The sequence below is a fragment of the Specibacter sp. NPDC078709 genome (genome assembly GCF_040686795.1).
Lineage (GTDB): Bacteria > Actinomycetota > Actinomycetes > Actinomycetales > Micrococcaceae > Specibacter.
In genome coordinates this window covers 1-51,329 of sequence record NZ_JBFBLU010000013.1, presented here as the reverse complement: position 1 = coordinate 51,329, position 51,329 = coordinate 1, and the positions used below count along the sequence as shown (strand labels likewise).

The window sequence follows — 51,329 nt, the reverse complement described above, 5'->3', positions numbered from 1 at the left end:
CGGCCCCACCAGGTCCTGCACGGTTCCCCATCTGTTGGCCGGGGTGCGGCCCAGGATCCAGGAGTTGAACCTGGGCACGTGCCCAGCCCACCGCCGCGGTGAGGTGCCTTATGCGCGAAGGGCGCAGCGGGAATTACTCCTGCACTGGCTCCAGCGCATTCTTTGCTGTGCCTTTGCCTTTGTCCTTGTCGTTGTCCTTGACGAAGAACAGTGCAAACAAGAGGGCCACGATGGCGGTGGCCACCAGGAGCGAAAGGCCAATGGCGTACTTATAGTTCGCGGCCTCGGGGTTGTAGGTCATGCCCATGATTAGCGGCGGGAAATAGCCGCCCAGACCGCCGGCAGCACTGACAATACCGCTGATGGTGCCCACCTTGCCGTCTGGCGAGAGGGTTCCCACCCAGGCGAAGACGCCTCCGGTACCCAGCCCCAGCGCCGCGGCTAAGGCCAAGAAAACGGGTCCGGCCTGGACGTCAGCGGCAGGTTCTAGCGCCACGAAGAAGCCCAGCACAGCCACACCGGCGAGGGACACGAGCACCACGGGCTTGGAACCGATCTTGTCGGCCAAGACACCACCAATGGGACGGGCGATCACCGCGGCCAAGGCGAATCCGGCGGTGCGGGCACCCGCCGAGCTCGGATCGAATGCGTAGATGTCGCGCAGATACGTGGGCAGGTAGGTGGCGAAGGAGACAAAGCCGCCGAAGACCACGGCATACAGGAAACACATCTTCCAGGTCACGGCCAGCTTTGAGGCGTCGATCAGCTTGGGCATCACGGGGGATTTGTTGGGTTGCCAGCCGGGGGCGTTCTTCATGAACACCCAAACGAGCACGGCCATGACGGCCAGAATGCCCGCGATCAGCAGGTGCGTGGGCACATATCCGATCGATTTCACCAAGCGCGGGTTCAGGAAGGCGGCCAGTGCAGTGCCGCCCATGCCTGCGCCAAAAACTCCTGTGGCAAAGCCACGGCGCGACGGTGGGTACCAGGCGCTGACGAACGGGATGCCGACGGCAAACACTGTTCCGGCAACACCCAAAAGGAAGCCAGCCGCAAGCACTATGACAAAGGAGTTTAGTGCTCCTCCCAACGCGACCAGCAAGACTGTAGGAATCGTGGCCACCAGAACAAATGTGAACAAGGCCCGTCCGCCGTACCTGTCCGTCATGGTGCCCACTACTATGCGGCCCAAAGAGCCCACAAAGATGGGCATGGCCACCAAGATCCCCATGGTTCCAGCTGATAGTTCCATGGAGTTGGCGTAGTGCGTACTCAGGGTGGCGATGATGTTCCACGCCCAGAAACCCACCACGGAGGCGGCGGTTGCCAGAGCCAGATTTAGTGCCTGTCCCTTGACGGGAGGCGGGTGCGGGGCGGTTGTTGAGGCCATGGTCTCTCCTGATTGAGGCTTAGAACCTGGGTGGTAGAAGCTGATTAGACGGTTAGCGCTTGGTGGTGTCGCGGTCGCGGGTGCCTACTTCGGACCAGCCACTGCGGGGAGCCACGCTGGCACCCTTGTCTCTGGATCGGTACACAATGTACGGGCGGAACAGGTAGTGCAGCGGGGCTGTGAACGCGTGGACCAGACGGGTAAACGGCCACACCATGAACAGCAGCATGCCCACCAAAGTGTGGATGTGGAAGGAAGTCGGAGCCGCGGCCATGGCGGCAACATCCGGCTGGAAGATGAAGAGGGAGCGGAACCACGGAGAGACCGTGTCCCGGTACGTCGCATCATGATCGGGCCAGAACACGCTGGCCAACGTGGTCCACAAACCAAACACGATGGCCGCCACCAGCACCACGTACATGAGCTTGTCGTTCTTGGTGGTCGCCATGAACACCGGCCCGGTTTTGCGGCGGCGGTAGATCAGCAGCACGATCCCGCCGAGCGTGCCAACACCTGCAATAGTCCCCACAAACAGGGCGTTGAAGTGATAGATGCTCTCCGTCATACCCACAGCCTCGGTCCATGACTTCGGAATCACCAGACCAAAGAAGTGCCCCGCGATCACGGCGAGCAGACCAAAGTGGAACACGGGCGAGCCGATGCGCAGCAGCTTGGATTCGTACAGTTGTGAGGACCTGGTGGTCCAGCCGAACTGGTCGAACTTATACCGCCACACGGAGCCGCCTACCAGAATGACAATCATGACGTAGGGCAAAACGCCCCAGAGGAAGATGTCCATTGCTCATGCCCCTTTCATGGGCAGCAAACGCGGATCGTAGGGGTCCAGGCCCACGGATTCCGTGGGCGGGCCGTAGCCTGCCATCCGCATGACGGCTTGTTCATCTGCCGGGGATGCGCCCGGCAGAGTGTCACAGATGGCTTGCAGAATCTCGGCGTGCGGCAGCTCATCGCGCATCAGCCCAAACTTGATCAGTTCCAGGCTGGGCCGGTATTGCGCCAGCAGTTCCTTGCCGGTGGGCATGTCCACGGTGGCCGCAAATTCAAGCACCATGGGCAGAAAGTCGGGCAGTTCTCCCCAAGTGTCCACCAGGGTGTCCTGACCTCGGTAGACCTTCTTGAACGCGCCCAGCACCTCGCCGCGCCGCCGAGTATCGCCGTCGGTCCAATAAGAGAGGTGCAACGCATGCCGTTTGCCGAGGTCAAATTCCTGCACATATTGGCCTTGCAACGCCATCAGATCGGTGCTTTCCAACCGTTCTAGGACGACGCCGAACGGTTGGCTTGCGCCGGCAAACTCACCGAGGGCGGCCCTCATCATGGGTACCCGGGCTACGAGTTGTTCATCCGGGTAGGACAAACACCACGACGCTGCCAGGAACGTTATCCGGTCCCTTTTGTTGCCGGTCCCGTTCATGAGCCGCCACCGCCTTCGGTGGCAGCTTCGAGGTCATCGGCGGGCGGCTCGGTGGGATGCTTTTGCGGGAACATCCCGGCAGGTGCGCCGTTGCCGTCCCAGTTCAGCAGGTTCACGCGGCCACGCAGGGTGTCCGCCCCGGCCACCGAATCGGAGGTTTGCCGGTCCTTGAGAGCATTGAACGTTTCCAAAGCCACCGGGGTGGGACGTCCGCTGGCCTCACCGAAGGGCGACATGCCCATCGAATCCATGCCGGGTCCGCCGTCGAAATCGAGCGAGCAGCCCATTTCCTCAAGATCATGGGCCTGCTCGGCATGTGCCTTGGGGATGACATAGCGCTCGTCGTACTTGGCGATGGCCATGAGCCGGTACATCTCATACATGGTGGCGCCGTCCATGCCCACGGAAGCGGGGATGGACTCATCCGGATCATTGCCCAGTGAAATGCCGCGCATATAGGCACGCATGGCGGCCAGCTTTTGCAGCACGCCGGTGACCAGCTCCGTGTCACCTGCGGTGAACAGTTCGGCCAGGTACTCGACGGGGATGCGCAGAGCGTCAATGGCGCCGAACAACACGTCCTTGTCCTCGGCGTCGTGCCCCTGGTCACGCAGCAGATCAACCACGGGGGAGAGCGGCGGGATGTACCAGACCATGGGCATGGTGCGGTATTCCGGGTGCAACGGCAGGGCCACCTTGTAGACCTTGGTCAGCGCGTACACGGGCGACTTCTGTGCGGCCTGGATCCAGTCTTCCTGGATGCCTTGTTCGCGAGCGGCCGCAATGACGGCAGGGTCATTGGGGTCCAGCAGCACATCCATCTGGGACTGGTACAGATCCTGCGGATCCGTGACCGAGGCAGCTGCGGTGACGGCATCGGCGTCGTACAGGAAAAGCCCCAGGTACCGCAGCCGGCCCACGCAGGTTTCCGAGCACACGGTGGGCAGGCCCACCTCGATGCGCGGGTAGCAGAACGTGCACTTCTCGGCCTTGCCGGTCTTGTGGTTGAAGTAGATCTTCTTGTACGGGCAGCCTGTCATGCACTGGCGCCAGCCGCGGCACTGGTCCTGGTCAACCAGGACAATGCCGTCCTCGACGCGCTTGTAAATGGCGCCGGAGGGGCAGGAAGCCATGCAGGAGGGGTTCAGGCAGTGCTCGCAGATGCGCGGCAGGTAGAACATGAACGTCTGCTCAAACTCGAACTTGATCTTGTCCTCGGACTCGCGGCGCACCTTCTCCACAATGGGGTCCAAATGACCCATTTCGGAGGTGCCGCCCAGATCGTCGTCCCAGTTGGCGCTCCAGGTGATCTTCGTGTCCTTGCCCGTGATCAGGGACTTGGGCCGGGCCACCGGGAAGTCATCGCCGAGCGGGGCGTCCACGAGGGTCTTGTAGTCGTAGGTCCAGGGCTCGTAGTAGTCCTTGAGCTCGGGCTGGATGGGGTTGGCAAAGAGCCCGAACAGCTTCTTCACACGCCCGCCGGCCTTGAGCTTGAGGCGGCCGCGCTTGTTCAGCTCCCAGCCGCCCTTCCACTTTTCCTGATCCTCGTAGCGGCGCGGATAGCCCTGCCCGGGGCGGGTTTCGACGTTGTTGAACCAGACGTATTCAACCCCTGCACGGTTGGTCCATGCCTGCTTGCACGTGACGGAGCACGTGTGGCAGCCAATGCATTTGTCCAAGTTCATGACCATGCCCATTTGAGCCATTACACGCATTAGTACTGCACCTCCTGTGAACGGCGACGGATGGTGGAAACGTTGTCTCGCTGGTTTCCGGTGGGACCAAGGTAGTTGAACGCGTACGTCAGCTGCGCGTACCCGCCAATCAGGTGGCTGGGTTTCACCAACAAACGGGTCACCGAGTTGTGGATGCCGCCGCGGCGGCCGGTGGCCTCCGACTTCGGCACATCGATGGTGCGTTCCTGCGCGTGGTAAATGTAGGCGACGCCTTCGGGCATGCGGTGGCTGACCACCGCCCTGCCCACGAACACGCCGTTGGCGTTCACACACTCAACCCATTCGTTGTCCTTGACCTGGATAGAGCCGGCGTCCTGCGGGCTCATCCACACGGTGGGACCGCCACGCGAAAGGGAGAGCATCAGCAGGTTGTCCTGGTATTCGGAGTGGATGGACCACTTGGAGTGCGGCGTCAGGTAACGCACCACAATCTCCTTGTCCCCGTTGGGGCCCAGCTTCGGCTCGCCAAACAGCCTGTGCATATCCAGCGGGGGCCGGTAGATCGGCAGGGCCTCGCCAATGTCGATCATCCAATCGTGATCTAGGAAGAAGTGCATGCGCCCGGTCAGCGTGTGGAAGGGCTTGAGCCGCTCAATGTTCTGCGTGAACGGTGCATAGCGGCGCCCGCCCGTCTCCGAGCCCGACCATTCCGGGGAGGTGATGACAGGCTGCGGCCCGGCCTGGGTCATGGCGAAGGAGATGTGCTTCTCCTCGCTGCCCTCGGCCAGATCAACCAGCTTCATGCCCGTCTTGCGTTCCATCTCCTTGAAACCGGCCACGGCGAGTTGGCCGTTGGTGGTGCCGGAGAACGTCAGGATGGCCTCGGCCATTTTCGCGTCGGTGTCGATGGCGGGACGCCCGTGCGCGGCGCCGCCCATCATGACGCCGTTGACCTTGCCCAGGTGGGCCAGGGCCTTGTCGAGTTTGTAGGTGATGTCCTTGACGGTGAAACCCAGCTTGTCTGCCAGAGGTCCGACGGCGGTGAGCTTGTGCGCGATGGCCGTGTAGTCCCGCTCCACCACGATGAAGTTGGGCATGTTCTGCCCGGGGACGCCGTCGATCCCGTCCTTGCGCCAGTCCCGGACAACGCCGCCGGGCTGGGCGATCTGACCCACGGTGTCGTGGATGAGCGGGACGCTGACCAGGTCCTTGCGGGTGCCCAGGTGTTTCACGGACTGGCGTGAGAATTCCTCGGCCAGCAAGTTGAACAGCTCAAAGTCCGTCTTGGTTTCCCACGGCGGGTCGATGGCCGGGGTGAAGGCGTGCACAAAGGGGTGCATGTCGGTGGAGGAGAGATCGTGCTTCTCGTACCAGGTGGCGGCCGGGAACACGACGTCGGAGAGCAGGGTGGTGCTGGTCATGCGGAAGTCGGCGGACATCAGGAAGTCGAGCTTTCCTTCCGGCCCTTCCTCATGCCATTTCACGTCCTGCGGTTTCAGCGATTCGTGGCTGTCCTGACCCATGACGTTGTTGTGGGTGCCGAGCAGGTTCCGCAGGAAGTATTCGTTGCCCTTGGCGGAGGAGCCGAACAAGTTGGAGCGCCACAGCACCAGGGTGCGGGGCCAGTTTTCCGGGGCGTCGATGTCCTCGATGGCCGGGTTCACTGTCCTGTTCATGAGTGACTGCGCCACCCACGTCTTCTCGTCCGGGGCCTCGCCCGCTGCGACAGCTGCGATGGCCTTGTCGGCCAGGTCCAGCGGGTTGGAATCGAACTGCGGGTAGAACGGCATCCAGCCCAGGCGCACTGACTGTGCCAGCGCGTCCGCCGTGTGCATGCCGTCGAGGTTGCCGGTGGACAGCGGCGACTTCAGGGCGTCGGCCGAGTAGCCGTCCTGGCGCCACTGGTCGGTGTGCATGTACCAATAGCCGGTGCCGATCATGGTCCGGGGTGGGCGTGACCAGTCCAGGCCGTTGGCAAGGGAGACCCAGCCCGTGATGGGGCGGCACTTTTCCTGGCCCACGTAGTGCGCCCAGCCGCCGCCGTTGCGACCCATGCAGCCCGTCAACATGACCAGGGCCAGAATGGCCCGGTAGGTGGTGTCGCCGTGGAACCACTGGCAGATGCCGGCGCCCATGATGATCATGGAACGGCCCTTGGACTGTTCGGCATTGCGCGCAAATTCTCGAGCTACCCGGATGCAGGCCTGTGCCGGGACGGAAGTGACTTCTTCCTGCCAGGCCGGGGTGTAGGGGACGGAAACGTCGTTGTAGTCCTTGGCCCAGACGCCGGGCAGGCCGGGTCGGCCCACGCCGTACTGGGCGAGCATGAGGTCGTAGACGGTGGTTACCAGGTGGCCGCCCACCATTTTTGCCGGTACGCCGCGGTGCATGATGGTGCCTGCACCTTCGGGGTCCTCGAAGCAGGGGAGCAGGATCTCCACGGATTCTCCGGTGACTTCATCCATGCTCAGGGCCGGCTCGATGCCGGTCAAATCAAGGTTCCACTTGCCCTCGCCGGTCTTGGAGTAGCGGTGGCCCATGGTGCCGTTGGGGACAATTGCATCCCCGGTGACCTTGTCGAAGAGCATGGTCTTGAACGCCGCGTCCTCGAGACTCTCCTGGCCGGGGACGAACGCAGCGGTGAGGAATTTCCCGGGAACGTACGTCCCGTCGTCGTGCTTCTCCAGGCGGATCAGGAACGGGAGGTCGGTGAACTGGCGGACATAGTCCTGGAAGAACGGGACCTGGCGGTCAACGAAGAATTCCTTCAACGTCACGTGGCCCATGCCCATGGCGAGGGCGGCGTCGGTGCCGGCCTGGGCGGGGAGCCATTCGTCGGCGAACTTGGTGTTGTCCGCATAGTCGGGGCTGATGGCGATGACCTTCGTGCCGCGGTAGCGGACCTCGGCCATCCAGTGCGCGTCCGGTGTGCGGGTGACGGGGACGTTGGAGCCCCACATCATCAGGTACGTGGCATCCCACCAGTCGCCGGATTCCGGGACGTCGGTCTGGTCGCCGAACACCTGCGGGCTGGCCACGGGAAGGTCCGCGTACCAGTCGTAAAAGGAGGTCATGACCCCGCCGATGAGCTGCACAAAACGGGTGCCGATCGCGTGGCTGACCATGGACATGGCCGGGATCGGGGAGAAGCCGGAGACGCGGTCGGGGCCGTACGTCTTGATCGTGTTCACGTGCGCGGCGGCGGCAATTTCCAGTGCCTCTTTCCAGGATGTGCGGACCAAGCCGCCCTTGCCGCGGGCGTTCTGGTACTTTCTGCGCTTTTCCGGGTCCGTGGAGATTTCGGCGAACGCCAGGACGGGATCATTCAGGCGGGCCTTCGCTTCGCGGTACATTTCCACGAGCACGCCGCGGGCATAGGGGAAGCGGACACGGGTGGGGGAGTAGGTGTACCAGGAGAACGCCGCGCCGCGGGGGCAGCCGCGCGGTTCGTATTCGGGGCTGTCCGGGCCCACAGACGGGTAATCGGTCTGCTGGGACTCCCACGTGATGATGCCGTCCTTGACGTACACCTTCCACGAACAGGAGCCGGTGCAGTTCACACCATGGGTTGAACGCACCACCTTGTCGTGACTCCACCTGTCGCGATAAAAAATATCGCCGGCTCGTCCGCCTTCTCGGAAAACTGCCCGAGAATCATCCGTTTCATCCCATTTGGTGAAGAAACGCCCCAATTTCAACATTGCGTCAGACGCCGGACCATCGACACCGGCGACAAAAGTTTCAGCAGTCATGGCCCCAGACTAGGGGCTGCCCGTGGGGATTTCTACGGCCTGTCAAATAGCCAAGATAAGGGTGTTCTAATTATCTTGTAAAAGTTGCATAGTTTGTGCGACTTTTAACTTCCGAGGACTTGCAGGACGTCAATAGTTGGCCGCAATATTAAGGCCTTGTGGGTGAATGTTACGTCGGGAGGGAGGCTCGTCCCTCGCCTCCCTCCCCCTCGACGCTAGCGCAGCAATGGTTGCTTTTTGGTGGACGCTATCTCAGCAATGGTTGCTTTTTTGGCGACGCTATTTCATGTGGGGGTCGGCGGATGATTGGCGCTGGTCCCGCGGGGCTGGGCAAAAACAAAAGGCCCTCCTCGCCGGGGCCCTGAACGATGATGCTCGCTCAGGGTGCTGGCGGGGAGGACCAGTTGGTGCGTCCGTTCTGCGCTGCATGTGGACGCCAGCGCGTGGGTACCTACTCTTGTGGGTGCCCAGTGCGTGGACGCTTAGTTGCGGCGGAAAGCCAGATCGAAGATGACGCGGCCAGCCTTGTGGGCCTTGTTCTCGAAGCTGGTCAGGATGCGCCCGTCAAAACGCGGAGCCCAGCCGCCGATCTCATCTGGCTCATCACTTTGTTCGCAATCCACTCCGCTGAGCCGCGCCTCGGTGAGGGGGCTTTCGGAACCTGTGCGCTCGCCGTCGTGCAGGTTAGTGAAATCTTCGGAGGCGATGCCCACGTGGAGCATCTGCTCGGCGTAGGTGGACCAGTCGGTGGCTAGGCGCCAGGTGCCGCCGGGCGAGAGGACGCGGGCCACGAGCGGAGCGAAGGTGTCCTTCACCATGCGGCGCTTATTGTGCTTGCTCTTGTGCCACGGGTCGGGGAAGAAGACCCAGACTTCGCTGACGGAGCCGGCCGGGAGCATGGTGCTCAGGACTTCGGGCGCGTTCGCCTGGACGACGCGGACGTTTTCCAGCTCGTTGGCGACGATCTTCTGAATGGTCTGGGCGAGACCGGGGGTGTAAACCTCTACAGCTAGGAAATCCTTGTCCGGGTTTTCTTTGGCTGCGTGGATGACGGCATCGCCCAGGCCGGAACCGATTTCGACTATCAGCGGAGCTGTGCGGCCAAACTCTGCCGCGGCGTCAAAGACATACTCGGGGTGTACGGAGGTGTCCGAGATGTGGCGCGGAACGTCCACGGCCAAGGTATCGGAGTGGTCATCCCAAGCCTGCTGCCGGCGACCCTGTAGGCGGGTTCCGCGGCGTACAAACGAGACCGGCTGCATGCGGTAGGTGCCCTCGGCGGCCTGACTGCCCGGGGTGATGGGGCGTGCGGAGCCGTCCTGTGTGCGGGGTGCACGCTGCTGTGAGGGCTGCTCATCCAACCGCTTTTCATCCTGCTCGGAGGTGAGCGCGGAGGCGGCGGAGGCGGTGGCGGGGGCGTCGGTAGCTGGGGTTTCACTCATCACTGTTAAGGGTACCGGTGATTTTCAGGCGGGCTAGTTGGGAAATTTTGGCCTCACGCCGTCCGGAAACCTCTCGGCCAGGTTCAAGCTGAACGATTTCGACCCACAATTTCGACCCGGGAGTAAAGGCTGCTTTCAGCTCCCATAACCGCCATTTCTCACGGCTCGATGGCGTGAGGAGCCTTGGCCGGGGCGGAAAGTGGCTCGTGGTGGCGCGGGTACCCAGATGACGTCGTTCAGGGGCCTCCCTAGCGGATCAAAGTGACGTTATCTGGACACTCACCGAGCTGTTGAAGGTGAGTTACGGCACTAAGGGGGTGCCCGGCGTCGTGCCGCTGGTAGACTGAGGGTACTTAATGTGCGTTTCGCGCATTCTGCGTCGATGAACGCATGCAACTTGTCCCGCATAGATCTTGCCCAGTGAATTTGCACTGTGCAGACCGCGGTTGACACGCTCTGGCATTGAATCGGCGAACCCGCGGTCAAAACTGCCCGTGGGACGTTGAACCGCCTTACGAAAGATTCTCTCTTTACATGACAACTTTTGCTGCCCTTGGTGCGCCCAAGGAAATCGTTGCTTCACTCGCCGCTCAGGGCATTGAAGAAGCATTCCCCATCCAGGTCAAGACTCTGCCGGACACTTTGGCAGGACGCGACGTGTTGGGTCGCGGCCGCACCGGCTCCGGCAAGACCATTGCCTTCGCTATCCCGCTCGTGGCCCGTCTGGCCGAGCGCGAAGCCCCGTACTTCCGCAAGCCCGGCCGCCCCATGGGCCTGGTTTTGGCGCCGACCCGCGAGCTGGCAACCCAGCTGAACAACACCATCGAGCCCCTCGCCAAGGCTATGGGCTTGAACACCACTGTCATCTACGGTGGCGTCTCACAGGCTCGTCAGGAAAAGGCCCTGCGCGCCGGCGTCGACATCGTCATCGCTTGCCCGGGCCGCCTCGAAGACCTTATGAAGCAGCGCATCGTTTCACTTGAAAGCGTTGAGATCACGGTTCTGGACGAGGCCGACCACATGGCTGACCTCGGCTTCTTGCCGGTCGTCAAGCGCCTGCTGGACACGACCCCCACACAGGGTCAGCGCATGCTGTTCTCCGCAACACTGGATAACGGCGTTGACAAGATTGTTCAGCGCTACCTCTCCAACCAGCTCACCCACTCGGTGGACGAGCCCAAGGCTGCGGTGTCCACCATGGAACACCACGTTCTGGTTGTGAACGACCAGACCGTGAAGAAGCAGGTCATTGTTGAGCTGGCCTCCGGCTCCGGCCGCCGCATCCTGTTCATGCGCACCAAGCACCACGCTCGCAAGCTGGCCAAGACCCTGACCGACGCCGGTATCCCCGCCGTCGACCTTCATGGAAACCTGTCACAGAATGCCCGTGATAGGAACTTGGCCGAGTTCGCCACCGGTGACGTCCGCGTCCTGGTTGCCACCGACGTTGCCGCCCGCGGCGTGCACGTTGATGACATTGAATTGGTCATCCACGTTGACCCGCCCACAGAGCACAAGGCTTACCTGCACCGCTCCGGCCGTACGGCTCGCGCCGGATCCGACGGCGTTGTCGTCACCCTGACGCTCCCTGAGCAGCAGGGCGACGTCAAGAAGCTCATGCGCGCAGCAGGCGTCGACGTGAACTTCGAGCGCGTCACCACCAGCTCACCGGTCATCGCCACCTTGGTGGGCGACGTCGCTGACAAGATCGACCCGCGCACCCGCGCAGCCTTGCTCGCCTCCAAGGCGCCGGCTCAGGGCGGTGGCTCCTCAACCGGTGCAAACGCTCAGCGCAAGCGCGCCCGCTCCGGCGCAGCCCCCACAGCCGGTGGCCGTGGTGGTCGCGGTGGCCGTGGCCGCGTTTCCTCCGATTCTTCCGAGCGTCCGGCAGCTGCGGGCAACCGCGGCGAGCGTCGTGAAGGCGCTGCTCAGGGTGCCCGTTTCGGCGGCGGCGAAAACCGTCGCCCGGCACGCGGTGCAGGCGAAGGCCGCCCGGCACGTTCCGGCGAGGGCCGCCCGGTAGGCGCAGGCCGCCCGGCACGCGACGGCGACGTTGCTCGCGGAAACCGCGCAGGCCAGGGTTCGGCCCCGCGCAGCTCTTCGCACACCAACGATGCCCCGCGCAGCAACTCCCGCGGTGGCAGCCAGGGCGGTGCCGTGTGGTCCTCCAACACCGGTGGCAACTCCGGCGGAAGCTACAACTCCAACGGTGGCGGCGCCCGTTCCGGCGGACCCCGCCGCGCAACGGCTCCGGCCTCCAACCAGCGCCGCGGACGCTAGCCCACAGGCTAAATTCGCCGAGTAAGACCGGGCCCCGCTGAGTCAGATGTTGCACAACGTCAGGCGCGGCGGGGCTTCGTCGTACCCGATCCACTCACGGGACAGGGACTATGATCGTTTCTCGTTAGCGCGTTCCTTGCCAGCATTTGCATAACGTCCCGCGGCCACCGTCGCAGCAGCCATGGTAATGAGAGCGCCAAGGACCAGTGCCGCCGGTTCGCCCGGGATCAGCAGCTTTTGTTGAATGCCGATGGTCGCGGCCGCGATGGGAACACCCAGCTGTGACGCGGACAGCACCCCCAGCGGTAGCGGCAGTCCGAAGAGCCTGGTAAGTGAATGTACACCGATCGCGCCAAGCCCCAGGGCCAAGCCCAACAGGATCATCGTCGGGTGGCTGGCAAGTTCGCGCAGATCCAAGGACGAGCCGAGCCACAAGAAAAACAGCGGCCCCAAGAACCCCTCGGTCAGGGCAAAAAGTTGTCGCGCCAGTCGCCGCGGTTCGCCCACCGCCGAGACCACCAGCCCAAAGGTGAAGCCCGCGAGCATGATCGACACGTGGCTCCACACGGCCAGTCCCGCCAGCGCGAACAGCAGTACCAACTGGAATCTGAGCTCGAGGGCGAACTTTCGTTCCTCTGAAACGTTGTGAATCCGGCGCCGGAGCCCGTTCTTGTCGGCTTTGCGTAAAAAGAAAAGTACGACGGCGGAACACGCCAACACTGCCAAGGAACCAAGTGCCGCCCTCCCCGCGGTGGCCGGGGCCAGTGCCAGCGGCAGGGCGATGATGGCCAGGGCATCGGCCATCGCCACCTGCGCCATCATTGCCAAAACCGGTGGCCCGGACAGTTTTAGAGAGCTGACAATAGGCACCACCAGGGCGGCTGATGAGGACGCCAGAAGAACCGCATAGAGCGGGGCATGGCCATTGCCAAACAAAACCGCCAACCCGATGCCGACTGCTGCGGAAGCGCAAGCCACCACCACTAGTCGAACCGCCCCGCTGCCCAGCGCAGACCTGATTTGTTTGTCCCGGACGGGGACATGCGTGCCGGCCACGAACATGATGAGGGCGAACCCCATATCGGCCAGAAATGTGAAGGTGGGCTCGGCCGGGTCCACCAGATTCAGTCCCGTTCGGCCGATCAAAAGCCCGGCAAGCAGCTCGCCGATCACCACTGGTATGCGCCATTGCGCAGGTAACGCCAGCAGCGACCCCAGAAGCGCCAAGAAGCAGATCAGCGCCATGATCGGAAACGTCATGCCGCCAGCCTACTGCGCCGCCCGCTGGCCCGCGCCTCCCATGAAGGAAGCTAATCCGAGGTGGTCGGTTCGGGCGGCGTGAGCCCCTGGAATGGTGCGAGTGCGTCCTTGAATGCGGGTAGATCATCGCGGGACACAGCGGTGGCGCCATAGCTCAGAGAAATAGTTCGGGGTGGGAGTCCAGAGTTCTCGTACTCCTTGGCAGCCTTACCGGTTGTATCTCGATCAACATTCACCAGTGAGAGCGAGAACCACTGCGAATCTGCATAGGCTGTGCCAGTGATCCAGTAAAGCTTATGCGGATCCGCCGTGCCGTATCTCTCCACTAGTTCCTCATGCCACGCGGGATCATTCTGGAGGGTGTCGGCGTCGGGGGATAACTTCATCGCGCCAAGACCCCGGGCGGTGGTGATGCGGTTGGTGGTGGCCAGAATTGCTTCCCAATCCGAGGTTTCGACAGGGGCGCTGTCGCTGTCCCACTGCACCGAGTTAAAGGTTGTGGTCATGGACTTGCCACCGTATCCATTGCCCTGGTTGGGATACCACCCAGTCTCGCCGCTGGCGGTCCACTGCAACTCGAACTCTTCAGTCAGTACGGCCTTGAGCTCGTCCAGGATGGCCGCCGAGATTCCTTCAACGTCCTCTTTGGCCGGCGCTGCAAGAATCTCCTCAGGTAACGAATATCCGTGGAGGGGAAAATCCTTCCAACTCACAGTCACTTCTTCGCCCACAGCGTTGGTGTACGTACTGGTGGGCGCAGCTCCACACCCGCTTAGCCCGATAAGTGAAACGACGACGACTGACACTAAAACCATGTGAAACGTACGTTTGAACACCAACCGGCTCATTGCGGATCCTTCCCCTAGGAACCATCAGCCTATGCAGGAAGCCTGGAGGGCGCCTCAGACCCAGGGATGAACCTGTGGCGTTACAGCCGGACGGTGCCCTCGATGCAGAGAGTGGCCTGTCCGCCCACCCAAATCGAGCCATCCTCGATGTCGATGTGGACCCGGCCTTCCCTGCCGAGAACGGTTCCTTGGGCGGCTATATAGTTCGACGGCGCCACACCGGTATCGCTCATCCAGCGTGCCAGACCCGCATTGAGGCTGCCGGTGACGGGGTCCTCCCACACGGCGTCGCCGCCGAAGAATGCGCGCACCTCGAACTGCGTTTCAGCGCCGGGAGCATGCGGACCCACAACCCCGATCTCAAGATCGTCCAAGCGGTTGGGGTCCGGGCGGAGCGCCAGGACCTCCTGCGCAGAGGCCAAGCGGATGCCCATCCAGCGTGGCCCGTTGACGATCCACGAGGAGTCTAGGATGTGCTCACGCCTAATACCCAGAACGCTGGCAACCCGCGGCAGACGTGATTCGTCGATGTCTTCGTACCGCGTGAGCGGTGGCGCCTCAAAAGCTAAGCGGTCGCCCGTCACGCGAACCGGTACAAGACCCGCCTCGCATTCCTGCATGATCACACCGCTAGGGCCCACGGTTCCACCGGATTCCAGCCATGCTCTGGCGGATCCCAGAGTGGGGTGTCCGGCGAAGGGCAGTTCTTCGCTGGCCGTAAAAATCCTGACCCGGTAGTCCGCCCGCGGATCAGTTGGGGCCAACAAAAACGTGGTCTCGGCGAGGTTGGTCCAGTTGGCGAATTGCGCCATGTCCGCCGTGCTCAAACCCTCGGCGTCGTGGACCACGGCCAGCGCATTGCCGCGGTAGGCTGTCGCCGAAAAGACATCGACCTCACTGTACCGGCGCGACGTCACCACGGCGTTAGAGAACGGGGTCGATGCTCAGTACGGCGAGGAAGCCGCGGCCGGAAATTTCCGGGGCAGCGTCAGAGCCCACCACCGTGTCAAACTTGCCCAGCGTTTCGGGTGCGGTGGTGGCGACGGGCGCCGGGGAGGAGGCATCGGCGTCGTCCGCTGCTGCGGGAGAGACGGTAGCCGAGCCCTGCAACAGCACGGCGAATTGGTCCGCAAACACGGGGTGCGGGCGTTTCTTGGAGAGTTCGATGATGGCCGCGTAGCCCTTGAAGGCACCGCGGCGGGTCATGAGGTTCAGATCTTTGAGCGCGCCGGTGGGTAGGCTTGCGGAGGTTTCCGAGTCGCCGGAAAAGCGGAACGGACGGTACTTTTCGAGGGCCTGCTCGGCGCCGTCGACGTTCAGGGCAATGAGGTCGCCCTCGATGACGGTGATGATCCTATCGATCCCGGGCATGGGTGAAAAGGGGCCAGCCTTGGCTATTTCGGCGATGCTGATGCGCCAGTCCCAGTTTGTTCCGGTGGCATCGCTGGGACCTGCCGCGATCTGGCGTGTCATGCCGCCGCCGTTGGTCCACTGGGCAGCTTTGAGAGAAGCGTATCGAATGATCTGCATTATTTTTCGTCCACATTCTTTTCGCTGTACACGTGCAGGCGTTTGAGGTCCGAAGGCCGGCGGCGGAGCTTGCGTTTGTAGTACGACCAGCCTCCCGTGATCGCTAGGGACACAGCAAAGGCCAGCACGATCTTCAACGGCAGGTTCACGCGGGCGAAAGTCAGCACCAGGATCATGGCCGCGAAACTGGCGAAGTTGACAATGATGTCTAGCCAATCGGTCTTATTGCGCATTACTCAAGCTTACGCGGCTGCGAGTCGAAGGGAGCACAGAGGTCACGGAAGGCACCGCAAACACCCGTACTCTGTGCGGTTCCGCTCCGGCTACCGGTAGTTGCTGGCGAAAGGACGGTTGGTGGGAACAATCTCCTTCCCCAACGGCATGAGCGATACCGGGATCAACTTCAAGTTGGCGATGGCCAGAGGAATCCCAATGATGGTCACGGCCATGGCAACGGCTGTGGTGACGTGGCCGATGACAATCCAAATGCCAGCCACCAGAATCCAAATGACATTTCCCAAAGTGCTGGCAATGCCTGTTCCGCCCGGCTTATCGACCACCATCCGGCCAAAGGGCCACAGTGCGTACCCGGCAATGCGGAACGAGGCGATGCCCCACGGGATGGTGATGACCAGAACGCAGCACACAATGCCGGCGAGAAAATAGCTCATGGCCAGCCAGAAACCGCCAAAGATGAGCCAGATGAGATTCAAGATTGTCTTCATTACCCCATTGTGCCTGCTGGCCCTGACAAACACATCAGGGTTCACCCTGACTGCCCCTGATTTCACACCAACCGCCCAGCTTCCAAGAGGCCTCCGGTGCTACGCTGATCAGCAACGTCACCTCCCCCCACCCGTAACCCCAGCCCCTAAGGAAACCTAGCTTTCATGGACTTCGGCACAGTTTTTTTGATCCTCATGCTGGTGATCATTGCCATCGTCTTGGGCGTGGGTATCACCTTGGCGGTCCTGATTTCCCGCGGAGTGCTGGGCCTGGTCAAGATTGGCAAGCCCAAGTATGAGTCTGCCAAGCGCAGCGCCCTGAAGGTTCGGGCCGAATCCAGCACCGGTCCCATGGCTGAGATCCTCAAACAGCGCGTGGCCTTGGCCGAAGCCTTGGAAGCCACTGGCCGATCCCTTGCCGTAGCGCAGGGAGCCGGGCAGTACACGGGCAATCTGGAGCCCATTTTCGCCTCGCTGCAGCAGGCTGGCAAGGTCATGGAACACCATCTTTTGGTGGCGCAGCAGGAGCCCGAAACTGCCGTCCAGGGCCTCTATGTCAAGACGTTGGGCACGCAGGTTGAGCAGATCACCCAGACCGCCACAGGTGTGCGACAAGCCCTGGCCAGCACGGCCGCGCCCGCCGGAGATGTGGACCTGAAGAACCTCACCCGAACCCTGGAAATTGAGGCGACCATGCTGAAAAAGTGGGCTCAAACCTACACTGAACTTGGCAACGACTAGCTCGCCTTCATGCGCATTTTCACCAAAATTGCAGCGCTTTTCCGGCCCAAATCTTCCCGCAGGAAGCACGACGGCGGCACCTCCTCCAGCGGCCAACTCACCTTGAACGATGCCCGGGGCAAGCAGCAAGCCGCCGTGCAAAAGATGCGCAGGGGAGTGGCCGATGTTTCGGTGAGCCGCCAGCGCCTAGATATGCAGGCCGAAGACCTGCAAAACGCTATGGAGAAGTTGGCACAGCAAGCCGAAAAGTCCCGCAGCGAAGGCGATGAGACAGCCGCCCAATCGGCCATGAACCGGCATCTGATCATGGGCGGGCAACTGGCCGATCTCGTCTCTCAGCGGGACGCTCTCGCCGAACAAGAAGCCATGCTGATTTCCGCGCTGACTCAGTTGCAGGCCCGGGTCTCAGGCTTCAACGTAACCGTGGAAACGCTCACGGCAACCCAGAAAGCAGCCAGCGCCAACCAAGCTATCGCACAGGCGCTGGAAGATTTCGATGGCGAGCACTAGAAAACTCCCCCGTGTGGCCATCCATCCGTGAGATATGGCCGTTTAGGGTGCTCTAAACAGCCATATCTCACGGACGGATGCGCCGAGCGGGGTGCGAGATGGCAACCGCTCGGATCGATACCGTGCCCAGAGCCCAGAGCCCAGAGCATCAGTGCTCGGTGATGTCCCCGGACACCATGTCAAAGGTAAAGCCGCGCCGTGCGCCGGAGGTGACCATGCCGGCGTCGACCCCCATATTGAACTCCAGAGTCAGGGTTCCGGCCGTAATGTCGGCCTCGGTCACCGTGCAGGTAGAGGTGAAACTACGCGCCGCGCCCGGCAGCAACGGATCCCAACCAAGAAGTGCAACGATCCCCTCCGTTCGGCTCTCCATGAAAACTGCCACTTTTGGTGCCGCCAAGCCGGAATTGCGGACCCGGCCCGAGAAAGCTAGAACGTCACCAGCCTTATATCCCGGGATCACAGCGCCGTAGTTCAGATCCTGCGACTCCCGGTTGGAGAGCACCTGCGGGGCCTCCTCAGAGTAGCCCTGTCCCACCTCTTTCCACGCGGACGGATCCCAATCGCCGTCGGTCTGGGCGAGCACAAAACTCTCGCCAACGCTCTCCCATACTGCGGGACGGCCGGGGGTGATGGAACGCAGCACCACGTCCAGAGCCACGCGGCGAGAAGTGGCGGTGCCGGAATTGTGCGTCAAAGAGGTCGTGGGGGAGGCCAGTAATTCTGCCGGATCGATCGTCACAAACACAATTTCTTGGTAGCCCTGACGCTCATAGAGGACGCCGATGCGGCCGTCGGGCAGGCGCGCAGCCGTGGAATATTGCGAGCTTCCACCGCATAGTTCGACGCCGAAGGGCCAGGTTGTGCCGTTGTCTTGCGAGAGCTTCAGGACGGTATTGCGGCGCAGGGCAGGATCGTGGTTGTGGGTGGCGATGAGCCAGTCAGTGGTATCAGCGGTGTCCGGTGTGGACAGTGTGGTGACGAAAGGGCGGCCGTCGAACCGGGCCACGGAGCCGTTGTCGCTGGGGTCCGGCAGCTCTAGGTGCGGCTGGGCTGTGGTGTAGCTGTGGCCGCCGTCGATGGAGATGGCCGTGAGTCGGTGCGGGGTGGCGCGCGAATGCATCAGCAGGGTTCCGTCAGCCAGACACACCACCTTGTTTTCGTTGGCGCCGGCAATGAATTCTCCCAGCGCCCACGTCTCGCCATGATCGTCGCTGTACGCGCTGGCGGCCTTGATTTCGCCCTCGTGAAGCAGCACAAACTGCTGCACCAGACGTCCAAGGAAAGGGCCGGTGTGGATCTGAATGCCGGCTCCGGCCGCAGCAAAGAGGCCGGTAACCCCGTCGCCCTTGAGCATGGCGGTGAGGCGGCGGTGTTGCCAGGTGACGCCGTCGTCGTCGGAAAAGCTGAGGTCAGTGTGCTGGATGGCGTCCTGGTCATCGAGCCCCGCCGCGGCCTCGAAGAATCCCGCGTGCGTGCCCGCCGCGTGGAAGAGGAAGATGCGCCCGGTTGAGGTGTCGATGAGCAGGCTTGGATCGCCGTAACCGTCCAAGCCGGTGCCGGTGCGTACGGTTTGCTGCGGTCCCCACGTGAGTCCGTTGTCGGTGCTGCGGCGGAGGAGCAGATCGATCGGATTGGGCAGGTCATCCAGGTTGGGGCGGCCGTCGTAAGCGGCCAGAAGAGTTCCCCGTGGCGACACTGCCAGGGCAGGGATGCGGTACTGCCGGTGCCCCGCGACTCCGCGGCGGGCAAGAACCGTTTCCAAAGATGTAGGACGTATTATCACATAGTGAGCTTAGCTGGATTCTCAACGTCCGCGGGGTTCCGGGGCGGAAAGATTCTAGATCCAGCCCTGTTGCCACGCTTTTTCGGCGGCGTCATGCCGGGAAACAGCGTTGAGCTTAATCATGGCGGAGGAGAGATAGTTGCGCACCGTGCCCGAGGCCAGATGCAGCTGCTTGGCAATCTGCGCGACGCTGGTGGTGGAGCGGCTCACGCGCAGCGCATCCAGCTCGCGGTCCGTGAGCGGGCAACGCTCGGCGGTCAGCGCGGCAGCGGCAATCTCCGGGTCGATGTAGCGTTTTCCGGCCGCCACATCCCGAATTACGTGGGCCAGTTCCTGCGCCGGCGTGGACTTCGGCACGAAGCCGGAAACCTTGGAGGCCAGCGCCCGGCGCAGCACACCCGGACGGGCATGGCGGGTCACGATGATCACGCGTGTGTTCACTGTGGCCAGAATCTTGGTGGCCGCTTCGAGGCCATCGGCCTGCGGCATTTCCAGATCGAGCAGGCAAATATCGGGGCTCGTGGTTAACGCCAACTCGGCGGCGGTGACGCCATTATCGGCACTTGCCACCACGTCAATGTCGCCTTCGAGCCCCAGCAGGGCCTCCAAGGCGCCGCGGATCAGATGCTCGTCGTCGGCAATCAGCAGCCGAATCCTGCCGGTCGTAGCGGATTCCTGAGTTTCAATCATGCGAGCGTTCCTTTGCTGGGGACCCACGCCTGCGCCTCGAAGTGGCCGGTGTCCATGGTGGTTTCAAGTGTTCCGCCGGCTGTCTCGAGCCGTTCCCGCAAGCCCAGCAAGCCGGTGCCCGCCGTCAAGGACATGGACGACGGCGTGCCGTTGAGTCCGTTGTTTCGGATGGTCAGCGTGACCCCGCCCTTTGTTGACGCCACGGTAATGGTGGCGTGGGTGGCTTCGCTGTGGCGCAGAATATTGGTGGTGGCCTCACGAACTGTCATGGCCAATGCCTGTTGCGCTGCCGGTTCTGCTGGCAGTGTTTCCAGCGTCAGTTCACAGTGTGCCCCGGCTGCCGTGAGGACTTCGCGGGCATTCTCCAGTTCGTCTTCCAAGGATGTTTCTCGGTAGCCGGACACCAGTGAACGGGTTTCCTCGAGAGCTTGCTTGGCAATGAGCCGAGTCTCATGAATGTTCTCGCGAGCTGCCTCGGGATTGCGATCCAGAAGCCGTTCGGCCAGTTCGGATTTCAGGGCGATGACCTGCAGATGGTGGCCTTGAATATCGTGCAGGTCCGCGGCGAAGCGGAGCCTTTCCTGGGCAACCGCTAACTCGCCGGCCATGAGCCGGTGCCGGTCCAGTTCCACCACTACCTGCCACCACCACAGGCTGCTGATGAGCAGCAGGGGCATGCCGGCCGAATATATCAGCAGCATGCGGGAGGCAGCATCGTGCGGAAGCGGATCGGAGAGCCCCAGCCAATAATGACGAATGGCGGCAAATGCTAGAAGCGAAAGAATGCCGCCCGCCACGGTTAGCCAACGCTGCTTTTTCGGCAGCAGGCAGGCCACGAGAGACACCGCCAACCACAGTGGAATCGCCGCAATCCACCCGGCGTCAGAGGTGAGTACTCCCAAGACCCAGACAGCGCCAGAGGTGACCAGCGTGGCCACGGTCCACACAGTTCGGGGAAGCCCACCACCTAAACCGGCCTGCAGGAACCAGCAGTAGCGCACTTGGAGAGCCACAGCGAGAAGGAGGACAAACAGCAATAGTCCAGAAACGGCGTCGTGCTTGGCGGTGAAATCACTGGCGGCGAAGCTCAGCAGCATGAAGTGCAGGACCACCAGAATGAACACGATGGAACCCAAAGTGTACGTCCAGGTGGAGCGCACGCTGCGGCCCAGACTGGAGGGTGGGCGTGGAATTTCCGGGGCGGAGACTGCGGGCATGGGTTTCAGTCTATGGCAATGACATTTGTCATGGATTCGCCGTGTAAAAGTGCAAGTCAAGACGTGACAACAATGCACTATTGCGTCCCGGGCTACTGCGAAAGGATTGATTCATCAACGAATTCCACCGACGAAAGAAGTCATCATGATCGAGTCAATGCAGTCCTTCACCGCCTCCCTTCCTCCCATGCTGCAGTGGGTGGGCGTGCTCCTGATAGCGGCCATTCCTTTTGTGGAGTCCTACTTTGGTTCGGTGGTTGGTGTGCTGGGTGGGCTGAACCCGGCGGTGGCCATTGCTGCGGCAGTGGTGGGCAACGTGGTCTCGATGCTGATCTTTGTACTCAGCGCGCACCGGGTCCGGGCCAAGGTTGCTGCCGGCCGTGCACCGAAGGAAGAGTCCCCGCGCCGGGCCAAGCTGCGCAAAGCATTCGATAAGTATGGCGTTGCCGGCGTGAGTCTGGTGGGCCAGACTATCCTGCCGAGCCAGATCACTTCCGCCGCCATGGTGTCCTTTGGTGCGCCGAAGAATGCCGTGATCCTTTGGCAGGTCATCTCCATCATCCTGTGGGGCACCGCCTTTGGTGTGGCCGCAACGTTCGGTGTCTCGCTGATGGGCTAGGCGGTTGGCCCTAGCGGGTTTGCTCTGCAGGGGCAGCGCTGCCTGGTGTCAGGCTGATGTCAGGCGACGGTGATGCCCAGATGAGCGGCGAAGATTGGTGCGAGCAGGCCCATTTGGTAATCGTCAATCACGACGCCGGACATGGAGCCGACGCCGTTGAGCGTGCGGAAGTCTGTGGTCCTCAGATCTACATCCTTCAAGGTGGCCTGTTGCAGATCCAGGGTTCCGATCCGGCAGTTCTGCAACGCCAGGCGCGTGACGTGGGTGCCACCCAGATCGAGTTCGTCAATGATGCAGTCGCTGATTTGCAGGTCAATAATCTTTGAAGCCCGCAGGTTCAGGAAATCGATCTTGCCGCCGTCGATCCGTACCGACTGCCAGCTGCTGTCGTAGAGTTCGGCCGATCCCCAGCGCGGTGAGGTGACTTCGGTGTCACGCCAGCTAGTCCGGGCACCCTTCATGATCGGGGCGAAGCTGTCCTTAATGACGGAGCCGCGGAAACGCACACCGCGGAGCTCGGCGTCATTGAGCAGGGGGCCGTTGAGTTCGCACTCCAAGAAATCCGAGGATGTCAGGTTGACGCCGTCAAAGCTGGGACGGTCAAAGCGCTGGCCGTCATAAGTGTCACCGGGGCCGAAGAAAGCATCGTCGTTGTCTACCAGATCATGCAGTGTCAGCGGGGTGAGCCGGGGTGCGCGGGGTGCATTCTTCGAAGCCATGCATCTAGGTTATCTGCCCGCGGCGGGAGTAGATTTTATGATAGTCAGGGGTTGTCGAAGCGGATCCTCAAGGCGGAGTTATAAGCGCCATGCGTTTCTTCCACGGGCGCAGCAGGGCCGGGATCGGGGCTTGGTTCATCGCCGGCCGGCCACGCCCGGGTTGCCCGGTAACTGTAACCGTCCTGTGCGGCAGCCTCCCACTCAAAAGAGACATCCTGACCTGGCTGTAATGAGCGATAACCCGGCCCGGCAATATGGGAATAATGGGCCCAACAGCCGCCCGGTGTCGATTCCGAATCAAGAACTCCCCAGCCTTCTTCATCATGCCAAAAACGGACTGTTCCTGAGGTCTCCATGGTGCCAGCCTAAGGGAAATGTGGCGGACCGGCTATGGTAACTGGGCGATCACCTTGAAGCGTTGGAGCACCAACATCGTGGTGTCATCCACCGTGAATTCAGGATCATTCATGTACGCTCTCATGTCAGGGGAATGCCAAAAGACCTCATGGCCAGCCCGCCATTGCGCCACGGTGGTGAAGCCTTCGCCCTCGTCGACGGCGTGCTGCAGGTCTACATCGGCCAGCCGCACCGTGCGAACTTCCGTCAGTTAGATGACGGCAACGCCGCGGCCCGCAGAATCCACCACCACTTCCCGCTCACCGACGCGGGGCAGCTCCTCCTGTTCCACCTCGAATTCAATGAGGGCGGTCGTTGTGGACGTTTTTGAACCGTCGAGAATTGCCGCCACCAACTGGTCGCGCAACGGCCCGGGGAAGGCGAATTCGCCGATTGGAAGGTTGGCGAATTCCGGCGCAGTTCTGAGGTCATTGTTCGTCATGCGCAAAGCCTACTGCGCGGCGCAAGGTGAACTATTTAGCACATTCGTGTCATGTGCTGGAGGTGGTGCGGTCCGGGGGCGGCGTGCTCGGCTCCGAGTGCAGTCTGCTCGGTGAACATGGCTGCCGCAAGGGGCGGCGCCGTCGAACCGGCCCAAATCGCCGCCACCGGCAACTGCTGGCCACCCGATCACCCTCGTGGCCCAGCTCAGTGGCATGGGTACGGACGAGACGCTTCGGCGGGCATTTGCGCGTCAGCTGGGCACGACGCCGACTGCGTTCAGGGAACGGTTTTCCACTACGCAATAACGTCGGGAGCACTCGCCATTGGGAGGAACACGTGTGCATACTGGCGGCTAACCCGATTTACGAGGTTAGGATTCCCGCCAGTTCCCGGTTGAGGTTTTCCTGTGCCCGGGCCGCCCACAATTCCTGGCCCTTGGCCGTGTGAAACATTGGCTGCAGTGCCAGCAGCTGACGTACGATGGCGGATCTCCCCTTGGCAAAATCATCCTCCGACACGTGGGCATAGTCCCGCCGGACCCCTTCTGTGTAACGAGAGTATGCATCCGGCTCGCCGCCGAGGATGGCCAGGTCGGCATCGCACAGAAGATGCCCGGCGACATCGCCGGCAGCGGGGGAGTGGGTGGTCGTCAGGCGGACCAGGCGGCAAATCTCGGCTGTTTCAATCGTCGGCACAATCCCGTTTAAGCACTCTTGTGCCAAAACGGCGGAGTCTTCTTCGTCGGCAGTGGTGCCGTTGTAAACGGCGTCGTGAAACCAGGCTGCCAGCGCCACTTCGCGGGGCGTGTTGCGCCCGGTCAGGGCGTCAAGCGCCTCCAAAACTGCCAGCAGGTGGGTGGCGGAATGATAGTGCCGGTGGGGTTCGCTCCATCGACCCAGCAGCTCCGCGCCCAGTTCTGGCTGCCCCGGCATGAGCGCATTCCAGCGCAGCTCCAAAACTGTGGACACCGACTTGACCCGGTACTTTGCCTTGATGCGCAGGCCCGACGCCACCAGGGTCCGCGCCAACTCCTTGCCGGACAGCGGCACGGCCCCCGCTGTCACAAGGTCCAGGTAGATCCGCTCGGGAACGTCATAGTGGTCAAGGTCAAAGGCGCGTTCTGCGACTCCGTTGGCCGCTGCGAAGGCGTGTAGTTCGGCAACGGAGGCATCGGAGATCAGGTGGGAGAATACCGTCCCGTGCGCTGGCCAAAAGGGCGGATCGATGAAGATCATGGCCCCAGTTTAGGCCCTCGGCGGGAAGGGTTCGAGGATCCGGGGACTGTGGCGGCCCGGTCCGCATAGACTCTTGAGGGTTCGGAACATCAAGCAAAGGCAGCCGGTAATGCGAAACGAAGACTCATCCGTCCAAGCAACTTTTAATGGCATCGCCCGTCGCTATGACGTCATGAACCGGCTGATGACGCTGGGTTCGCACCAGCGCTGGTGCCGTGAAGTCGCCACGCTGGCCACCGCCCGCCCCGGGCACCGCTACCTGGACCTGGCCACCGGAACCGGCGTCATCGCCAGGGCCATCCGCGAACAGCGCCCCTCCGGCGCTGTCATTGGCGCAGACTTCTCCGAGTCGATGCTGGACGTGGCCCGCCAGCTTGAGGGCAACGCAGGCATCGACTGGCAGTTTGCCGACGCCCATGAGTTGCCCTTCGAAGATAACGGGTTCGACGCCGTCACTCACGGCTACCTGCTTCGGAATGTCAGCGATCTGGACCAGGTTTTGAACGAACAGTTCCGGGTCCTGAAGCCGGGAGGTGTGGTTGTGGCCCTTGAATCATCCCCGCCCAGCGGTGTGCTCGCCCCGTTCATTCGAGTGGGGATGCGTGTGGTCATCCCCACTCTGGGAACGATCATTGGCCGCGACCGCCCGGCTTATCAGTATTTGCTCGACTCGACGCTCGGATTCCTGACCCCCGGCGCGCTGCGCGGCAGGTTCGAGCTGGCCGGCTTCGAGGACGTCCGGGTGAAATCAAGGTTCATGGGCACGAACATGATCTGGACTGCCCGCAAGCCGGGCTGAGCGCCTCCGCCGGCCGTCCGCCGTCGGGCCTACAGCTCGCGCACCGCGTAAATGCCCAAGGCGTCCCGCACAAATGCGGCTCCGTCCAGGCCGCCGTAATTCGCGGCAAAGCGCCCGTCCGCAACGTACATTTCGGCAAGCCCCAAGACGTAGCCGCGGACGTCCCCGCCGGGTGTGGTGGCCGGAGTTCCTGGCATCGAAGTAAGCCATTCAACGTGTCGCCGCGCCAACTCCTGCGCGGCGGACGAGGACGGTGCGTCCCCGCCGGACGACAGGGCAATCCAGTCGTTGTTCAGGGCGGCAACGCGGGCCTTCCAGTCCGCCTGTCCGTTCGCCCCCATTCCCTGCCACCATGCGTCACTCTGCGCATACGCTTCCTTGCCCCAGCGCTTCTCCACCTCCTCCTTGTGGGCTGTGTGGTCAAATCCGTCAAGCATGTCCTTTGCCATGATTTCCTCTCCCGCAGCCTCGGCTGCAATGGTCTTTTCAACTGACTCGATGAGCCGCGATAGCCGTTCCTGTTCGCCCCGCAACCACGCAACGTGGGTTCGCAGTGCTGAGGTGGCCGAGTCCTCTTGCGCCAAAACGGTTGCAATGGCCGGCAGTCCGAGTCCCAGCTCACGCAGTAGTAAAATCCGTTGCAACCGCACTAGTGCTCTCTGGTCGTAGTGCCGGTAACCGTTGCTGGCAATCCGGCTCGGCGCCAACAGTTCGATGGCGTCGTAGTGCCGCAATGTTCGGCTGGTGGTTCCCGCCAGGGCTGCAATTTGCTGGATTGACCAGTCCGAGGTGGCTTTATCGGTGCTCATGCAAGCAACTCTAAAGGTTGACGCAACGTCAAGGTCAAGGCGTGTTCCGGTCAAGGAAAGTTGTGGTCCCGGCTGCGCAGCAGGTGTATTCAATGTGGCGTACGCCATGCGTACGATTTGTGCCGTTCCTTGCTTTCTGCGAGAGGATGGGATTGTCAGCGACTTCGGGGGACCCGGTGGTTCTGCACAGCAACAGCATGAAGCCGTGCAGTTTGACCGAGTCTTCAATAATGAAAAACTTGAGGAGCAATCATGAGGGCAGCACGTTACTACGACCGCAATGACATCCGTATCGAGGACATTGCTGAGCCTGAACTGAAACCGGGAACCGTGGCCATTGATGTTGCCTGGTGCGGGATCTGCGGCACCGACCTGCACGAGTACCTGGAAGGGCCCATCTTCGTTCCGCCCGCAGGTCACCCGCATCCGATCTCCGGTGAGTCTGCTCCCGTGACATTGGGCCATGAGTTCTCCGGAACCATCACGGCTCTGGGTGAGGGTGTCACCGATCTGGCGGTCGGTGAAAACGTGGTGGTGGAGCCGTACATCATCGGTGCGGATGTGGATACAAGCGAAGGTGCGCCGTATCAGCTGTCCAAGGACATGAACTTCATCGGATTGGGTGGCCGCGGTGGCGGGCTGGCTGAGAAGATTGTCGTGGAACGGCGCTGGGTCCACCCGATTGGTGACATTCCCTTGGACCAGGCCGCGCTGATCGAACCCCTTTCGGTGGGGCATCATGCCTACGTGCGTTCCGGCGCGAAGGCCGGTCAGGTTGCCATCGTGGGCGGGGCGGGTCCCATCGGCCTACTGACCGCAGCTGTACTCAAAGCCAAGGGCCTGACGGTCTACATCTCCGAACTTTCCGAGGCGCGCAAGGCGAAGGCATTGGAAACCGGTGTTGCTGACGCCGTCTTCGATCCCCGTGAGGGCGACGTTGCCAGCCAGGTCCGCGAGTTGACGAATGGCCAAGGTGCGGACGTCGGGTTTGAGTGCTCATCTGTACCCGCTGTTCTGGACATGCTCCTGGACGCCGTCCGGCCCGGCGCGGTCATCGTCAACGTCTCCATCTGGGGGCACAAACCTGCTGTGGACATGCCAAAGCTGGTGCTGAAGGAAGTGGATCTGCGCGGCACCATCGGGTACGCCAATGACCACCCGGACACCATCGCGCTGGTCCAAAGCGGCAAGTTGGACCTTTCTCGCTTCATCACTGGACGGATTGGCCTGGACGGGCTGGTCACCGAAGGTTTTGAGCAGTTGATCAACAACAATGAAGAGCACGTGAAAATCATCGTGAACCCGCGCGGCTGAGCAGTGCTCCACCTTTGAAGGGTAAGAGGTGCCCGGAAGCTGAGTATCAGTTTCCGGGCACCTCTTCGCATCTCAGGCACCGGGTGACCAGCTTTTCGCGCACGGAAAAAATTCTCGGAATAAGTTCCGCAAGATGTAAGTTGAGCGTAGTAGACTCAACTTTACGACCAGCGAGTCACCACCCAACGAAAGGACCTCTCTTGGACGCCAAATTCACCACAAAGAGCCAGGAGGCTCTTTCTGCCGCCGCCATGAACGCCTCAACCGCCGGCAACCCCACAGTTGAGCCCGCCCACTTGCTCAAGGCCCTCATGGACCAGCGCCAGGGCGTGGCCGTCGCGCTCCTGAAGGCCGCCGGGGTGGACCCAGATGAGGTCAGTGTCGGTGCCAGCACGGCCATTCGCAACCTCCCGGCGTCGTCCGGCACCTCCGTGGCCCAGGCCCAACTCAGCCGCAACACGCTGATGGCGGTTCAGGCTGCCCAGCAGGCCGCCGAGCGCATGGGTGACAGCTACGTCTCCACCGAACATCTCCTGCTGGCTCTGGCGGACGACGCCGGAGCAACAGGAAGTGCCCTGCGCCAAGTAGGTGCCACCCGGGCTGCGCTCGATGCCGCGCTGCCCACCGTGCGCGGGGACGGCAAGGTCACTACGCCAGATCCCGAGAACACCTTTGAGGCCCTGGCGAAGTTTGGCGTGGACATGACAGCCATTGCCCGCACCGGCAAACTTGACCCGGTGATTGGCCGCGATGCCGAGATTCGCCGCGTCATTCAGGTGCTGAGCCGACGCACCAAGAACAACCCCGTGCTGATTGGCGAGCCCGGCGTCGGTAAAACCGCCGTGGTGGAAGGCCTGGCCCAGCGCATGGTGGCAGGAGACGTTCCCGAGTCACTGCGCGGGAAGACGCTCATCAGTCTTGACCTGGCATCGATGGTGGCCGGAGCCAAATACCGTGGCGAATTCGAGGAGCGGCTCAAGGCCGTGCTGGAGGAAATCAAGGCCTCGGACGGGCAGATCGTCACGTTCATTGACGAAATTCACACCGTTGTCGGAGCCGGTGCATCCGAAGGTTCCATGGACGCCGGCAACATGCTCAAGCCCATGCTGGCCCGCGGCGAGCTGCGCCTGATCGGTGCCACCACGCTGGATGAGTACCGCGAAAACATTGAAAAGGACCCCGCCCTGGAGCGCCGTTTCCAGCAAGTATTCGTGGGTGAACCCAGCGTGGATGACACCATCGGTATTTTGCGCGGGCTCAAGGAACGCTACGAGGCCCACCACAAGGTGGCCATTGCAGACTCTGCCTTGGTCGCCGCTGCCACGCTGTCCAACCGCTATATCAGTGGCCGTCAGCTGCCGGACAAGGCGATCGACCTGATGGATGAAGCCGCATCACGCCTGCGCATGGAAATTGATTCGGCGCCGGAAGAGATCGACCAGCTGCGCCGCGCCGTGGACCGTTTGACCATGGAAGAACTGGCGCTGACCGGGGAAAGCGACCCCGCCTCGATTGAGCGGTTGGAGGCCCTGCGCGCCGACATGGCCGATAAGAAGGAAGAACTCTCCGGTCTGAACGCACGCTGGGAGGCTGAAAAGGCTGGGCTGAACCGGGTTGGTGACTTGAAAGCGAAGCTCGATGAGCTACGTTCGGTGGCTGACAAGGCCCAGCGAGACGGCGACCTCGAGCAGGCTTCGCGGATCCTGTACGGTGAGATTCCGGCTCTGCAGCGTGAGTTGGAGGCGGCCGCTGCCGAGGAACAATCTGCGGACAAGCCTGAGTTGATGGTGGCCGAAGAAGTCACTGCCGATGACATTGCCGAGGTCATTTCTGCGTGGACAGGCATCCCCGCCGGACGCATGCTGCAAGGTGAAAGTCAGAAACTGCTGCAAATGGAGCAGGTCCTGGGTTCCCGGTTGATTGGTCAATCTGCGGCCGTCACTGCCGTCTCCGACGCCGTTCGCCGCGCCCGGGCGGGTATCAGCGATCCGGACCGGCCCACGGGTTCCTTCCTGTTCCTAGGGCCCACCGGTGTTGGTAAGACCGAGCTGGCCAAGGCCCTGGCGGACTTCCTATTCGACGATGAGCGCGCCATGATCCGCATCGACATGAGCGAGTACTCCGAGAAGCACTCGGTCTCCCGGCTGGTCGGTGCGCCTCCGGGCTATGTGGGCTACGACGAGGGTGGGCAGCTGACTGAGGCCGTGCGCCGTCGTCCGTATTCGGTGGTGCTGCTCGATGAGGTGGAGAAGGCCCACCCGGAAGTCTTCGACATTCTGCTCCAGGTGTTCGACGACGGCCGGCTCACCGATGGGCAGGGCCGCACGGTTGATTTCCGCAACGTCATCATCGTGCTGACCTCCAACCTGGGCTCGCAGTTCCTGGTAGATCAGTCGCTGGCTGAAGAAGAGAAGCACAAGGCTGTCATGTCCATTGTGGAGGCCTCGTTCAAACCCGAGTTCCTGAATCGGCTCGATGAGATTGTCATGTTTGATGCGCTCAATATCGAAGAGCTGTCACGGATTGTGGATCTGCAGGTGCAGTCGCTGGCTGCTCGTTTGTATGAGCGGCGCCTGACCCTTGAGGTCAGTGATGCTGCCAAGGCGTGGCTGGCGATGACCGGCTACGACCCTGCCTACGGCGCCCGGCCGCTGCGACGGCTGGTGCAGCGTCAGATCGGCGACCGGCTGGCCAAGGAGATTCTGGCCGGCACCATTGTGGACGGGGACACTGTCCTGGTGGACACGGCTGCCGACTTCGATGAGCTGGACATGGATTCTGTTTCTGGGCTGACGGTCCGCCGGAAATAGGGCTGGAGGCTAGCGGGGTTAATGCAGCAGGGGCTGTGATGGTTGGGTTGCTCCCAAGCATCACAGCCCCTGCTGTTTATAACTCTTGTCTAAAACCCGGTGAAGGCTGGAATTGCTGCCCTTGGCTACTCGGTGAGGGAGATGTCCAAGGGGTTGCCGCCACGGGTGTCGCGGACCAGGCAATCGACACGGCGGTCATTTGAGTTATTCCACGTGTTTTCGGTCGGGTATGCCGTCGACTGGGTCAGCGTCTTAATGCTGGCGGCTTCCGTGGTCAGTGTGACGTTGTCACAGACCTCAGAGGCTTTAGCCTTGAGTGCTTCGATGCCAGGGAACTCATCGGAATCATCGAAGTAGAAGGCACCTACCAACTGAGCGTCATGGGGGCTATTGCAAAAGACTACGTCAGCCGGTGCGGAAGCGGTTTTGAAATCTCGCAGGCAGTCGCCTTCCAGCCACTTCAGCGGAGAAACGTTGGCCAAGATCACATCCGCGTCGGAGAGGGCACCTGTTGTGGTGTCAGTACTAGGATCAGCGGTTTCTCCCGGATCTGTGGTCTGCTCCTGCGACTGGGTCGCGGTCTGCGTAGATTCCGAGTTGTTGGAGCCGCTGTTGAAGACAAGACCAATCAACAGCCACACAAACAAGCCCAGCAGGAGAACTCCTACGAGAACGGCGCCGAGAATGATGAACAATTTCTTGTTCCCACCTCCCTGCGAGCCGCCGGGACCCTGGGGTCCACCGAACTGACCAGGACCCTGAGGTCCACCGCCGTAACCACCGGGGCCTTGCGGGCCACCGGGACCACCGCCGTAACCACCGGGTCCTTGGGGGCCGCCGAATTGGCCGTAACCACCGGGGCCTTGCGGGCCGCCGAATTGGCCGGGGATGGGCGGCACTCCGGGTGCGGAGTTCGAGCCCGAGGAACCTGAGGAAGAGGGCCCGCCAAACGCTGGAGCGCCGTGCTGCATGGGGGCACCATAGGGAGCCTGGGCTGCTGCGGGCTGAGCATTCGGGTTTTGCTGACCGGCGCCAGGAGCCTGACCGTAGGGGTTTTGCTGACCAGCGGCTTGACCGTAGGGTGCAGCCGGCGCGGGGGTAGCAGGGGGCTGCCCGTAGGGCTTGTGCTGACCCTCGGAGGCGGGAGCGTTCAGTGGAGCCTCAGGTGTGGATTGAGCTGAAGCAGCCGCAGCGGTTGCTGCATCGGCCTCCCCGCGCGCAATTTGAGCAGGAGACTGCCAAGCGCCGGCCTTGGGCTGCCACGGAGTTGCTGATTGCTGCCACGGGGTTTCCGGGCGGCGCCAGCCGTGACCGTCATCGATTCCGGGACCCACTGTATGAGGGGCGCCCGGGGCTGACGCGGCGGCGGCATCCGACAAGGTGCCGCCAAGCATGGATCCTTCGGAGGAACCGCTGTCAGTAGCACTGTTTTCCGTAGGGCTGCTTTCACTAGCGTTGCCTGGTACTTGTGAAGTCATTCCACCGTAGGACGGCTGGTAGGACGGCTGTTCCGCGGGGGCTGCCGGGGGCTGTGCCGGGGGTTCAAAGCTGAAGGGTGCTGAAGGCGGTGTGTCTGGCAGCTCTGGGGCAACGGCAGGCTCATTGATGGCAGGCTCGTTGGCGGCAGGCTCGTTGGCGGATTCTGCCGGCTGCGACCAAGGGTTGTTGGCCACCGGAGGCTGGCTGAAATCTGTGCGCAAGACCGTAGTAGCGCTATCCCAGTCAACAGGCTCGGCGTCAACAGTCTGGGGCGCATCGGATGCAGCAGGCCCCGAATCGACGGAGTCAGAAACATCGAACTCCGGTGCAATAGGCTCGGATGCGACAGACGAGTTCGGAGAAGCTGGGGCGGGCTCGCTGAAGCTGGCGGAAACGCCCTGGGCTGCCAGTTCGGCTTCATGCTCCACGCGTGCGGCTTCAGCTGCAGCGGCTTGGAGGTCGACGCTCTCCGCTACGTCTTCGCTGATTTCCGCGGCACCTAGCTGGGGTTCGGCAAATTCGTAGTCTGAGCCGGAGAAACCTTCTGCGGGGTCCTGCGCCGGGGGCTGAGGATGCCCACCAGTTGGAGGGCCTTGTTGAGCGCCTTGGTCTTTGGCGTTACTGCTCTCGTTCATGGGGGCAAACCTTCCGTGCTGCGTCCTGAATGGCACAAAATCTAGAGTGTGAGCTGGAATCGCCCGGTGTTAATAGTCGTTTAGACGAGTACCCAGACACCCCAGTCTCGCGGAAAATTGCTCCGCCTACACGTGACTCTACCGAATAAAGCCTCGTCCACGAGGCTAATGCGGTGTTTGGCTATGGGCAGAACAACCCATGATGGCACGCAGGCGGTCCAGAACTAATGTAATCTAGGACTACGACAAATTGACCGAATATTCCGGAGCCTCGCTCTTAGCCCGAGCGACCACCTCCGGTCCAAGTGTAAAAGGGGGTCACGCCATGGGGCGCGGCCGTCAAAAGGCGAAGGCAACCAAGCAGGCTCGGGACATTAAGTACTACTCCCCGAACACTGACTATTCAGCTCTGCAGAAAGAGCTCGGTGGAACTACTCGGCGAGCCCCGAGCCATCACAGCGAAATTCCGGCAGAGCCGGACTATTCGGCGTACGAAGACAAGTACGCGGATCAGTTTGAGGACGACGACGTGGACTCCCGCCGTATTGGCTAGGACCGTCTGACAGAACGAAACGCAACAAACCCTGCACGATTCTTGAGCAAATTAGCTGAAGTGACGTGTGGGGATTTTGTTGTTCCCCAGCGGCTCCCCAACCTCGTTCCTCGGTCGGGGCCCCTCGCCGCTGTGGGCCCACCCGGTGAGTCACAGGCTCGTTCCTCGCCGTGGGGTCCACCGCACCTAACCGGCCCGGGGATGCAAAAGGGACGGCGCTTGCGGGAAAAGACGGCCGTCTAACACCGTCTTTTTACGCCACCGCCGTCCCTTTTCGAAACGTGATGTGAAGCTTAGGAAGCGTAGTCGCCCACCAGGCGAACTGCGCCACCGTCGACGCCCTTGGCGCCCTGGGTGTAATCGGAACCGGTCTTATCCGAGTCGGAGGCTTCGCGAGTGACTGTACCCATAGCCCAGGACGGCAGGCCACGAGAGTTCAAGCGAGCAATGGCGTCGTCGGCAGCGTCTGCGGAAACAACTGCCACCATGCCCACGCCGAGGTTCAGTGTGCGCTCCAGATCGGCCAACGGCACGTTGCCCAGCTGTGAAACCAGGTTGAAGATGGCAGGCAGGCTCCAGGTGGAGCGGTCAACCGTGCCAATAAGGCCCTGGGGCAGCACGCGTGCCAGGTTGGCAGCCAAACCGCCTCCGGTGATGTGGCTGAAACCATGAACCGCCTTTTCCTGCGTGACAGGCAGGTAGCGGGTCAGATCTAGGCAATCTGCGGCATACACGCGGGTGGGCTCCAATAGTTCCTCGCCCAAGGTGCGGCCGAGTTCAGAAACCTGACGCTCCAGTGCCCAGCCTGCGTGGTTGATGACGCGGCGAACCAGTGAGTACCCGTTGGAGTGCAGACCCGAAGAAGCCATGCCGATGATGACATCACCCTCGCGCACTCGTTCCGGACCGAGCAGCAAATCAGCCTCGACGACACCCGTGCAAGCACCTGCGACGTCGTACTCGTCAGGAGCCAACAGGCCGGGGTGCTCAGCAGTCTCGCCACCCACCAAGGCGGTTCCGGCAACCTTGCAGGCGCCCGCAATGCCGCGAACAATGTCGGCTACGCGCTGGGGGACAACCTTGCCGGTGGCGATGTAGTCCGTCATGAACAGCGGCTCGGCGCCAACCACCACGATGTCATCGACAACCATGCCCACGAGGTCGTAACCAATGGTGTCGTGGATGTCCATGGCCTGCGCGATGGCGACCTTGGTACCCACGCCATCGGTGGAGGTGGCCAGGTACGGCTTCTTGTAGGTCAGCAGCTTGGACACGTCGTACAGCCCGGCGAATCCGCCGAAACCGCCAACCACGGACGGGCCGTGGGTGGCCTTGACGGCTTCCTTCATCAGCTCAACGGCGAGGTCGCCCGCTTCGGTGTCGACACCTGCGCTGGCATATGTGATTCCCTGGGGGGCTGGCTCGTTGGAGGCGTTGGTCATGGCGTCTCTTTTCTGCGAATGCTTTAGGAACCGGTGGTGGCGGTACGGTCTTGATCGGTTAGGACAGTTTCGAGTTCCGAATCAGGTCCCGGATCGCAGCCGGTGGAAGGGGTGGCGTTCCCCGGTGCGGTGCGCTCGAGCAAGTTCTTGCCCAAACGGTCACTGCTGGGAAGTTCAATCGGGTAAGTGCCCGTGAAACAGGCAGTGCAGAGGCGCTCGCGCGGCTGCAAGGTGGCCTCAATCATGCCGTCTTCGGAGATGTACTCCAGGGAATCGGCACCAATGGACTTGGCGATCTCGTCAACGGCAGCACCGTTGGCGATCAATTCTGCACGGGAGGCGAAGTCGATGCCATAGAAGCATGGCCAGCGTACGGGCGGTGAAGAGATCTTCACGTGGACCTCGGCGGCGCCGGCTTCCTTGAGCATGCGCACCACGGCGCGCTGGGTGTTGCCGCGGACGATTGAATCATCCACCACCACAATGCGCTTGCCGCGAATGACGGATTCAAGGGCGCTGAGCTTGAGCTTGATGCCGAGCTTGCGCAAAGTATCGCTGGGCTGGATGAAGGTACGGCCAACGTAGGCGTTCTTCACAAAGCCGTGAGCGAAGGGGATGCCGGATTCTTCGGCGTAACCAATGGCTGCCGGGGTGCCGGATTCCGGAACCGGGATAACCAGGTCAGCGTCGTAGTGGCTTTCGCGCGCCAGCTGGCGGCCCATTTCCACGCGAGATTCGTACACGGAGCGGCCGGCAATGGTGGCATCCGGGCGGGCCAGGTACACGTACTCGAAAACGCAGCCGGCAGGAGTTGCCGGGGCGAAGCGCTGGGTGCGGACGCCGTCTTCATCGATGGCGATGAATTCACCGGGTTCGATTTCACGGATCAGCGAGGCGCCAATGGTGTTGAGGGCGGCGTCTTCGGAGGCAACTACCCAGCCGCTTTCCAAGCGTCCAAGCACCAGCGGGCGAACGCCGTGCGGATCGCGAGCAGCGTACAGGGTGTGCTCGTCCATGAAGACAAAGCTAAACGCGCCGTGGATCTTGGGCAGCAATTCCATGGCGGTCTCTTCAAGAGAGGAACCCTCTTTGCCACGCAGCAAGGTGGTGACCAGCGCAGTATCTGTGGTGTTTCCCTGGGCCATTTCGCCATCAGTGGGAACGCCATACTGGGCAATCACCATCTCATGCAGTTCAGCAGAGTTGGTCAAGTTTCCGTTGTGCGCCAGCGCGACAGTGCCGCTGCCAGTTGCACCCAGGGTCGGCTGAGCGTTAGCCCAATTGGCCGCACCTGTGGTGGAGTATCGACAATGGCCCACAGCCATGTGTCCGGTCAGGGTGTTCAGTGTGGGTTCGTCAAAGACTTGGGATACGAGTCCCATGTCCTTATACACACTGATCCGCTTGCCATCGCTCGTCGCGATGCCAGCAGATTCCTGCCCACGGTGCTGTAGTGAATACAGCCCGTAATAGGTTAGTTTTGCAACCTCTTCACCGGGTGCCCAGATGCCCAGAACGCCACAAGCGTCCTGAGGTCCCTTTTCGCCGGGTAAAAGATCATGGGATAGTTTTCCGTCTCCGCGTGCCACGAGAAAATTATCTCATGTAATGACAGGCACACCGAACCTACTGTGATCTAAGTTATGCACGGGGGAGCGTTATGCGGTCTCAGCCTCGGCGTTGCTGTTGTCATCCGGGAGGGGCTGGACCACGAGGGTCTTGCTGCGGCGCAGGCTCTGCCGGTCCAAAATCAGGGCTGCTATGGAGCCGAGAATAACTCCAGGGATCAGCAGCAACACCGTGAAGAAGCCGAAGATCGTGGAGGTCGTAAATTCCTCACTGGGCGGGGCCAAGATGGTGAAAATTGCCGCGGTCACAACGCCCGCCAAGGCTCCGGCGATCATGAAGGGGGCGTACTTCGGGGCGCGGCGCACTTTGAGTTTGCGGGGCTCTCCGGCAGTGGTTTCAGGCTGGGAAGTCATCCTTCAAGGATACCCGGCCCAGCTTGGTGCCCCCCCCGCGAACCTCAAAAAGTTCGCTAGAGGGGCAGTTCGGCAGAGAGATCCGCCCGCAATCCTGAGGCGGCCACAACACCGCGTTCGACGGCGTCCGCCCAGTCCAAGGTGCCGGTCACCAACGCGAGCCAGGTTCCGGCGTCGCACTCCACCACATTGGGTGGGGTGCCGCGGGTGTGGCGCGGGCCGGCGATGCACTGGGTCACGCCGAAGGGTGGCACGCGCACTTCCACGGAGTTGCCGGGTGCGCGCGCGGCCAATTCTTCCAAGGAATAACGCACGGCCATGGCGGTCACGGGCCGGGCCCGCTCCCCGCCGCGCCAGGCGGCTAGTGCGGCGCTTCCCTCAGCGAGGTCGATGCGTCGGCGGGCGGCCATGGATGCTCCTGAAGTTTTTGTTGGGGATGTTCGACGCCGGATGGCCGGGTTGGGTGGGTCAGGGACGAAGCTGGTGGTCCACCGCGTGGGTCAGTTCAGCAGGGCGCTGACGGCCTGGCCGAGGCGCAGGCTGCCGGCGCGGTGGCTACCACCCAGAACGGGTGGCACCACTTTGCCAAGGACTTCGGCCACGGCCGGAATATCCAAGGCGCCGCTGGCTGCCAGCAATGTCAGGCCGACAAGGGTTGCGGCGCGGCCGTTGCCATCGAGGATCTTGACGGCAACGCTGGCTCCCGTGGGGGCTGCCATGGCGAGGACTCCTTCGGCACCCAGCTTGGCTAGGACGCCGAGTTCGTCCATCACTACGGTGTTGGGGCGGCCGTGGCCTTCCACGGCCCACGGATAGTCCAGCATGGAGGTGGCGATGGTGGCGGCCCGGGCGTTGGCGTTCTTATCTGACGGAGCCTTGGCCAAGGTGGTGAAAGCCCTTGCGAGTCCGGTCAGGGTCACGGCCATGACGGGGGCGCCGCAGCCATCGGTTCCGGTGTGGTGCACCGATTCGCCGGTGTACTCCTCCAGAGTTGTCCGCACGGCCCGCTGCATGGGGTGGTTGGGCTCAAGATAGCCGTCAAGATCCCAGCTGTTTTCCTTGCAGGCCCACAGAAACGCTGCATGCTTGCCGGAGCAATTCATGGCCAGCTTGGACTTGCCGCGCTCAGAGCGGACCAGCCAGGCTCGGGCTTCGGGATCGCTGGGCCAATCGGCCGGGCAGCCCAGATTAGCTTCAGTGAGACCGGCGGCCTTGAGCATCCCCTCGACCACATCCATATGTTCCAAAGAACCAGTGTGGCTGCCTGCTGCCACGGCCACCTGCGCGCCACGTAAGGGCACGCCTGACTGCATGGCAGCCAAGGCTTGGAAGGGCTTGGAGGCCGAGCGCGGGTAAATGGGGGCGCTAATATCGCCCAAGGCCGTGACGACTGAGCCATCGCCGGCCAGAACAACTGCCGAACCTATATGCCGGGACTCTACGAAGCCGCTGCGTTCGAGGACGGCAAGTTCTACGGCGTCGTCCGCCCGGAAAGTATGGATCATGGTGTCATCTTATCGAGCGAAACCGCGGCCGGGGCTACAGTGGCGAGGCAAGTCCGGCAGATTCCTTGAAGAGCAACGGTACGTCCCCGGCAGGCTTGCTGGCGGCGGCAGCCTGGGCGACGGCGTCGAGCTGGTCGGGGGCAACAAAAACGGTCATCGTTCCGGTACGGCCATCGGGGATGACCTTGTGGATAGCGGCGCCCTGGTCCGCGGGAAGCGAACTGCGCCAGGTCATGACAGCTTGCAGGGCTGTCTCCAGTTGGGCCGCGTCCAAGGTGACGAGATGGGCAGTTGCGCCGGCTGCCTTTACGGTGGCGGCGGCAGATTCGGTGGTCACGGCAACGTGCAGTTGGGCTCCCTCGATCCAGGAGTCAGAGTAAGCGTCACCGAGCTCGGTCCGCAGGGAATCGTTGAGCTGTAACAGGTTGTTGGTTTCTTCGACAGTGGCGGGCTGGCTGGCTGCCTGGCTGGATGCCGGTGTTTCAGGATCTTGGGCGGGCTTGCATGCACTCATGCCGAGGGCTCCTGCCATGGTGGCTGCGAGGACGATTGACGTCATTTTCCTGTTGTTCATAGTGTCTCCGTATAACGGCAGTGGGTCCCGTTCAAAGTGAACGGGACCCACTACTTACGTTCGTACCCGAGTGGGTCCGTCAATACATGACAGCCTACTGTCCGAGTGGTGCCTAGGCTGCGGTGTTGCGGCGGCGGATCAGCAAGAAGACCGATCCGGCCAGGAGCAACAAGCCACCGGCTCCACCAAGCACCAGCATTGAGCTGGATGCACCGGTGTTAGCCAGGTCGTTAGTGGACGGTGCCTTGGTGGGGGCATCGCTCGGGGCCGGGCTGGGAGGAGCCGGAGTGGTGGGCTCCTCCGTGACCGGGGGAGTGGTCGGTTCCGGCTTCGGTTCGGCCAGAACGGTGAACGCTGAGGTGGTGGTCAGCGAATCTACGCCGTCAACGGCCTGCACTGCGGTGAGCGTGTATTTACCGGTAGCCAGCTTGGCGTCCAGAGCCACACTCCAAGTGCCGTCAACAACAGTGACCGTCTGGGCCTTGCCGTTGAGGGTGACCGTGAGTGTTGCGCCTTCAATGTTGGTGCCTGAGATTGCAGTAGGGCCCTGATCGAAGGCGAATTCCTGACCGTTGCTCGGCGTCGTGACGGCCGGGGCAGCTGGCACAACTGTGAACTTGCTGGTGGTGTTGGTGGAGTCGTTCCAGTCGGTCAACGTCTGCTTGGCAGTGACCGTGTACGGGCCAACTTCCAGGCCCGGTGTGACTGTGAAGGACCACTTGCCATCGGCGCCGACTACTGCGGTTCCGGTGACGTCGCCGGTCAATTCAACGGTGGCGCCTGCCTTGCCGGTGCCCGTGATGGCGGTGACGGGGGCTGCAACAATGCCATCGTTCGCGGGAGCTGTGATGGCCGGAACAGCCAGGGTTTCCTTGATGACCTCAATGGAACCCGTCCCGGCCTCGGAGGTGCTGAAACCATTCTTGGCTTGTGCGCTGACGGTGAAGGTACCGAACTTGTTCGGGGCCTTGGCACTCCACTTGCCGTCGGCGTGAACGGGAACCACTGTTTCCACGCCGTCGATGGTGACGGCAACCGTGGTGCCAGCAGGAGCACCAGCAACGGTGCCGGTAACGGCGCCTTCGCGGTAGACAACATCGGTGGCGGTGGTGGTGACCGCGGGGGTCTCCAAGAAGATCTTCACGGTGTAGCCATCAGTGTGCGCCAAGGCGTCCTTGAGGCTGACGCCGTAGGTTTTACTGCCATCGAGGGCACCAGCGCTGATCATGCCGACTGCCTTGTTACCGGCGATGATTGAACCACCGGAGTCTCCGCCCGCAGCTTCTAGATTGGTGGATCCGAAGCCACGCACCACGCGGATGTCGTTTGGATCGCTTGCCATGTTGTAGCCTCCGACAAAGAAGGCGCCAACTTCAGTCACGGTGCCGCACTTCCAGCCAGTGGTGCGGCCTGACTTGCAAATTGCTGTGCCCACAACGGCATCGGAAACGGCCTTGACAACCGGGCCGGAGGCCTTGGGGTTCTCCGGGGTTGTCCAGTCGGTGACCTTGGCTATCTGGTTCAAGTCGGGGTTGATGCCATCAATGACTGCAACGTCGGTGCCAATGTTATTGGCGGTGTTCGCAGTTCCGTCCCAGTTGGGCCCCTGGGTTCCTGGGGTATTTCCGGGGCCGCCAAACTGCGAGGCGCCAAATGTACCTAGCGGAAGCTCTGGGCCACCACCTGTGCCGCCTTCGGCGGGTTCAGTCTCAGGGTTGGTCAAAAATGTGCTGATGTTGGTGCCATCAACAGTGCAGTGGCCAGCGGTAATGATGGCAGGGTCACCCGCAGCGTTGAAGCCGTTCCAGCCAATGGAGCAGAATCCTTTCAGCCCTTCGGCTGAGTGAGCAGAGTAGCCCTGGCCATTGGTCACATCAGTAGCAAGCGGGGTTGCGGGGCCTGAGGCTGCTTCCACCGTTACGTTTGCGAATTTAGCCACAAAGTCAGCGACTGTGGGCTTGGGGGTTGCAGTGAAGGTACGGGCCTTCAGTGCCGGGCTGGTGCTGAGTGGATCGCCGGTGCGGATGACGAACTCGCCGTTGCCGTTGACCATGATCGACTGCAGCTTGCCAATACCAAATTCACTCGCATAAGCGGTAATGAGTGAGTCAACATTTGCAGCGTTGGTCGGGGCGGCCACGGGGGCTGCAGGTGCTGTCGTGACAACCACCTTGGCGCTTCCAGCGACAGCCTTGGCTGCAGCGGCGGCGGCGGGGGAAGCGTGGACCTTGATGGTGTCGCCAGCGATGGACACCGACGCGTTGGGGTCAGCCTCTTCAGCCGCGGCCTGCACCTCGGAAGCCTTGGCGGCTAATTCACCTTGGGCGTTGAATTCCTCAACGCTCAGGTTCAGATCGCGCTCCACTGCCTCGGCGAGGCCCTCAGGCAGCGGTGCTGCGCTGGAGGAAGCGGCTGGAGTTTCGGACGTCGCGGGCAAAGTGGCTTCGACGCTGACGGCCGGTGCGGGCGCCAGTTCAGTCGAAGGTGCTGCTGTGGCGACAGTAAAGCTGCCGCCCAACAGGACGGCAGCTGCGGCGCAGGCCGCACCTCCGCGCTTGATGAAGGCGCGCGTGGATGCTTGCATGTAAGTGGTTCCCCCTGAAGAAGATGAAAAGTCCTGATGGGTTGATGGCGCCTGAGGGCACCACCGCCTGCCGAGAGTGAAAAGACAGCCCCGAGAGTAAAGCTATCAAGTGGGGTAATCGCTGGCAACGGAAATGACGGACGTACTTCACCAACGGCGCTGCATCCCTGTACTGGCGCGGGTGGGAGGGCTGCCCATTGACGTTTCCGGGAAATTGTGCGGTTCGATGTCCGCTGTTAATGCCGGGGCTCTCCCGGAATTTGCGCGCGGAGTCTGATCGCACCAAGTCGAACGGGGAAGGGGAACTTTAGGAAGTGGGACGCAAACAGGCGTTGAGTACCCGCCATTTATGCGGGCGCTCAACGCCTGTTGGTGCAGGAAATGCTAGTGGTGCGAGGTTGCCTGATTCATTTTCCGGCGGCGAATGCCGACACCTGCGAACACGGTTCCGAGCAGCAGCAGGGCCAATGCCGCCCCGGTCATGATGGACAACTCGGCGCCGGTGTTGGCCAGCTCACCGTCGCTTGCATGTGCACCTGTCGTGGCGGTGGCGGTGGCGGTGGCAGTGGGAACATTTCCGTCCACTGCTGCCACTACCTGAAGCGGTGCCCAGCCGACCAGGGAACCATCTGCTGCCTGGACCACGATGCGGTGCGTGCCAGCTGCAGCGCCGGCCGGCACCGCTGTAGTGAATGCACCTGACGCATCAGCTGTGAAGTTGCCCAACACGGTAGGTACAGAGTAGAGCCACGCCCACACCTTGGTGCCTGCATGTTCGTCCTTGAGTGTGACGGGAATGCTCTGGCCGGGTGTGGCCGAAGCGGGCACGACGACGCCTCCTCGGTTCTGTTCGGTGAGTGTCAGCGGATCGATCGGGGCCGGGGCCGCCGTCGGCTCGTCGGTCGGGGAGACCGTGGGCTCATCCGTGGGTGCCACCGTCGGCTCGTCAGTCGGGGTTGCCGTGGGCTCATCCGTGGGTTCTGCCGTCGGGGTCTCTGTGGGCTCAGTCGGTTCGATGGTGGGTTCAGTGGGAGCCTGGATACCAGCCTCGGTCACCCACTTCTTTCCCGCGTCAGACTTGCTGATGGTGAACTCGTCATACAACGCCCCCACCGGCAAATCGGTGGTTGCGGTGGCGGTCTTCTCCGCGATGTAGGAGCGGTAGATGAGCTTGTCGCTGGATACATCAATGACCTGATAAGTGGTCACGCCAGCGCCGCGCAATACCTGAGTGGCGCCATTGTTGGTCCAAACGTTTTTCTCGTCCGTTTCCAAGTCGTAGTGCTTGGCTCCTGAGTTAGCGACAGTGTAGACAGGACCGGTAGTGATGCCTTCGGTGTCGGTTTTGTCTGCGTTCACGTAACCACGGGCATAGGTGTGGTCGTGTCCCATGAGTACCAGATCGATGTTGTGCTTCTGGAAGATGGGGACCCACACTTCGCGCAGGATGGGTTCATTGCGGCCAGCGGAGGTGGAGAAGACCGGCTGGTGGAACGTGACAACGTTCCACTTTGACGGGCTAGTTTCCAAAACATGGTCAAGCCAAGCGCCCTGGAAATCGGTCCAGAGACGGGAGACCTTCAAGGAAGGGCAATCTGCACCGATGCAGGCAGGGAGGTTATCCGGAGTCAGGAATGCCGAGTCGCGGGTTGCATTGATGGTGATGAACCGGGTGTCCTGATAATCGGTGAAGTAGACGGTTTCGGCTGCGAAATCAGCCCAGTGAGTGAAGTACGCGGCGTACTGGCGGGCAACATCGGTGTCTCCGACGGCAAGCTTGGCCATCTCGCCAATGGTCTCTGCGTTCGGGTTATTGTGCGGGTACTCAAAGTTGGCTTTCCAGGCTGCCAGCTTCTTATCGCCTGAGTATTCATGGTTTCCGGGGGCCGCGATGACGTTGGTGGTTGCAGCCGATTTTTCCATGCCAGCGAACCAGTTAACCCACTGGGTTTCGTTGCTGCCGGTGTCGATGAGATCGCCTGCGTGAACGGAGCCGATGGAGTTGGGGGCCTTAGCTTCAGCCTGGCGAACCACCTCAGGCCACGTGGTGTCGAGGCCGATCTGAGCGTCACCGTAGTAAATGAACTGGAAGTCCTTGGCGTTGGGGTCAGCGGTGGTGAAGGTGTTCCATTCACTCCAGCTGCCTTCAAGGCCCACCCGGTAGCTGTACTTGCTGGCGGGAACCAGCCCGGAAACGGTTGCCGAGTAGTGCGGCTTCGGGTTGCTGTTAACCAAGCCGGACATATAGGCATCCACTGTCTGCTCGCCGCCGCCTGAGGCGCGTTTGATCTGCACCTGACCGCTAGCGTGGGTGGCGTCGCCGGCCAGCCAGGAGAACGACTGTGAGGTTTCCGGCGTCGTGGTTGGAGTCAGAATGACCCGTGACGGCGGAGCGTTAAGGGTTTCGCCAGCCTTCGCCAAACGAATCGAGGGGACATCGAGGTAGATATCAGAGCTGGTGTCACGGTCCTGATACAAGGCAATGGCGACTGTGTTGGTGCCCTCAGTCAGTACCGAGGGTTCCGCGGTGAAGGTGTTGGCAACGGGATCGCCGTTGCTGGTGCCGGCATACACCTGGTTGCCTGCGTCCTTGGCCCTGTCATCTAGGAATCCAGCGACCTTGGTGCCGTTGATCCACACTGCCGCGGCATCGTCGTGGACGAGGTCGCCGACGATTGATTCGATCCCGTCCGTGGCGCCCGCTGCGAGTTCGAACGAACTGCGGAAGAAATAGGTGGGGACGGTCGGAGCGCCCTTGCCATCCAAGTATTGGTTCAGCAGTGTTCCGGGGGTGTGCGGGCCAACAGCTTCGAGCTTGCCCCTCTTGGCGCCGAAGGAGCCCTTGGCGCTCTTCCACTTGGAGTCATCAAACCCCTGGGTGGTCCACGACCGCAGATCGGCGGTGCCCACTGCGGGGTCGGACCCGTCGTCGAGGTACTGCCAGGTCGTGTTCGCCGTCGTGATGATGGGGGCGGCGGGTTCCTCAGGGGCGGCAAACGCCACTGCAGGTACGGCAATCGCCCCGCCAAGCACGGCGAGCAGCACGGCGGAGGCCAGCCCTCGATTGTGCCGGCGGACCGGATTGTTGTTCGCTGTCATGGTTTCCTTCACTAGGGATTCAAAGAGCTGCGTGCGCCTTCAGGAGAGGATCGGCCAGGCCCTTGGCGCCAGCAGCGGCTGGCATCGGGCAGTGGCACTGCACGCATGACGTCGAGCCTAGGCACGTCAAATGGCGCCCAGCTGGCGTTCAGGTGGAATTCAGGTAAACCTCAGATGGCTGATGTGATTGCGCCGTTTCTTAGCCCCGGCGGGAGGCCATTTGCCCCAGTTGGTGGCCTCCCGTCGTCGTAGCGGCGCCAGTAATGATGCGGCCCCGGTGCTCAAGCCAAGTACCCTAGAGGAGTGAAGGTTTTAGTGATTGGCCCCGGAGGCCGCGAACATGCCATTGTCCGCTCGTTGCTCAGCGACCCCAACGTCAGTGAAGTGCACGCAGCACCTGGCAACGCCGGGATCGCGGCCATCGTACCTACCCATGAGATCAACGCCAGTGATCCTGCCGCCGTGGCGGCCTTGGCGCTGAAGTTGGAAAGCGATCTGGTGATCGTAGGACCCGAGGCTCCCTTAGCGGCAGGTGTATCCGACGCCGTGCGCGCCGCAGGCATCCCGGTCTTCGGTCCCAGCAAGGATGCCGCGCAGCTTGAAGCTTCTAAGGCGTTTGCCAAGATCGTCATGGCAGAAGCCGAAGTTCCGACTGCCATGGCCAAGGTCGCCGTCAACGCAGCCGAAGCCGCCGACGCTCTCGACACTTTTGGTGCACCGTACGTTGTCAAGGACGACGGCCTCGCAGCCGGCAAGGGCGTGGTGGTCACCAATGATCGCGACGAGGCTCTGGCTCACGCCCAGTCCTGCTTTGACGTGGGCGGCACAGTTGTCATCGAGGAGTTCCTTGATGGCCCCGAAGTTTCACTCTTTGTTCTGGCCGATGGCCGAACCGTGGTGCCGCTGGCCCCGGCCCAAGATTTCAAGCGCATTTTCGACGGCGACGAAGGCCCCAACACCGGCGGCATGGGTGCGTACTCCCCGCTGGAATGGGCCCCCGCCGGGCTGGTCCAGGAAGTCATTGACCGGGTGGCTCAGCCCACGATTGACGCGATGGCCCACCGCGGCACACCCTTCACCGGCGTCCTGTACTGCGGACTGGCCCTGACCAGTCGCGGCACGCGCGTCATTGAATTCAACGCCCGCTTCGGTGACCCGGAGACGCAAGCCGTGCTGGCCCGTCTAAAGACCCCATTGGGCGGGGTACTCATGGCGGCAGCCAAAGGCCAACTGGATGAGATCGATGAGCTGCGGTGGGCACCCGAGACCGCGGTCGCCGTCGTACTTGCCAGCGAAAACTACCCCGAGGCTCCCCGTACCGGCGATAAGATCCGTGGCTTGAAGAAGGCAAATAGGCTCGACGGCGTGCACGTGCTGCATGCGGGCACGGGCACGGACGACGCCGGCAATACCGTCAGCGCGGGCGGTCGAGTCCTCGCCGTGGTCGGCTTGGGTGTGGATCTAGAAGACGCCCGTGAAAAGGCTTACGCCGGCATTGAAGAAATTTCGCTGGAAGGTGGCCAGTACCGCAAGGATATTGCGGCCAAGGCTGCCCGCGGAGAGATTACCGTGACCACGAACCCTGCACAGGCATAGGACTGTATTAATGACTTCAGCAATTCCCGCAGCCCCCGCCCTGCCCGGCTGGACGCATGTCTACTCCGGCAAGGTTCGGGACCTCTACCAGCCAGCCTCCACGGGTGGCCCGTTCGCAGGCCGCAATGATGTGGTTCTGGTTGTTGCCAGTGACCGGATCAGCGCTTACGACCACATTCTGAGCACCGAGATTCCGGACAAGGGCCGTATCCTGACCGGGCTCAGTCTCTGGTGGTTCGAGCAGCTCAACGTGCCCAACCACTTGGTTGCCACCACGGTGGAAGACGGTGTCCCTGCGGCCGTGGCTGGCCGGGCCATGGTCTGCAAGAAGCTAGAAATGTTCCCTATCGAGTGCATCGCCCGTGGCTACCTGACGGGTTCTGGACTCATTGAATACCGGGCCTCGCAGACGGTGTGCAGCCTGCCGCTGCCGGCCGGTCTGGAGGACGGATCGCGGCTGGAATCGGCAATCTTCACGCCCTCGGCAAAGGCTGAAGTTGGCGAGCACGATGAAAACATCAGCTTTGCGCAGATGGTCGGCACGGTGGGCGAGCACTCCGCAGAGGCACTGCGCACGCTGACCTTGGAAATCTACTCACGAGCCGAAGAAATTGCCCGCGAACGGGGCATCATCTTGGCCGATACCAAGGTGGAGTTCGGCACCGATCCTGCCACTGGCGTCATCACGCTCGGCGATGAGGTCCTGACCCCGGATTCCTCCCGTTTCTGGGACGCAGAGCTCTGGGCGCCGGGGCAGGCGCAACCTAGCTTTGACAAGCAGTACGTGCGGGACTGGTTGGCTAGCCCGGCATCCGGCTGGGACCGCGCCTCGGACACCCCGCCGCCGGCTCTGCCTGCCGAAGTCGTGGAGCGTACCCGCGCACGCTATGTGGAGGCCTTTGAACGCCTGACGGGCACCACGTTCGTGTAGTCGCACGGCAAAAAGTAAAAGCAACCGAGCAAAAGACTCCGATAACGAATCTGAGCTGTTGAAGATGGCGTGGGCGCCACTTTCAACAGCTCAGATTCGTTTAAGCTTCGCCTGCCTGCCCCGACATGCATGCTGGGACAAGCCGGTCGAGACTAGACAAGCCCGCTGCTAGTGGCCAGAGGAACCCAATGCTGCCAAGCAATCCTGCGCCACGGCAGCCCGGTCCAATGCTCCGGATACGGTGTAGCGTTCTTGGGCGTTGGAATAGGCTGTGAACGCTTCTTGGTTACGATCGGCAGCTTCCAGGGCATTGCCCAACAGCAGGGCAGAATCGCCGGCGATGTGTGGAGCCAGCTGGTCCTTTTGCCCCTCGATCTTTTCCAGCAGCTCTAGGGCTAGTGGTACTTCATGATTGAGATAGTGCCAGCGGGCGCGCAACAGTGACACTTCCAGGGTTTCAGCTGGTGTTGCGCCCACTACTGAGTGAGCTAGTTCGCTGCGCTCAATGGCCTGCAGGGTAGCGGGTTCCACCACACCAGCCATGAGCCGCACCCAAGCCGTCGCCTTGTTGAACTGGGCCCAACGGGAGAGATCTGTGGCCGGCGAGAGTAGCTGGCCAGCCTTGGCATGGTGTTCTAGACCTGTGCGGACATCCTTTCGGATGAAGGCTACATTGCCAATAACCCAGTGGATTTCACCCGCCATTTGGGCCGGCGTCGAATCGGTGACGGCCTCGGCCAGGGCCGTGGTGTGGGTCCAGGCCTCGTCGAGCCGGCCCGCTTCGGTGAGGCTGCCGATGAGCGTCTGCAGCGCCATGAGGTAGGCACTAAACTCAGCCGCGCTGTCACCGGAGCCGATGCTGACGGCCTGGATTCCATGTTCGATCGATTGCTGCAGGCTACCCTGGGCCAACATGGCTGCTGCCATAACCTGTTGGGCGCGGAGAGAGAGGGCGTCGCTTTCAAGGGTGAGAGGATGCTTCAGTAATAACTCCAACACCTTGGTGGCTTCGGCATTGTCGCCGTGGCGCAGCAGAGAGTTCGCAGCCAAGAAGGTCATATTCCACCACGTAACTTGGTCCTTGGCAGGCTGTGCCAGCTCCGCGGCGGCCTTTGCATTGGTGGCTGCGCCCAGATAGTCGCGGGTGTCCCAGCACTGTTGTGCGTACAGCGACAGCCGCAGGCACCCGCTTCCCTCAGCTGTGGCGCCTTCGACCCAGTCCGCAATGGACGACGGAGCCAGCTGGAGCTGCTTAGCCAACTGTTTAATGATGTCAACAGTCGGCTCACGGTGGGCGTTTTCCAGTAACGAAACGTAGCTGGCGGAGTACAGATCCCCGCCCAGCTCTGCCTGTGTTAAGTGTCTTGCTAGCCGCTCTTGTTTGAGCCGATCACCAAAACTGCTTCCCATAGAGGTTCCCTCACTTGCTTGCCCAGTTGCCGGTCATCTTGCGCTGGCTCAACTCTATTGGTTTGGTCCGGAATAGTCGCTGGTAATGTGACAAAAGTTGTCAAATTCCCAAGATGTTGTCCTAAAGGCGTATGCCCCCACACGTTGTGAGCTTGTAGAGCTTGGCATGCCCCTCATTGGCTACGAGGGTGAAGGCGTCCGAATCTGCTGCCAAGGTGATGCCCGGGTACAACGAACGGGGGTCATTGAAGGCCGGAATATAGTCGGTGCCAAAGTCCAGCAGGTAAGTCACACCCTGCCGTTTGGCCGCAGCGCACACGTCTGGATCGCTGCCCACTCGGTTGAGCCAGAAGCGCAGGGTGTACAAATCCTCATTCAGATCCCCCTGCGAGCTGTAGGGGAACAACATCTGCCGACCCGCCAGCGCCATGGCCAGCGCCGAACCGTTGTACGGGTTGTTGGCAATGACGTCATCGACGGAGGTGTAGTTGGGCAGCCGGTGGATCAACGCCAGTTCCTGCGCATCGATCTGGGCTAGACCGTTGGGCTCTGCCGGGACCTCAAACATGATGCCCACCTGCCCCTTCATCTGCCACAGCCCGGGATTGCTGAGGGCAAGTACGACGACGAGGCCCGCCGCCGCAGCTACTTTTCCCTTGCGCTGGAGCAGGGCAGGCGAAAGATTGTGTGACTTGGCTTTACTGCCTAACCAATCCATCGCGTGTACAAGCCCCAAGGCGGCCAGTGGCACAGCCATTAAGGGCATCAGCGCAGCAACGCGTTCCGGGTTGTCCCACCAAGGCGCCATGGCAATGTTAGCCGCGACAAAGTTGGTGCCCGCTGTTAAGGGGTAGGTGAATACCAACAGGACCAACGCGGCCGGAAGCCAACGCAGGCCGGGACGTCGGAACCCGGCACGAACTCCGATTAGAACTAGGGCGGTCAAAGCCAGCGCCGGGAACCAGATTGGGGCAGGTGCGTGGGTGAAGTTGCGGATCAGTGCCAGCGGGAAGAGCAGGAATGCGGGGCTGGTGTAGGAGAAGAGGCTGCGGATTTGCGGCAGCGTATACAAAGCTGCCGCGGCAACGCCGAGAGCACAGACCAACAGTGCCACACGAACCCAGCCATGGAGGTGGCTGCGACTAAAACCGGTGCGCAACCAGGCATAGATCAGATAGCCCAGCAGGGGAGTGAGTACCAGCAAGATGCTAAACACCCCATTGGGCTGAGCAGTGACCGCGCCGGGCAGAAACAGCACCACCACGGTCAGCGCCTGAACCGGTTCCAAACCGTGGTGCTTGGCCGGGCGGAGGACCACTAACACCAGCCCGATGCCCACTGGTACCAGTGCGTTGGACAGCGAGTTGGGGTAAGCGGAACCATATTGCAGCAACAACCACGGAAAAGCCGGGAAAGCCGCAGCCAACGCTGCTGCACTGACCAGCAACAACGGCCGTGCGCCAAAGAGCACACGGGTGAGGAACATGGCGCTCAGTGGCCACACCAGCCCGGCCACTGCCAGCCACATCAAGTTAGTTGCCGCCGGGACACTGATGCCGGTCACGATAGCCAGCAAACTCACCAAGCCGTGCCACGCGCCAGGGTAGAACGAGGATTTGACGGTGGGCAGGATGAAACTGGAAATAGCAAAGGAGGACGCATTCCCGGTGTCGACGGCATTCGCTGACGCATTCAGGTGGAACACAGTGTCGTAGCCCTGGGTGAACTGCTCCGGCGTGCGGGCTACCAGCAATAACAACAGGGTGGTGATGGACAGAGCCGTCAAAGCGCCGATCGCGCCGGCACTGAGCCCAACACGGGAGCGTGCCCCGGACACCGCCTCGATAGAGTTCAGCGCCGGAATGAACCGGCGGGCAGCCCATGCCGCAGCGGTGGCAACGGCCGTTCCTACCAGAACAACAGGAATTCCCCAGCGCAGGTTGATCAGCGGCGCCACTATGGCGCTTACGGCTAGGACCGAGACGGATACGGTAGGGGCCAAGCACAGGGCCATGAGTCCACGAATCCGCAGAGCAGCCAAAACGGCTGCCCCGGGCAAGGCAAGAATCAGCAAGGCCACGACGAATGCGGGCACCGCCTCAATCCAAGACGTCACCCAGCGTTCCTTGCATCAGGCACCGTGTTTGCCATAAGAGCCGTGTGTGCTCCAAACGCCATGACAGCCTGTTGGGAGAGGCTCAAACCTTTTTGACGATGCTGGATTTGAGCTTCATGGGCCCAAAGCCGTCAACCTTGGCATCGATGTCGTGGCCGTTGACCGGGGTGATGAGGCGGATGTTACGGACCTTAGTGCCAATCTTTAGATCCTGGGGGCTGCCCTTGACCTTCATGGTCTTGACGATGCTGACGGTGTCGCCGTCGGAGAGTACGTTGCCCACAGCGTCCTTGACCACGGTCTCTTCTTCGGCTGCGGATTCGCTTTCTTCAGCGGGGGACCATTCGTGCGCGCATTCAGGGCACACCAAAAGTTCACCCATTTCATAGGTGTACTCGCAGTTGCAGACGGGGCACGGGGAAAGTGTGTCGCTCATGATGTCCATCTTAGCCGTTGCAGGAATTGTCCACTTCGAGCCCAGTGCCCTGCTCACTCATCGCCCTAACCCGCCCTCACCGCAGTCTTGCTCGCCGCATTCTTCTGCGAATGCAGCTGTCGCGTGCCAGTCCGTGGTTGAAGAGTCCGTGGTGAAGAGTTCGCTGCCCGGATCGTAATGCGGAGCAGTATGGGTGTGCCGCCGGCGGAGCAGTTCTGGTAGCTGAACTCAGGTTGTTGAGCATTGATTGTTAGGCAATAGGCAATGGTGGCTGCGCTGGACGGGGCGGGTTAGCGGCCGCTATGTCGTTACGGGCTGGATTTGAAAACGCGGATGATGCGATGAAAATCGCGGATTTGTCGCGTCTACTGCAGTCTCGAACAGGTTCAGCGCATCATCTGCTGTTTCGAAGCAGAAGCCACTGACACGCCCGGGCTGTACACACATTTTGGCCGCTAACCCGGGTTAGCGGCCAGAATGTGTGTATGAAAAGTGGCTTTCGGCCAGTAATCATATGGGATGCAGGGCCCTGTACATGCTTTGAAAGCATGTATGGT

General features: G+C 61.9%; 43 protein-coding genes and 1 pseudogene. 10 read left to right on the top strand and 34 right to left on the bottom strand.

Annotated features, from left to right (window positions below; genetic code table 11):
- The 7 genes and pseudogenes from AB0P14_RS17075 to trmB all read right to left on the bottom strand — a co-directional run.
- Positions 1 to 72, bottom strand: a pseudogene (locus AB0P14_RS17075) (gluconate 5-dehydrogenase); the annotation flags it as partial.
- Between the two features lie 61 nt (positions 73 to 133).
- Positions 134 to 1,393, bottom strand: a complete 1,260-nt coding sequence (locus tag AB0P14_RS17070; RefSeq protein ID WP_363845063.1) for an MFS transporter — start codon at positions 1,391 to 1,393, stop codon at positions 134 to 136.
- 52 nt (positions 1,394 to 1,445) lie between these two features.
- On the bottom strand, positions 1,446 to 2,192 hold the full coding sequence (narI, locus tag AB0P14_RS17065; RefSeq protein ID WP_363845061.1) for a respiratory nitrate reductase subunit gamma: 747 nt from the start codon (positions 2,190 to 2,192) through the stop codon (positions 1,446 to 1,448).
- Between the two features lie 3 nt (positions 2,193 to 2,195).
- On the bottom strand, positions 2,196 to 2,828 hold the full coding sequence (gene narJ / locus AB0P14_RS17060) for a nitrate reductase molybdenum cofactor assembly chaperone (RefSeq protein ID WP_363845058.1): 633 nt from the start codon (positions 2,826 to 2,828) through the stop codon (positions 2,196 to 2,198).
- Positions 2,825 to 4,543 (bottom strand): nitrate reductase subunit beta, encoded by a 1,719-nt coding sequence (narH, locus tag AB0P14_RS17055; protein ID WP_363845055.1) that lies wholly within the window; start codon positions 4,541 to 4,543, stop codon positions 2,825 to 2,827. The genes narJ and narH overlap by 4 nt, the downstream gene beginning before the upstream one ends.
- Positions 4,543 to 8,256 (bottom strand): nitrate reductase subunit alpha, encoded by a 3,714-nt coding sequence (locus AB0P14_RS17050; RefSeq protein WP_363845052.1) that lies wholly within the window; start codon positions 8,254 to 8,256, stop codon positions 4,543 to 4,545. The genes narH and AB0P14_RS17050 overlap by 1 nt, the downstream gene beginning before the upstream one ends.
- A gap of 482 nt (positions 8,257 to 8,738) precedes the next feature.
- Positions 8,739 to 9,518: a tRNA (guanosine(46)-N7)-methyltransferase TrmB gene (gene trmB, locus AB0P14_RS17045; RefSeq protein WP_363845072.1), complete on the bottom strand. Its 780-nt coding sequence runs from the start codon at positions 9,516 to 9,518 to the stop codon at positions 8,739 to 8,741.
- A gap of 714 nt (positions 9,519 to 10,232) precedes the next feature.
- Between trmB and AB0P14_RS17040 the strand changes: the two genes are divergently transcribed.
- Positions 10,233 to 11,978, top strand: coding sequence for a DEAD/DEAH box helicase (locus AB0P14_RS17040; protein WP_363845049.1), 1,746 nt, complete (start codon positions 10,233 to 10,235; stop codon positions 11,976 to 11,978).
- 108 nt (positions 11,979 to 12,086) lie between these two features.
- On the opposite strand, the gene AB0P14_RS17035 is transcribed toward AB0P14_RS17040, so the two are convergent.
- The 6 genes from AB0P14_RS17035 to AB0P14_RS17010 form a co-directional block, all read right to left on the bottom strand.
- Positions 12,087 to 13,238, bottom strand: coding sequence for a cation:proton antiporter (locus AB0P14_RS17035; protein ID WP_363845046.1), 1,152 nt, complete (start codon positions 13,236 to 13,238; stop codon positions 12,087 to 12,089).
- A gap of 50 nt (positions 13,239 to 13,288) precedes the next feature.
- Positions 13,289 to 13,951: a hypothetical protein gene (locus AB0P14_RS17030; RefSeq protein WP_363845043.1), complete on the bottom strand. Its 663-nt coding sequence runs from the start codon at positions 13,949 to 13,951 to the stop codon at positions 13,289 to 13,291.
- A 215-nt stretch (positions 13,952 to 14,166) separates the two neighbouring features.
- Positions 14,167 to 15,003: a PhzF family phenazine biosynthesis protein gene (locus AB0P14_RS17025; RefSeq protein WP_363845069.1), complete on the bottom strand. Its 837-nt coding sequence runs from the start codon at positions 15,001 to 15,003 to the stop codon at positions 14,167 to 14,169.
- Positions 15,004 to 15,010: 7 nt separating this feature from the next.
- Positions 15,011 to 15,616: a HutD family protein gene (locus tag AB0P14_RS17020; protein WP_363845040.1), complete on the bottom strand. Its 606-nt coding sequence runs from the start codon at positions 15,614 to 15,616 to the stop codon at positions 15,011 to 15,013.
- Entirely contained in the window at positions 15,616 to 15,849 is a 234-nt protein-coding gene (locus AB0P14_RS17015) for a hypothetical protein (RefSeq protein ID WP_363845037.1), read from the bottom strand. Before AB0P14_RS17015 ends, AB0P14_RS17020 begins: the two co-directional genes overlap by 1 nt.
- 90 nt (positions 15,850 to 15,939) lie before the next feature.
- Positions 15,940 to 16,341 (bottom strand): YccF domain-containing protein, encoded by a 402-nt coding sequence (locus tag AB0P14_RS17010; RefSeq protein ID WP_363845034.1) that lies wholly within the window; start codon positions 16,339 to 16,341, stop codon positions 15,940 to 15,942.
- A gap of 165 nt (positions 16,342 to 16,506) precedes the next feature.
- On the opposite strand from AB0P14_RS17010, the gene AB0P14_RS17005 reads away from it, so the two are divergent.
- Both AB0P14_RS17005 and AB0P14_RS17000 read left to right on the top strand, forming a co-directional pair.
- Positions 16,507 to 17,082, top strand: coding sequence for a hypothetical protein (locus tag AB0P14_RS17005; RefSeq protein WP_363845031.1), 576 nt, complete (start codon positions 16,507 to 16,509; stop codon positions 17,080 to 17,082).
- A gap of 9 nt (positions 17,083 to 17,091) precedes the next feature.
- Positions 17,092 to 17,592 carry a PspA/IM30 family protein gene (locus tag AB0P14_RS17000; RefSeq protein WP_363845028.1) on the top strand — a complete coding sequence of 167 codons (501 nt, stop codon included), beginning with the start codon at positions 17,092 to 17,094 and terminating at the stop codon, positions 17,590 to 17,592.
- Positions 17,593 to 17,740: 148 nt separating this feature from the next.
- On the opposite strand, the gene AB0P14_RS16995 is transcribed toward AB0P14_RS17000, so the two are convergent.
- The 3 genes from AB0P14_RS16995 to AB0P14_RS16985 are packed head-to-tail and all read right to left on the bottom strand — an operon-like array spanning position 17,741 to position 21,285.
- Positions 17,741 to 19,378 (bottom strand): sialidase family protein, encoded by a 1,638-nt coding sequence (locus AB0P14_RS16995; protein ID WP_363845025.1) that lies wholly within the window; start codon positions 19,376 to 19,378, stop codon positions 17,741 to 17,743.
- Positions 19,379 to 19,432: 54 nt separating this feature from the next.
- Positions 19,433 to 20,068: a response regulator transcription factor gene (locus AB0P14_RS16990; RefSeq protein WP_363845022.1), complete on the bottom strand. Its 636-nt coding sequence runs from the start codon at positions 20,066 to 20,068 to the stop codon at positions 19,433 to 19,435.
- Positions 20,065 to 21,285, bottom strand: a complete 1,221-nt coding sequence (locus AB0P14_RS16985) for a histidine kinase (protein ID WP_363845019.1) — start codon at positions 21,283 to 21,285, stop codon at positions 20,065 to 20,067. Before AB0P14_RS16985 ends, AB0P14_RS16990 begins: the two co-directional genes overlap by 4 nt.
- A gap of 145 nt (positions 21,286 to 21,430) precedes the next feature.
- Between AB0P14_RS16985 and AB0P14_RS16980 the strand changes: the two genes are divergently transcribed.
- Entirely contained in the window at positions 21,431 to 21,904 is a 474-nt protein-coding gene (locus AB0P14_RS16980) for a hypothetical protein (protein ID WP_363845016.1), read from the top strand.
- A 59-nt stretch (positions 21,905 to 21,963) separates the two neighbouring features.
- On the opposite strand, the gene AB0P14_RS16975 is transcribed toward AB0P14_RS16980, so the two are convergent.
- From AB0P14_RS16975 to AB0P14_RS16955, 5 genes are all read right to left on the bottom strand, one after another.
- Positions 21,964 to 22,623, bottom strand: a complete 660-nt coding sequence (locus AB0P14_RS16975) for a pentapeptide repeat-containing protein (protein ID WP_363845013.1) — start codon at positions 22,621 to 22,623, stop codon at positions 21,964 to 21,966.
- A 44-nt stretch (positions 22,624 to 22,667) separates the two neighbouring features.
- On the bottom strand, positions 22,668 to 22,979 hold the full coding sequence (locus AB0P14_RS16970; protein WP_363845010.1) for a cold shock domain-containing protein: 312 nt from the start codon (positions 22,977 to 22,979) through the stop codon (positions 22,668 to 22,670).
- A 32-nt stretch (positions 22,980 to 23,011) separates the two neighbouring features.
- The gene (locus AB0P14_RS16965) at positions 23,012 to 23,230 is read right to left on the bottom strand and encodes an ASCH domain-containing protein (protein ID WP_363845066.1); all 219 of its coding nucleotides are present in this window, start codon (positions 23,228 to 23,230) and stop codon (positions 23,012 to 23,014) included.
- Complete coding sequence (locus AB0P14_RS16960; protein WP_363845007.1) at positions 23,231 to 23,461, bottom strand: hypothetical protein; 231 nt, start codon at positions 23,459 to 23,461, stop codon at positions 23,231 to 23,233.
- 364 nt (positions 23,462 to 23,825) lie between these two features.
- Entirely contained in the window at positions 23,826 to 24,698 is an 873-nt protein-coding gene (locus tag AB0P14_RS16955; RefSeq protein ID WP_363845004.1) for a DUF4031 domain-containing protein, read from the bottom strand.
- Positions 24,699 to 24,807: 109 nt separating this feature from the next.
- Here AB0P14_RS16955 and AB0P14_RS16950 point away from each other — a divergent pair, with 109 nt between their 5' ends.
- Positions 24,808 to 25,497 (top strand): ubiquinone/menaquinone biosynthesis methyltransferase, encoded by a 690-nt coding sequence (locus tag AB0P14_RS16950; protein ID WP_363845002.1) that lies wholly within the window; start codon positions 24,808 to 24,810, stop codon positions 25,495 to 25,497.
- Between the two features lie 29 nt (positions 25,498 to 25,526).
- On the opposite strand, the gene AB0P14_RS16945 is transcribed toward AB0P14_RS16950, so the two are convergent.
- Positions 25,527 to 26,306, bottom strand: coding sequence for a MerR family transcriptional regulator (locus AB0P14_RS16945; RefSeq protein WP_363844999.1), 780 nt, complete (start codon positions 26,304 to 26,306; stop codon positions 25,527 to 25,529).
- 252 nt (positions 26,307 to 26,558) lie between these two features.
- On the opposite strand from AB0P14_RS16945, the gene AB0P14_RS16940 reads away from it, so the two are divergent.
- Positions 26,559 to 27,620 (top strand): 2,3-butanediol dehydrogenase, encoded by a 1,062-nt coding sequence (locus AB0P14_RS16940; protein ID WP_363844996.1) that lies wholly within the window; start codon positions 26,559 to 26,561, stop codon positions 27,618 to 27,620.
- 200 nt (positions 27,621 to 27,820) lie between these two features.
- Positions 27,821 to 30,430: an ATP-dependent chaperone ClpB gene (clpB, locus tag AB0P14_RS16935; RefSeq protein WP_363844993.1), complete on the top strand. Its 2,610-nt coding sequence runs from the start codon at positions 27,821 to 27,823 to the stop codon at positions 30,428 to 30,430.
- Positions 30,431 to 30,555: 125 nt separating this feature from the next.
- Here clpB and AB0P14_RS16930 read toward each other — a convergent pair whose 3' ends face one another.
- Positions 30,556 to 32,544 carry a hypothetical protein gene (locus tag AB0P14_RS16930; RefSeq protein WP_363844990.1) on the bottom strand — a complete coding sequence of 663 codons (1,989 nt, stop codon included), beginning with the start codon at positions 32,542 to 32,544 and terminating at the stop codon, positions 30,556 to 30,558.
- Positions 32,545 to 32,869: 325 nt separating this feature from the next.
- On the opposite strand from AB0P14_RS16930, the gene AB0P14_RS16925 reads away from it, so the two are divergent.
- Positions 32,870 to 33,097: a DUF3073 domain-containing protein gene (locus tag AB0P14_RS16925; RefSeq protein WP_363844987.1), complete on the top strand. Its 228-nt coding sequence runs from the start codon at positions 32,870 to 32,872 to the stop codon at positions 33,095 to 33,097.
- 293 nt (positions 33,098 to 33,390) lie between these two features.
- Here AB0P14_RS16925 and purM read toward each other — a convergent pair whose 3' ends face one another.
- From purM to AB0P14_RS16885, 8 genes are all read right to left on the bottom strand, one after another.
- Complete coding sequence (purM, locus tag AB0P14_RS16920) at positions 33,391 to 34,539, bottom strand: phosphoribosylformylglycinamidine cyclo-ligase (protein ID WP_363844984.1); 1,149 nt, start codon at positions 34,537 to 34,539, stop codon at positions 33,391 to 33,393.
- A 23-nt stretch (positions 34,540 to 34,562) separates the two neighbouring features.
- Positions 34,563 to 36,128: an amidophosphoribosyltransferase gene (purF, locus tag AB0P14_RS16915; RefSeq protein ID WP_363844981.1), complete on the bottom strand. Its 1,566-nt coding sequence runs from the start codon at positions 36,126 to 36,128 to the stop codon at positions 34,563 to 34,565.
- Positions 36,129 to 36,197: 69 nt separating this feature from the next.
- A complete protein-coding gene (locus AB0P14_RS16910; protein ID WP_363844978.1) occupies positions 36,198 to 36,521 on the bottom strand; it encodes a hypothetical protein in 324 nt (107 codons plus the stop codon).
- Positions 36,522 to 36,577: 56 nt separating this feature from the next.
- A complete protein-coding gene (locus tag AB0P14_RS16905) occupies positions 36,578 to 36,931 on the bottom strand; it encodes a sterol carrier family protein (RefSeq protein WP_363844975.1) in 354 nt (117 codons plus the stop codon).
- 90 nt (positions 36,932 to 37,021) lie between these two features.
- A complete protein-coding gene (locus AB0P14_RS16900; protein WP_363844972.1) occupies positions 37,022 to 38,026 on the bottom strand; it encodes an asparaginase in 1,005 nt (334 codons plus the stop codon).
- A gap of 34 nt (positions 38,027 to 38,060) precedes the next feature.
- The gene (locus AB0P14_RS16895) at positions 38,061 to 38,600 is read right to left on the bottom strand and encodes a hypothetical protein (RefSeq protein ID WP_363844969.1); all 540 of its coding nucleotides are present in this window, start codon (positions 38,598 to 38,600) and stop codon (positions 38,061 to 38,063) included.
- A 112-nt stretch (positions 38,601 to 38,712) separates the two neighbouring features.
- Positions 38,713 to 41,184: an LPXTG cell wall anchor domain-containing protein gene (locus AB0P14_RS16890; protein ID WP_363844966.1), complete on the bottom strand. Its 2,472-nt coding sequence runs from the start codon at positions 41,182 to 41,184 to the stop codon at positions 38,713 to 38,715.
- Between the two features lie 384 nt (positions 41,185 to 41,568).
- On the bottom strand, positions 41,569 to 44,283 hold the full coding sequence (locus AB0P14_RS16885; protein WP_363844963.1) for a fibronectin type III domain-containing protein: 2,715 nt from the start codon (positions 44,281 to 44,283) through the stop codon (positions 41,569 to 41,571).
- 303 nt (positions 44,284 to 44,586) lie between these two features.
- On the opposite strand from AB0P14_RS16885, the gene purD reads away from it, so the two are divergent.
- Complete coding sequence (purD, locus tag AB0P14_RS16880) at positions 44,587 to 45,879, top strand: phosphoribosylamine--glycine ligase (RefSeq protein ID WP_363844960.1); 1,293 nt, start codon at positions 44,587 to 44,589, stop codon at positions 45,877 to 45,879.
- Between the two features lie 10 nt (positions 45,880 to 45,889).
- On the top strand, positions 45,890 to 46,810 hold the full coding sequence (locus AB0P14_RS16875) for a phosphoribosylaminoimidazolesuccinocarboxamide synthase (protein ID WP_363844957.1): 921 nt from the start codon (positions 45,890 to 45,892) through the stop codon (positions 46,808 to 46,810).
- Between the two features lie 168 nt (positions 46,811 to 46,978).
- On the opposite strand, the gene AB0P14_RS16870 is transcribed toward AB0P14_RS16875, so the two are convergent.
- From AB0P14_RS16870 to AB0P14_RS16860, 3 genes are all read right to left on the bottom strand, one after another.
- On the bottom strand, positions 46,979 to 48,220 hold the full coding sequence (locus AB0P14_RS16870) for a helix-turn-helix transcriptional regulator (protein ID WP_363844954.1): 1,242 nt from the start codon (positions 48,218 to 48,220) through the stop codon (positions 46,979 to 46,981).
- 121 nt (positions 48,221 to 48,341) lie between these two features.
- Positions 48,342 to 50,336 (bottom strand): DUF6541 family protein, encoded by a 1,995-nt coding sequence (locus AB0P14_RS16865; protein ID WP_363844951.1) that lies wholly within the window; start codon positions 50,334 to 50,336, stop codon positions 48,342 to 48,344.
- Between the two features lie 82 nt (positions 50,337 to 50,418).
- On the bottom strand, positions 50,419 to 50,772 hold the full coding sequence (locus AB0P14_RS16860; RefSeq protein WP_363844948.1) for a zinc ribbon domain-containing protein YjdM: 354 nt from the start codon (positions 50,770 to 50,772) through the stop codon (positions 50,419 to 50,421).
- Between the last annotated feature and the right edge of the window lie 557 nt (positions 50,773 to 51,329).

Bases quoted from the DNA above. Each gene is read 5' to 3' on its own strand.
- AB0P14_RS17070 (WP_363845063.1), bottom strand. From the start codon at position 1,393: ATGGCCTCAACAACCGCCCCGCACCCGCCTCCCGTCAAGGGACAGGCA.
- narI (WP_363845061.1), bottom strand. From the start codon at position 2,192: ATGGACATCTTCCTCTGGGGCGTTTTGCCCTACGTCATGATTGTCATT.
- narJ (WP_363845058.1), bottom strand. From the start codon at position 2,828: ATGAACGGGACCGGCAACAAAAGGGACCGGATAACGTTCCTGGCAGCG.
- narH (WP_363845055.1), bottom strand. From the start codon at position 4,543: ATGCGTGTAATGGCTCAAATGGGCATGGTCATGAACTTGGACAAATGC.
- AB0P14_RS17050 (WP_363845052.1), bottom strand. From the start codon at position 8,256: ATGACTGCTGAAACTTTTGTCGCCGGTGTCGATGGTCCGGCGTCTGAC.
- trmB (WP_363845072.1), bottom strand. From the start codon at position 9,518: ATGCAGCCGGTCTCGTTTGTACGCCGCGGAACCCGCCTACAGGGTCGC.
- AB0P14_RS17040 (WP_363845049.1), top strand. From the start codon at position 10,233: ATGACAACTTTTGCTGCCCTTGGTGCGCCCAAGGAAATCGTTGCTTCA.
- AB0P14_RS17035 (WP_363845046.1), bottom strand. From the start codon at position 13,238: ATGACGTTTCCGATCATGGCGCTGATCTGCTTCTTGGCGCTTCTGGGG.
- AB0P14_RS17020 (WP_363845040.1), bottom strand. From the start codon at position 15,616: ATGCAGATCATTCGATACGCTTCTCTCAAAGCTGCCCAGTGGACCAAC.
- AB0P14_RS17015 (WP_363845037.1), bottom strand. From the start codon at position 15,849: ATGCGCAATAAGACCGATTGGCTAGACATCATTGTCAACTTCGCCAGT.
- AB0P14_RS17010 (WP_363845034.1), bottom strand. From the start codon at position 16,341: ATGAAGACAATCTTGAATCTCATCTGGCTCATCTTTGGCGGTTTCTGG.
- AB0P14_RS17005 (WP_363845031.1), top strand. From the start codon at position 16,507: ATGGACTTCGGCACAGTTTTTTTGATCCTCATGCTGGTGATCATTGCC.
- AB0P14_RS17000 (WP_363845028.1), top strand. From the start codon at position 17,092: ATGCGCATTTTCACCAAAATTGCAGCGCTTTTCCGGCCCAAATCTTCC.
- AB0P14_RS16990 (WP_363845022.1), bottom strand. From the start codon at position 20,068: ATGATTGAAACTCAGGAATCCGCTACGACCGGCAGGATTCGGCTGCTG.
- AB0P14_RS16985 (WP_363845019.1), bottom strand. From the start codon at position 21,285: ATGCCCGCAGTCTCCGCCCCGGAAATTCCACGCCCACCCTCCAGTCTG.
- AB0P14_RS16980 (WP_363845016.1), top strand. From the start codon at position 21,431: ATGATCGAGTCAATGCAGTCCTTCACCGCCTCCCTTCCTCCCATGCTG.
- AB0P14_RS16975 (WP_363845013.1), bottom strand. From the start codon at position 22,623: ATGGCTTCGAAGAATGCACCCCGCGCACCCCGGCTCACCCCGCTGACA.
- AB0P14_RS16970 (WP_363845010.1), bottom strand. From the start codon at position 22,979: ATGGAGACCTCAGGAACAGTCCGTTTTTGGCATGATGAAGAAGGCTGG.
- AB0P14_RS16960 (WP_363845007.1), bottom strand. From the start codon at position 23,461: ATGACGAACAATGACCTCAGAACTGCGCCGGAATTCGCCAACCTTCCA.
- AB0P14_RS16955 (WP_363845004.1), bottom strand. From the start codon at position 24,698: ATGATCTTCATCGATCCGCCCTTTTGGCCAGCGCACGGGACGGTATTC.
- AB0P14_RS16950 (WP_363845002.1), top strand. From the start codon at position 24,808: ATGCGAAACGAAGACTCATCCGTCCAAGCAACTTTTAATGGCATCGCC.
- AB0P14_RS16945 (WP_363844999.1), bottom strand. From the start codon at position 26,306: ATGAGCACCGATAAAGCCACCTCGGACTGGTCAATCCAGCAAATTGCA.
- AB0P14_RS16940 (WP_363844996.1), top strand. From the start codon at position 26,559: ATGAGGGCAGCACGTTACTACGACCGCAATGACATCCGTATCGAGGAC.
- AB0P14_RS16930 (WP_363844990.1), bottom strand. From the start codon at position 32,544: ATGAACGAGAGCAGTAACGCCAAAGACCAAGGCGCTCAACAAGGCCCT.
- AB0P14_RS16925 (WP_363844987.1), top strand. From the start codon at position 32,870: ATGGGGCGCGGCCGTCAAAAGGCGAAGGCAACCAAGCAGGCTCGGGAC.
- purM (WP_363844984.1), bottom strand. From the start codon at position 34,539: ATGACCAACGCCTCCAACGAGCCAGCCCCCCAGGGAATCACATATGCC.
- AB0P14_RS16910 (WP_363844978.1), bottom strand. From the start codon at position 36,521: ATGACTTCCCAGCCTGAAACCACTGCCGGAGAGCCCCGCAAACTCAAA.
- AB0P14_RS16905 (WP_363844975.1), bottom strand. From the start codon at position 36,931: ATGGCCGCCCGCCGACGCATCGACCTCGCTGAGGGAAGCGCCGCACTA.
- AB0P14_RS16900 (WP_363844972.1), bottom strand. From the start codon at position 38,026: ATGATCCATACTTTCCGGGCGGACGACGCCGTAGAACTTGCCGTCCTC.
- AB0P14_RS16895 (WP_363844969.1), bottom strand. From the start codon at position 38,600: ATGAACAACAGGAAAATGACGTCAATCGTCCTCGCAGCCACCATGGCA.
- AB0P14_RS16890 (WP_363844966.1), bottom strand. From the start codon at position 41,184: ATGCAAGCATCCACGCGCGCCTTCATCAAGCGCGGAGGTGCGGCCTGC.
- AB0P14_RS16885 (WP_363844963.1), bottom strand. From the start codon at position 44,283: ATGACAGCGAACAACAATCCGGTCCGCCGGCACAATCGAGGGCTGGCC.
- AB0P14_RS16875 (WP_363844957.1), top strand. From the start codon at position 45,890: ATGACTTCAGCAATTCCCGCAGCCCCCGCCCTGCCCGGCTGGACGCAT.
- AB0P14_RS16870 (WP_363844954.1), bottom strand. From the start codon at position 48,220: ATGGGAAGCAGTTTTGGTGATCGGCTCAAACAAGAGCGGCTAGCAAGA.
- AB0P14_RS16860 (WP_363844948.1), bottom strand. From the start codon at position 50,772: ATGAGCGACACACTTTCCCCGTGCCCCGTCTGCAACTGCGAGTACACC.